Origin of the sequence: Marinobacter sp. P4B1, assembly GCF_001447135.1 — a bacterium.
In the GTDB taxonomy this organism is placed as follows: Bacteria; Pseudomonadota; Gammaproteobacteria; order Pseudomonadales; family Oleiphilaceae; genus Marinobacter; species Marinobacter vinifirmus.
In genome coordinates this window covers 57,672-115,342 of record NZ_LLXM01000011.1, presented here as the reverse complement: position 1 = coordinate 115,342, position 57,671 = coordinate 57,672, and the positions used below count along the sequence as shown (strand labels likewise).

Annotated in this window: 45 protein-coding genes (2 of these 45 cut by a window edge); 21 read left to right on the top strand and 24 right to left on the bottom strand. The window is 60.0% G+C overall.

Translation table 11 applies throughout. The features are described from left to right. Together mutS and fdxA are read left to right on the top strand one after the other, a co-directional pair. Window positions 1–2,074, top strand: partial view of a DNA mismatch repair protein MutS gene (gene mutS, locus AQ621_RS08285; protein ID WP_058341080.1) — the 3' portion only. Its footprint begins 548 nt before the window's first position; 2,074 of the gene's 2,622 nt are visible here — the last part of the coding sequence; its start codon lies beyond the left edge, outside the window; it ends in the stop codon at window positions 2,072–2,074. Window positions 2,075–2,237: 163 nt separating this feature from the next. Further along, window positions 2,238–2,561: a ferredoxin FdxA gene (fdxA, locus tag AQ621_RS08280; RefSeq protein ID WP_022989403.1), complete on the top strand. Its 324-nt coding sequence runs from the start codon at window positions 2,238–2,240 to the stop codon at window positions 2,559–2,561. An 83-nt stretch (window positions 2,562–2,644) separates the two neighbouring features. Here fdxA and AQ621_RS08275 read toward each other — a convergent pair whose 3' ends face one another. From AQ621_RS08275 to AQ621_RS08260, 4 genes are all read right to left on the bottom strand, one after another. Continuing rightward, window positions 2,645–3,676, bottom strand: coding sequence for a hypothetical protein (locus AQ621_RS08275; protein WP_058341079.1), 1,032 nt, complete (start codon window positions 3,674–3,676; stop codon window positions 2,645–2,647). 139 nt (window positions 3,677–3,815) lie between these two features. Then, a complete protein-coding gene (locus tag AQ621_RS08270; protein WP_058341078.1) occupies window positions 3,816–4,766 on the bottom strand; it encodes a DegV family protein in 951 nt (316 codons plus the stop codon). A 238-nt stretch (window positions 4,767–5,004) separates the two neighbouring features. Further along, entirely contained in the window at window positions 5,005–6,375 is a 1,371-nt protein-coding gene (locus tag AQ621_RS08265; protein ID WP_058341077.1) for a solute carrier family 23 protein, read from the bottom strand. Between the two features lie 95 nt (window positions 6,376–6,470). Then, window positions 6,471–8,099 (bottom strand): acyl-CoA synthetase, encoded by a 1,629-nt coding sequence (locus AQ621_RS08260; protein ID WP_058341076.1) that lies wholly within the window; start codon window positions 8,097–8,099, stop codon window positions 6,471–6,473. A gap of 147 nt (window positions 8,100–8,246) precedes the next feature. On the opposite strand from AQ621_RS08260, the gene AQ621_RS08255 reads away from it, so the two are divergent. From AQ621_RS08255 to AQ621_RS08245, 3 genes are read left to right on the top strand one after another with little or no spacing between them, the layout of a single operon-like run. Next, window positions 8,247–9,752 carry a sensor histidine kinase gene (locus AQ621_RS08255; protein WP_082640952.1) on the top strand — a complete coding sequence of 502 codons (1,506 nt, stop codon included), beginning with the start codon at window positions 8,247–8,249 and terminating at the stop codon, window positions 9,750–9,752. Beyond that, on the top strand, window positions 9,742–10,389 hold the full coding sequence (locus AQ621_RS08250; protein WP_058341075.1) for a response regulator transcription factor: 648 nt from the start codon (window positions 9,742–9,744) through the stop codon (window positions 10,387–10,389). Before AQ621_RS08255 ends, AQ621_RS08250 begins: the two co-directional genes overlap by 11 nt. 43 nt (window positions 10,390–10,432) lie before the next feature. Beyond that, entirely contained in the window at window positions 10,433–11,623 is a 1,191-nt protein-coding gene (locus AQ621_RS08245; protein WP_058341074.1) for a BaiN/RdsA family NAD(P)/FAD-dependent oxidoreductase, read from the top strand. 5 nt (window positions 11,624–11,628) lie between these two features. Here the strand turns inward: AQ621_RS08245 and AQ621_RS08240 are convergent, their stop codons facing one another. From AQ621_RS08240 to AQ621_RS08230, 3 genes are read right to left on the bottom strand one after another with little or no spacing between them, the layout of a single operon-like run. After that, window positions 11,629–13,179: a phospholipase D family protein gene (locus AQ621_RS08240; RefSeq protein WP_058341073.1), complete on the bottom strand. Its 1,551-nt coding sequence runs from the start codon at window positions 13,177–13,179 to the stop codon at window positions 11,629–11,631. A gap of 12 nt (window positions 13,180–13,191) precedes the next feature. Continuing rightward, window positions 13,192–14,067, bottom strand: coding sequence for a universal stress protein (locus tag AQ621_RS08235; protein WP_058341072.1), 876 nt, complete (start codon window positions 14,065–14,067; stop codon window positions 13,192–13,194). A 2-nt stretch (window positions 14,068–14,069) separates the two neighbouring features. Continuing rightward, window positions 14,070–15,560, bottom strand: coding sequence for a SulP family inorganic anion transporter (locus AQ621_RS08230; RefSeq protein ID WP_022989415.1), 1,491 nt, complete (start codon window positions 15,558–15,560; stop codon window positions 14,070–14,072). 173 nt (window positions 15,561–15,733) lie between these two features. On the opposite strand from AQ621_RS08230, the gene AQ621_RS08225 reads away from it, so the two are divergent. The 4 genes from AQ621_RS08225 (at window position 15,734) to AQ621_RS08210 (ending at window position 22,259) form a co-directional block, all read left to right on the top strand. Further along, on the top strand, window positions 15,734–17,014 hold the full coding sequence (locus AQ621_RS08225; RefSeq protein WP_058341071.1) for an MgtC/SapB family protein: 1,281 nt from the start codon (window positions 15,734–15,736) through the stop codon (window positions 17,012–17,014). Window positions 17,015–17,084: 70 nt separating this feature from the next. Continuing rightward, on the top strand, window positions 17,085–19,886 hold the full coding sequence (locus AQ621_RS08220; RefSeq protein WP_058341070.1) for an HD domain-containing phosphohydrolase: 2,802 nt from the start codon (window positions 17,085–17,087) through the stop codon (window positions 19,884–19,886). A gap of 50 nt (window positions 19,887–19,936) precedes the next feature. Continuing rightward, entirely contained in the window at window positions 19,937–20,719 is a 783-nt protein-coding gene (gene djlA / locus AQ621_RS08215; protein ID WP_022989418.1) for a co-chaperone DjlA, read from the top strand. A gap of 73 nt (window positions 20,720–20,792) precedes the next feature. Beyond that, window positions 20,793–22,259: an amidase gene (locus AQ621_RS08210; protein ID WP_058341069.1), complete on the top strand. Its 1,467-nt coding sequence runs from the start codon at window positions 20,793–20,795 to the stop codon at window positions 22,257–22,259. Here AQ621_RS08210 and AQ621_RS08205 read toward each other — a convergent pair. The 4 genes from AQ621_RS08205 to AQ621_RS08190 form a co-directional block, all read right to left on the bottom strand. Continuing rightward, window positions 22,229–24,106 carry a sensor domain-containing diguanylate cyclase gene (locus AQ621_RS08205; protein WP_058341068.1) on the bottom strand — a complete coding sequence of 626 codons (1,878 nt, stop codon included), beginning with the start codon at window positions 24,104–24,106 and terminating at the stop codon, window positions 22,229–22,231. The two genes, AQ621_RS08210 and AQ621_RS08205, sit on opposite strands and share 31 nt — an antisense overlap. 153 nt (window positions 24,107–24,259) lie before the next feature. Continuing rightward, window positions 24,260–24,997, bottom strand: a complete 738-nt coding sequence (locus AQ621_RS08200; protein ID WP_058341067.1) for a pseudouridine synthase — start codon at window positions 24,995–24,997, stop codon at window positions 24,260–24,262. Next, window positions 24,997–28,050, bottom strand: coding sequence for an efflux RND transporter permease subunit (locus AQ621_RS08195; protein WP_413772292.1), 3,054 nt, complete (start codon window positions 28,048–28,050; stop codon window positions 24,997–24,999). The genes AQ621_RS08200 and AQ621_RS08195 overlap by 1 nt, the downstream gene beginning before the upstream one ends. Window positions 28,051–28,079: 29 nt before the next feature. Beyond that, the gene (locus AQ621_RS08190) at window positions 28,080–29,162 is read right to left on the bottom strand and encodes an efflux RND transporter periplasmic adaptor subunit (protein WP_058341065.1); all 1,083 of its coding nucleotides are present in this window, start codon (window positions 29,160–29,162) and stop codon (window positions 28,080–28,082) included. Window positions 29,163–29,456: 294 nt separating this feature from the next. Here AQ621_RS08190 and ilvG point away from each other — a divergent pair, with 294 nt between their 5' ends. The 3 genes from ilvG to ilvD all read left to right on the top strand — a co-directional run bounded on the left by ilvG (window position 29,457) and on the right by ilvD (window position 33,461). After that, window positions 29,457–31,157 carry an acetolactate synthase 2 catalytic subunit gene (ilvG, locus tag AQ621_RS08185; protein WP_058341064.1) on the top strand — a complete coding sequence of 567 codons (1,701 nt, stop codon included), beginning with the start codon at window positions 29,457–29,459 and terminating at the stop codon, window positions 31,155–31,157. Beyond that, on the top strand, window positions 31,154–31,435 hold the full coding sequence (locus AQ621_RS08180; protein WP_058341063.1) for an ACT domain-containing protein: 282 nt from the start codon (window positions 31,154–31,156) through the stop codon (window positions 31,433–31,435). Before ilvG ends, AQ621_RS08180 begins: the two co-directional genes overlap by 4 nt. Window positions 31,436–31,784: 349 nt before the next feature. Continuing rightward, window positions 31,785–33,461: a dihydroxy-acid dehydratase gene (gene ilvD / locus AQ621_RS08175; protein WP_058341062.1), complete on the top strand. Its 1,677-nt coding sequence runs from the start codon at window positions 31,785–31,787 to the stop codon at window positions 33,459–33,461. 208 nt (window positions 33,462–33,669) lie between these two features. On the opposite strand, the gene AQ621_RS17905 is transcribed toward ilvD, so the two are convergent. Both AQ621_RS17905 and AQ621_RS08170 read right to left on the bottom strand, forming a co-directional pair. Continuing rightward, window positions 33,670–33,798, bottom strand: coding sequence for a hypothetical protein (locus AQ621_RS17905; RefSeq protein ID WP_264753859.1), 129 nt, complete (start codon window positions 33,796–33,798; stop codon window positions 33,670–33,672). A gap of 248 nt (window positions 33,799–34,046) precedes the next feature. Beyond that, a complete protein-coding gene (locus AQ621_RS08170; protein ID WP_058341061.1) occupies window positions 34,047–35,225 on the bottom strand; it encodes a thiolase family protein in 1,179 nt (392 codons plus the stop codon). Here AQ621_RS08170 and AQ621_RS17540 point away from each other — a divergent pair. Next, on the top strand, window positions 35,206–35,502 hold the full coding sequence (locus AQ621_RS17540) for a hypothetical protein (protein ID WP_145840265.1): 297 nt from the start codon (window positions 35,206–35,208) through the stop codon (window positions 35,500–35,502). The genes AQ621_RS08170 and AQ621_RS17540 overlap by 20 nt on opposite strands. A 235-nt stretch (window positions 35,503–35,737) precedes the next feature. On the opposite strand, the gene AQ621_RS08165 is transcribed toward AQ621_RS17540, so the two are convergent. The 4 genes from AQ621_RS08165 to AQ621_RS08150 form a co-directional block, all read right to left on the bottom strand. Next, a complete protein-coding gene (locus tag AQ621_RS08165; RefSeq protein ID WP_058341060.1) occupies window positions 35,738–36,886 on the bottom strand; it encodes an acyl-CoA dehydrogenase family protein in 1,149 nt (382 codons plus the stop codon). A gap of 32 nt (window positions 36,887–36,918) precedes the next feature. Beyond that, complete coding sequence (locus AQ621_RS08160; RefSeq protein WP_058341059.1) at window positions 36,919–37,680, bottom strand: 3-hydroxyacyl-CoA dehydrogenase; 762 nt, start codon at window positions 37,678–37,680, stop codon at window positions 36,919–36,921. Between the two features lie 104 nt (window positions 37,681–37,784). Next, entirely contained in the window at window positions 37,785–38,972 is a 1,188-nt protein-coding gene (bktB, locus tag AQ621_RS08155; protein WP_058341058.1) for a beta-ketothiolase BktB, read from the bottom strand. A 32-nt stretch (window positions 38,973–39,004) separates the two neighbouring features. Then, window positions 39,005–40,147 carry an acyl-CoA dehydrogenase family protein gene (locus tag AQ621_RS08150; RefSeq protein ID WP_058341057.1) on the bottom strand — a complete coding sequence of 381 codons (1,143 nt, stop codon included), beginning with the start codon at window positions 40,145–40,147 and terminating at the stop codon, window positions 39,005–39,007. Between the two features lie 91 nt (window positions 40,148–40,238). On the opposite strand from AQ621_RS08150, the gene AQ621_RS08145 reads away from it, so the two are divergent. Further along, the gene (locus AQ621_RS08145) at window positions 40,239–41,279 is read left to right on the top strand and encodes an AraC family transcriptional regulator (RefSeq protein ID WP_201785325.1); all 1,041 of its coding nucleotides are present in this window, start codon (window positions 40,239–40,241) and stop codon (window positions 41,277–41,279) included. A gap of 379 nt (window positions 41,280–41,658) precedes the next feature. Here AQ621_RS08145 and AQ621_RS08140 read toward each other — a convergent pair whose 3' ends face one another. Continuing rightward, a complete protein-coding gene (locus AQ621_RS08140) occupies window positions 41,659–43,239 on the bottom strand; it encodes a fatty acyl-CoA synthetase (protein ID WP_058341055.1) in 1,581 nt (526 codons plus the stop codon). 592 nt (window positions 43,240–43,831) lie between these two features. Between AQ621_RS08140 and AQ621_RS08135 the strand changes: the two genes are divergently transcribed. The 6 genes from AQ621_RS08135 to AQ621_RS08110 all read left to right on the top strand — a co-directional run bounded on the left by AQ621_RS08135 (window position 43,832) and on the right by AQ621_RS08110 (window position 50,971). Beyond that, on the top strand, window positions 43,832–44,251 hold the full coding sequence (locus AQ621_RS08135; RefSeq protein WP_058341054.1) for a MerR family transcriptional regulator: 420 nt from the start codon (window positions 43,832–43,834) through the stop codon (window positions 44,249–44,251). A 64-nt stretch (window positions 44,252–44,315) separates the two neighbouring features. After that, the gene (locus tag AQ621_RS08130; protein WP_058341053.1) at window positions 44,316–45,482 is read left to right on the top strand and encodes an isovaleryl-CoA dehydrogenase; all 1,167 of its coding nucleotides are present in this window, start codon (window positions 44,316–44,318) and stop codon (window positions 45,480–45,482) included. 170 nt (window positions 45,483–45,652) lie between these two features. Next, window positions 45,653–47,260 (top strand): carboxyl transferase domain-containing protein, encoded by a 1,608-nt coding sequence (locus AQ621_RS08125; RefSeq protein WP_058341052.1) that lies wholly within the window; start codon window positions 45,653–45,655, stop codon window positions 47,258–47,260. 14 nt (window positions 47,261–47,274) lie between these two features. Then, window positions 47,275–48,084, top strand: coding sequence for an enoyl-CoA hydratase-related protein (locus tag AQ621_RS08120; protein WP_058341051.1), 810 nt, complete (start codon window positions 47,275–47,277; stop codon window positions 48,082–48,084). Beyond that, the gene (locus tag AQ621_RS08115; RefSeq protein WP_058341050.1) at window positions 48,084–50,072 is read left to right on the top strand and encodes an acetyl/propionyl/methylcrotonyl-CoA carboxylase subunit alpha; all 1,989 of its coding nucleotides are present in this window, start codon (window positions 48,084–48,086) and stop codon (window positions 50,070–50,072) included. The genes AQ621_RS08120 and AQ621_RS08115 overlap by 1 nt, the downstream gene beginning before the upstream one ends. After that, window positions 50,072–50,971, top strand: coding sequence for a hydroxymethylglutaryl-CoA lyase (locus tag AQ621_RS08110; RefSeq protein ID WP_058341049.1), 900 nt, complete (start codon window positions 50,072–50,074; stop codon window positions 50,969–50,971). Before AQ621_RS08115 ends, AQ621_RS08110 begins: the two co-directional genes overlap by 1 nt. A gap of 36 nt (window positions 50,972–51,007) precedes the next feature. Here the strand turns inward: AQ621_RS08110 and AQ621_RS08105 are convergent, their stop codons facing one another. After that, on the bottom strand, window positions 51,008–51,871 hold the full coding sequence (locus AQ621_RS08105; RefSeq protein WP_058341048.1) for a PA4780 family RIO1-like protein kinase: 864 nt from the start codon (window positions 51,869–51,871) through the stop codon (window positions 51,008–51,010). A 116-nt stretch (window positions 51,872–51,987) separates the two neighbouring features. Between AQ621_RS08105 and AQ621_RS08100 the strand changes: the two genes are divergently transcribed. Further along, the gene (locus AQ621_RS08100) at window positions 51,988–52,728 is read left to right on the top strand and encodes an SGNH/GDSL hydrolase family protein (RefSeq protein WP_058341047.1); all 741 of its coding nucleotides are present in this window, start codon (window positions 51,988–51,990) and stop codon (window positions 52,726–52,728) included. Here the strand turns inward: AQ621_RS08100 and AQ621_RS08095 are convergent. The 5 genes from AQ621_RS08095 to AQ621_RS08075 all read right to left on the bottom strand — a co-directional run. Continuing rightward, the gene (locus AQ621_RS08095; RefSeq protein ID WP_058341046.1) at window positions 52,700–53,125 is read right to left on the bottom strand and encodes a PaaI family thioesterase; all 426 of its coding nucleotides are present in this window, start codon (window positions 53,123–53,125) and stop codon (window positions 52,700–52,702) included. The two genes, AQ621_RS08100 and AQ621_RS08095, sit on opposite strands and share 29 nt — an antisense overlap. After that, a complete protein-coding gene (locus AQ621_RS08090) occupies window positions 53,122–54,771 on the bottom strand; it encodes an AMP-binding protein (RefSeq protein ID WP_058341045.1) in 1,650 nt (549 codons plus the stop codon). The genes AQ621_RS08095 and AQ621_RS08090 overlap by 4 nt, the downstream gene beginning before the upstream one ends. Window positions 54,772–54,899: 128 nt before the next feature. After that, window positions 54,900–55,787 carry a 3-hydroxyisobutyrate dehydrogenase gene (gene mmsB, locus AQ621_RS08085; RefSeq protein ID WP_058341044.1) on the bottom strand — a complete coding sequence of 296 codons (888 nt, stop codon included), beginning with the start codon at window positions 55,785–55,787 and terminating at the stop codon, window positions 54,900–54,902. Between the two features lie 40 nt (window positions 55,788–55,827). After that, window positions 55,828–56,913: an enoyl-CoA hydratase/isomerase family protein gene (locus AQ621_RS08080; RefSeq protein ID WP_058341043.1), complete on the bottom strand. Its 1,086-nt coding sequence runs from the start codon at window positions 56,911–56,913 to the stop codon at window positions 55,828–55,830. Between the two features lie 13 nt (window positions 56,914–56,926). After that, window positions 56,927–57,671, bottom strand: partial view of an enoyl-CoA hydratase gene (locus AQ621_RS08075; protein ID WP_058341042.1) — the 3' portion only. Its footprint extends 35 nt past the window's final position; the window shows 745 of its 780 coding nt (coding positions 36–780); its start codon lies beyond the right edge, outside the window; it ends in the stop codon at window positions 56,927–56,929.

Genomic DNA, 57,671 nt, shown 5'->3' with positions numbered 1-57,671 from the left:
CTTCCCTTTCGGTGACCTGCTGGAAGGCTTCACCGGTGTGCGCCGGCAAGGCCCCTGGCTGTTCGAGCTGGATTCAGCCCGGCGTGTGATTACCCAGCAGCTGCAGGTGCGTGACCTCACCGGTTTTGGCTGCGAAGACCTGCACCTGGCCATATGTGCCGCCGGATGCCTGCTGCAGTACGCCCGGGAAACCCAGCGCACCGCCCTGCCCCACATTCGCAAGCTGACCCGGGAGCGCCGGGAAGACGCGGTGATCCTGGATGCCGCCAGCCGCCGTAACCTGGAAATCGACACCAACCTGATGGGCGGTCAGCAATACACCCTGGCCTGGGTGATGGACCGCACGGCCACCGCCATGGGTGCCCGGGAACTGCGCCGCTGGCTGAACCGCCCGCTGCGGAATGTGGACGTGGTACGCCAGCGCCAGCAGTCGGTCTCGGCCCTGCTGGACGGCTTCCACTACGAGCCGGTGCACGACCTGCTCAAGCGCGTAGGCGACATCGAACGGATCCTCGCGCGGGTAGCCCTGCGCTCGGCCCGGCCCCGGGACCTCGCCCGCCTGCGGGATGCTTTCCAGACCCTGCCAGAGCTTCAGGAAGCCCTGAAGCCGGTTAATTCCAGCCATGTAGCCCAGCTGGCCAGCACCATCGGTGAATACCCGGAACTGGCGGACTTACTGGAGCGTGCCATCATCGAAAACCCGCCGGTGGTGATCCGTGAGGGCGGAGTGATAGCCGAGGGCTTCGACGAAGAGCTGGACGAGCTGCGCAACATCAGCGAAAACGCCGGCCAGTATCTGCTGGATGTGGAAACCCGGGAGCGGGAGCGCACCGGCATTTCCACCCTCAAAGTGGGCTACAACCGGGTACACGGCTATTACATTGAAATCAGCCGGGCCCAGTCTGCCCAGGCGCCGGTGGATTACATTCGCCGCCAGACCCTGAAAAACGCCGAGCGTTTCATTACGCCCGAGCTGAAAGAGTTCGAAGACAAGGCCCTGAGCGCCAAGAGCCGCGCCCTGGCCCGGGAAAAAGGCCTGTATGACGACGTTCTGGAAACCGTCGCCGAACAACTGGCACCGCTGCAGGATGCCGCCCAGGCCCTGGCCGAGCTGGATGTACTCAGCAACTTTGCCGAGCGCGCCACCAGCCTACGCTTCACCGCACCGGAGCTTACCGACCAGCCCGGTTTTGATGTGGAGGAAGGCCGCCATCCGGTGGTGGAACAGCTACTGGACGAGCCCTTCGTACCCAACAATCTGCTGATGGATACCAAACGCCGGATGCTGGTGATCACCGGCCCGAACATGGGTGGTAAGTCCACCTACATGCGCCAGGCCGCCCTGATTGCCCTGCTGGCCTACACCGGCAGTTTCGTGCCCGCCAACCGGGCGGTACTGGGGCCGGTAGACCGGATCTTCACCCGTATGGGTTCTTCCGACGACATTGCCGGTGGCCGCTCTACGTTTATGGTGGAGATGACCGAAACCGCCAACATCCTGCACAACGCCACCGAACACAGCCTGGTGCTGATGGACGAAGTGGGCCGCGGCACCAGCACCTTCGACGGCCTGTCCCTGGCGTGGGCCACGGCAGAGCACCTGGCGAAGGACATTCGCTGCTACACCCTGTTTGCCACCCACTACTTCGAGCTGACGCAACTGGCGGATGACCTGGAACATGCGGTAAACGTGCACCTGACCGCCACCGAGCATGATGATTCCATCGTGTTCCTGCACAATGTGCATGACGGCCCCGCCAGCCAGAGCTATGGTTTGCAGGTGGCCAAGCTGGCCGGCGTGCCGCAGGATGTTATCCGTAACGCCAAGGCCCAGCTGGCACACCTGGAAGGCAGCGCCAGCCCGTCAGCGCCGGCCCCGGAGCATGTGCATGAACCGGCGCCGAAAGCCGTCAAACAACCGACCAGCGCGGAAACGGTTTATCAGGGTGATATGTTCGCCATGGCGGAGCCAAGCGCGGTGGAAGAGGCCTTACAGCAGCTGGATGTTGATGGCCTGTCGCCCCGGGACGCCCTGAACCAGCTGTACGAACTGCGGGCATTACTGAACAAATAACAGAAAACTGGGCCAAACTTGATCTGTGTAATAAGGTTATAGCAGCCCAACGCTTGCGGCTGCGGGGGCCGCTCCCTACAATATCGCGCACAAAATTATAGATGGGGCCGGATTTTCAGGGCTCCTGATGAGACTGAATGTTCTACGAACCAGGGATCTGACTATGGCGTTTATCGTTACTGATAACTGCATCAAGTGCAAATACACCGACTGCGTGGAAGTGTGTCCGGTAGACTGCTTCTATGAAGGCCCCAACTTTCTGGTGATCGACCCGGACGAGTGCATTGATTGCGCCCTGTGCGAGCCTGAATGCCCCGCCGAAGCCATCTTCTCTGAAGACGAACTGCCGGCAGGCCAGGAAGCCTTCGTTGAGATCAACGCGGACCTGGCCGGCAAGTGGCCGAACATCACCGAGAAGAAAGACCCGCTGCCAGACGCCGACGAGTGGGACGGCCAGCCCGACAAGCTCCAGTACCTGGAGCGCTGAGGCCAAACGCTGTCAGCAGCTGCGAAAAAGCCGGAAGAGCGATCCTCTTCCGGCTTTTTTATTTCAGGCCTGTGCAGCCCGGCTTAGCCCTCTGCCAGCAACTTCTTCGCGGCAGCAGACTTGTAGAAGCTTCCCAGCCTTCTGCGCACCAATGCCTCCACATAACCTTCCTTGTGCAGTACGTCGATAATCGGCAGGCCCAGTTCGGCAATTTCCGTCACAATCACTTCGCGGGTCACCCCGATGTCATTCAGCAGGTCCATCACCGGCCGGTCACCATACTTGGCAAACAGGTGCTCTACCACCGCCCGGGCACAGCCTTCAAAGTAGGCGGTTTTGCGGAAGTTCAGCCAGAAGTCATAGCCCAGCACCACAAATTCCTGCAGTTCCACCTCGCCCAGGCCGTCCTGAAGCTCGGCAATGGTCTGGTTCTCCAGTGATACCCAGGCCGCCATCACACTGTCACGAAGCTCATCATCGGTCAGTGCCCGATGCAGGAACTGCTCGCTGCGCACAATCAGCCCTGGCAGGCTGTCGGCCAGCCAGGCCTTGATACGCCGCTCAAAGGTCTCATCCAGCCCGGGCACGGCTTTGTTGGCCATTCTCTTGCCGAACTTCATCACCGACCCCACCCCAGGCACCGAGCGGGTAATCAGGTTATCTTCATACAGGTAGTTCACCAGCCCGTGGTACACCACATTCGACACCAGCTCCTGGTATACCGGGTGCGCCATGATCTCGCTGATGATCCGCTCCCGCTGCTGGCGCAGCTCCAGGGCCTCTTCGATAAAGCCGCTGGCCTGCTCCCGTGACAGGATTTCGCCCAGCGTGGTGTCTGCCTGAACCGGTGCCTTGAGCACTTCTGCCGCCATCTCCGCAGCCAGTTCCGGAATGCCGGCATCCAGCTCCATGTTCACGGCGATGCGCTTGATCACGCCCATTACCTGCTCGGGGCTGATCAGCCGGCCCAGCGGCACTTTTTCGGCATAGCCAAGCAATTCATCCACTTCCTGTTCCAGGAACTTCTTCAGCTTGGCGCCTTTGAGGGCGGCCACTTCGTGCTTTACGTGGGCTTCAAACAGGGTATCGACAAGACTGGGGGCAGTTTTGCTCATAGAGCTGGCATCCTTTGGCTGAATTCCTGAAGTATGCCGGTGAGGCTAACACGGAAGCAGGGAGCTGGGGTTTGCCGGAATTACCGGCGGACCCGTGATTATGGGCCAGTCCGGCGACCAGCCCGGCAAAAACAGACGGTTACTGGAAGTCTGAAAACTCGTGGGGTTCCGCCGCCAGCGCCAGGCACAGGCTGCCGGGGCCAACGTAGATGGAGCTGGTAATGCCCATCTGCGACAACAGCAACTCTACACCGTGCTTTTCACAGGCATCGCGCAGGCGATTCAGGCCCGGCAGCTCTTCGATCTCAGTCCAGCTCAGGCCGCAGGACAAACTTACATAGGGTGTCAGCAAACCGGCTTCCAGACGGCCGATGGCGTAATTCATCACTTTCTCGACCGCCACGTTGAAGTCGCGGGTTTTGGCCACCGGCTTGCCTTCAACGCCCTGCCCGAAGATCACCGGGTTGATGTTCAGCACCTTGCCCATAAAGGCGGCCATCGCAGACACACTTTTGTCGCCCCGGCGCCGGGCCCGTTCACGGATGTAATGCAGGTCGCGGGGGATCACACAGGTGTAGATCTTGTCAGTGAAGGTTTCCACCTCGTGGCGCAGGGCATTCTTGGAGACTTTCTGGTTGATCAGCCGCAGGGTGTGGGCCGCCAGCAATCCCTGGCCCGCAAAGATCTGCTTACTGTCGATGACCCGCATGGAGAATTTGCCTTCCCGTCCGGCGGCCTTGCGGGCGCCTTCGTAGTTAGCCATTACGGTGTTCATGGCTTCGGAGGCGTGATCGAAAATCTGGCTACGGCTTCGGGTGACGGTTTCACAGATGGCCACGTCAAACTGGGTGACAATCTTTTCCATGAACAGGTTGTGGATCTGTTCTGCGGAAAAGGCTTCGGTTTCCGCCTGGTGGCCCTTATCAAGCAGGCCGCTCTGGTAGAACTCCTGGGTACGCACAGGATCGTGGGTATCGATGTAGGTCTGGCCATCAATAATGGCCGTTACCGGCAGCACAAACAGATCGTGTTTGCGGGAAAATTCATAGGGTAGATCACAGGCGGAATCAACGATCAAACCAACTCGCATGTGCAAAGGCCTCCGGGGTTCGGGTGTTTCCTCAGGCTGGAGCACCCTTTCTTGTGATTATTCTCGAGACACAAGTCTTGCACATGCAGGCGATAATTTCAGCCGCCCCGTGAAGCAGTTAACAAAAAGGCCCACGACAACAAATCCGTTAACCGAAAACAAAAAAAGGAGGCCGAAGCCTCCCAAGGACACACAGTGGGTTGGTGCCGCTGCTAGCTCAGCGGCACCGGGTTCAGAATTACTCGCTCTTCTCGGCCCCCGGCGCTTCCGGGTCAGAGGTAAACTTCAACAAGTGAGTACGCTCGATCAGGTAGTACAGGATGGCACCGGTGGCCAGGCCCCAGCCCGCGCCGTACACCGCCAGTACCACGCCCATGGTGCCGGCAATGCCACGCTCGGTGTTGTTCTCCAGCTGCTCCAGGCCCACCATCAAACAGATGTAACCGGTCAGCAGCAGGGTCAGCGACAGGGCAATCGGCAGTACCGGCTGGAAGAAGCTCACCAGTGGCAGCACGAACAGTGCAATGAAGCCGGTAATCCAGAAGGTGCCACCACCGCTGTAGATGGAGTCCATGGCGTTACGGCCGTACTTGTAGCGCTCGGCCATGGTGGCGGTTACGGCAGTCCAGATCGGGCCGGCCAGGCCAGGATACGGCGCGAAGAACGCATGGCCACCGTTCCGGATGGCGGTTACCAGGTGGGCACGGTCGATGCTGTTGTCGATGTTTTCATCTTTGCGCAGGTGGTCGACACGGCTCATCAGGGATTGCCCCACCACGATGTCACCGAAGGCGATGACATAGGCGATAACCGCGGTCGGAATGGCATACAGGAAGATGTTCAGGTCCGGGAAACCCACGCTGAACGGCAGGTAGTTCCACAGCTGGTCAAAGGCCGGCTTGGTGATGCCCCACTGTACGTCGGGGACTTCATACTCGCCAACGGCAAAGCCCACCAGGATGGCCACCACCATGCCCGGCACCATGCCGTAGTTGGCAATCTTGCGGGCGATGTTGCTCTTGTCCACAAAGCCTTTGAAGGAAACGGAGAACATCAGGTACAGGCACACCAGGCCACCCACAATCAGGGAGATCGGCGTGTTGGCCAGGCGGCCACCGGCTTCGATCTCCCCCATCAGTGCGGCAATACCGGCACCGATGATAATACCGCCCTTCATGGACCGGGGAATCCAGTTCACCAGCTTGCTGCCCAGCCGGGTAACACCCAGGATCAGGAAGATCAGGAACACCAGGAATTGCAGGGCAAACAGCGCCTGGATGGCCTCGGGGCCGGGCTCGTAGTCTGAAAGGAACAGCAACACCACGGGTATACCCGGGGTAATCCAGCCGGGCACCAGCGGTACGCCCAGCAGGGCCGGCAGCATGAAGCCGATACCACACACCACAACGTAGGCCAGGGCCACGTCATAGGGAACACCAAGGTATTTTTCCAGCAGGGGAATCATCGCCAGGCTGACCACGAACATGATCAGGGCCTGCACCATCTCCGCAAATTCCCAGCGATAGTGGACAAACGGAAGACGGATTTTGAAGGGGCCAGCCGGCCAGAACGGCTGTTCTTCACCGTTTTTTCTGTGGAACATTTGCATAAAACTACCTCCGGGCACGCCAGTGTCGGGTGCCAGTCAATGTTGTTTTTGTGGAAAAGAGGTGTGGCTGCGCCCGGCGGCGCAGCCTTGCCGGATCAGTTCAGTTCTTTGGCCTGGTCCCGCAGCACAAACTTCTGGATCTTGCCGGTAGAGGTCTTCGGCAGCTCCGAGAACACCACGGTTTTCGGAACCTTGAAGCGGGCAAGGTGCTCGCGACAGAAACTGATGATGTCTTCCTCGGTTACGTTGCCGGCTTCCGCTTTCAGGGTAATGAAGGCGCAGGGTGTCTCGCCCCACTTCTCGTCCGGCCGGGCAACCACCGCGGCTTCCATTACCGCCGGGTGGCGATACAGGGTGTCTTCAACTTCGATGGTGGAGATGTTCTCGCCACCGGAGATGATGATGTCTTTCAGGCGGTCCTTGATTTCCATGTAACCGTCTTCGTGCCATACCGCCAGGTCGCCGGTGTGGAACCAGCCGCCCCGGAAGGCTTCTTCGGTGGCACTCGGGTTCTTCAGGTAGCCCTTCATTACCGTGTTACCACGCAGGAAGATCTCGCCGATGGTCTTGCCGTCTTTCGGCACCGGCTGCATGGTGTTGGGGTCTGCCACCATAGTGCCGCCCAAGGTGTGATAGCGAACGCCCTGGCGCGCCTTGACCTGGGCACGTTCTTGCAATGGCAGCGCATCCCACTCGGATTTCCAGGCACACACGGTAACCGGGCCGTACACTTCGGTGAGGCCGTATACGTGGGTTACCTTGATGCCCATCTCTTCGATGGCACCAATCACCTGGGCTGGGGGCGCCGCACCGGCGGTCATGGATTTCACTTCGTGATCGATGCCGGCTTTAGCTTCCGGCGAGGCATTCAGCAGCGCGTTCAGGACAATCGGCGCACCACACATGTGGGTTACCTGGTGGTCGCGGATCAGCTTGAGGATTTTCTCAGGGTCTACCCGGCGCAGGCACACGTGGGTGCCGGCCATGGCGGTGATGGTCCAGGGGAAACACCAGCCGTTGCAGTGGAACATCGGCAGCGTCCACAGGTACACCGGGTGCATGTCCATAGACCAGACCGCCTGGTTACCCAGCGAGTTAATATAGGCACCACGATGGTGGTAAACCACGCCCTTGGGGTTGCCGGTAGTACCGGAGGTGTAGTTCAGGGAAATGGCATCCCACTCGTCGGCGGGGAAGTTCCACTGGTACTCGGGATCACCCTCTTGCAGGAAGGCTTCGTAATCAAGGTCGCTTACCTGAACGCCTTCACCGTACTCGGGATCGTCAACATCGATCACCAGCGGCTTGTGTTCAAGGTGACGAACAGCATCTTTGACCACCTGGCCGAATTCACGGTCGGCAATCACCACCTTTGCTTCACCATGCTCCAGCATGAAGGCAATGGCTTCGGCATCCAGGCGCACGTTCAGGGTGTTCAGCACCGCACCAATCATCGGCACACCAAAGTGGCATTCCACCATGGCCGGAATGTTCGGCAGCATCACCGCAACGGTATCACCACGGCTGATTCCGCGCCCCTTCAGGGCAGAGGCCAGCCGGCGGCAGCGATCGTAGGTTTCGGCCCAGTTGCGACGGATGGCACCGTGGATAATCGCCGGATAATCCGGGTAAACACTGGCGGTACGTTCGATGAAATCAATGGGGGACTGGACCGCGTAGTTTGCGTTCCGGGGCTCAAGGCCCTGATCAAAGATCGAAGTCATTGGTGTGGTCCTCGTATGCTTATGTTGTTCTTATGCGTGTTCAGTAGAAACGCCAAAGCAGCTATACTTTGCATTAACAACAATGGTAGTTAACAAAACCAATACTAGAAACTCTACCATGGTATTATAGGACTCCTACTATAATCTATGAAAATCCCCGAGAAAGACCCCCAACCCACACTCGTGACCAGCGCCGATGCCCGGGTTTTAAGCTGCAATGCCGCCGCCCGCCAGCTGGTGGAAGCCGCGCGCCTGGCCGAGGCCGGGGAACTCTTGCCGGTAAACGCCCCGGCCCTTGCTGCCTCGGCCCTGAACCAGGACCGGGCCATCGAGAACGTGGAATCCCGGTTTGCCGACAAGATCTGCCTCTGGACCTTCATTCCGGACTCCGACAAGCAGCAGGTCATGATTCGCGGGCGAGACGCCACCACCGATGTACTCACCCAGGAAGAAGCCCTGCGTTCCAGCCGGCTTTACCGGCTGATTACCGAGAACACCACAGACCTGATCTCCCGCCACGCCCCGGACGGCCGGTTTATCGACGCCACACCGGCCTCCTGGCGGCTGCTGGGCTACTGGCCGGAAGAGCTCAGGGGCAAATCCCTTGAAGAGGTTTTCGGCAACGACAAGGTGGCGGAACAACTGACTCACACCCGCAATCGCCTGCAGGAAGACGGCTACGCCACCCTGACCCTGGAAATCCAGCACCGCAACGGCAGCCGCCGCTGGTTCGAGATTGCCAGCCGGGCCATCCGGGAAACCTATACAGGCGCTGTGGTGGAAGTGATCAGCGTGTCCCGCGACATCACGCCTCGTATCGAGCAGGAAGAACAGAACCGCCTGCTGGCCGAGGAGCTGGCCCACACCGCCCGGCTGGCCACCCTGGGCGAACTGGCCTCGAGCATTGCCCATGAGATGAACCAGCCGCTGGCCTCGATTGTGAATTTCGCCAGCGCCAGCCAGCGCTTTCTGAAAGAAGCCGACAAGCGCCCGGAGAAACTGGCCAAGGTAGAGGATGGCTTGCAGAAGATCGTGCACCACGCCAACCGGGCCTCGGAAGTGATCAAGCGCCTGCGGGCCTTCCTGCGCAAGGGCCAGAAGCAGATGGCCCCGGTGCAACTGAACGCCGTGGTGAGCGACGTGGTGCGCCTGTGCCAGTGGGAAGGTGAAAAGAACGGCGTGAAGCTGCAAGAGAACCTGGCGGAGAATTCTCCGGTGATCACCGCAGACCCGATTTTGCTGGAGCAGGTGTTGATTAACCTGATTCGTAACGGCATTGAAGCCAACGTGGAAGCTACCAACCAGGGCGAGAACCTGGAACCGTCCCGCATTACCGTATGCACCTGCATCAACGACCAGCAGGAAACCCTGATCCAGGTTACCGACGAAGGCCCGGGGCTGGACGACGAAGGCATTCGCCAGATGTTCCAGCCGTTCTACACCAGCAAGCCCAAGGGCCTGGGCCTGGGGCTGTCCATGAGCCGCTCCATCATCGAAGGCTTTGGCGGCTTCCTGGATGCCATTCACGCAGACACCGGCGGCCTGTCACTGATTTGCCGCTTTCCGGCTAACCTTTCCTTCAACAACAGCCGCGGGGGCTCTAGAATGACCGCCGCCAACAATAATACGGAGAGATCCCCTGATGTCCGCTAGCACTCCTGCCGAAGCCAACACCGTGTTCGTGGTAGACGACGATGCCGGTATGCTCGAGTCCACCCAATGGCTGCTGGAATCGGTTGGATTACAGGTGCGTGCCTACAGCGACGGCCGCCAGTTTCTGAACGATGTGGCCGAAAACCGCCCCGGCTGTGTGGTGCTGGACATCCGCATGCCCGGGCTCGGCGGCCTGAACGTACAGGAAGAATTGCAGAAACGCGGGCTGGAGATTCCCATCATCTTCGTATCCGGCCATGCCGATGTGCCCATTGTGGTGCGCGCATTCAAATCCGGCGCCTTCGATTTCATCGAAAAACCGTTCAACGAACAGTTGCTGCTGGACAGCGTGCAGCAGGCCCTGCAAGACACTGGTGATGTCACCGGCAAGATGGCCGCCAATGGCGATACCGAAGCCTTGATCGCCACCCTCACCCGCCGGGAAAAAGACGTTTTCCTTCCCCTGGCCCAGGGCTACACCAGCAAGGAAATTGCCGAGCAGCTGGACGTCAGCGTAAAAACCATCGACCTGTACCGGGCCCGCGTGATGAAGCGCCTGGGCGCTGAACGCCTGCCGGATGTGACCGGCATTGCCATCGCGGCAGGGTTGCTGGACCCGGTGCACCTGCGGGCGTAGCTGATATACTGCCCGCCAGTTTTCTATCAGCGGCGGGCAGGCAATGGCAGTATCCACATCCCAGTATGACGTGATCATCATCGGCGCCGGTGCCGCCGGGTTGATGTGCGCGGCCACCGCCGGCTATCGCGGGCGAAAGGTGCTGGTGATTGACCACGCTAACAAGCCCGGCAAGAAGATCCTGATGTCTGGCGGTGGCCGCTGTAACTTCACCAATCTGAACAGTACGCCGGCGAACTTCCTTTCGGACAATCCCCATTACTGCATCTCTGCCCTGAAGCGCTATACCCCGCAGGATTTCGTCGAACTGGTGGACCGCCATGGGGTGGAGTACGAAGAAAAAGCGCCAGGACAGCTGTTCTGCAAAGACAGCGCGAAAGACATTCTCAATGTGCTGTTAACCGAGTGCGAGTGGGCCGGTGCGGAAATCCGTATGAACACCTCGGTTTCCGGCGTTCAGGCATCCGGTTCCGGCTATACGGTCAAAACCGGTGCAGGCACCCTAGAGTGCGAATCACTGGTGGTTGCCACCGGCGGCCTGTCGATCCCTACCATGGGCGCGACCGGTTTCGGCTACGAACTGGCAAAGCAGTTCGGGCTGACGGTATTACCCACCCGCGCCGGGCTGGTGCCTTTCACCCTGCACCCGGAGCTGAAGCAACAACTGGCGCCCCTGGCCGGTGTCAGTTGCCCGGTGGACGCAAGCTGCCACAAACAGCACTTCCGCGAGCCCATGCTGGTCACCCACCGGGGCCTGAGCGGGCCCGCCATGCTGCAGGTATCGAGCTACTGGCAACCGGGAGACGAGCTGCACATCAATCTGCTGCCGGCACAATCCGTCCAGGACGACCTGTTTACCCTGCGCAAGCAGAAGCCCCAGTCCACCATGGCGCAGTACCTGAACCAGCACCTGCCCAAACGCTTCGCCCTGGCCTTTAATGAACTGCAGGGCTGGAGCCGGCCGCTGCAGGAGTACCGTAACCAGGATATCGAGCGGATTGCCGACACCCTGGGCAACTGGACCATCAAACCCGCCGGCACCGAAGGTTACCGGACCGCCGAGGTGACGTTAGGTGGGGTGGATACCCGACAGTTATCCTCGAAAACCATGGCCGTGCTGGAGCAGCCAAACCTGTTCTTTATCGGCGAGGTGGTGGATGTGACCGGCCATCTGGGCGGGCATAACTTTCAATGGGCGTGGGCGTCCGGCGTGGCGGCAGGCAACGAGGCCTGAGCCGGTTACAGATATTTCTCGATAGGTAACCAGGACAGGAACCGCGACGTCGCCCGGCGCCAGAAACCGACGCCCGGCTCATGGCCAACCTGCTCGCCCTTAGACTGCCAGACCAGGTCGCCCTGCTCGTCCAGCCTTACCTGCCAGCTGTTTTCCGGCGACATGGCATAGCGGATGTCTTCAGCAACGGCGGTGGCCAGTTCCGGGCTATGGATAATCAGCACAGTTTCTCCATTCAGGTAGATCGAGCGCAGGTTGACGTTGAACGAGCCGATGAACAGGGTTTCACGATCAAACACCACTGCCTTGGAATGCAGGCTGACAGCACCCTGTTCGCAGGCCGGGCGGCTGGCTACCCAGTGCTGACAGGCCGGCGCATCCGGGCGCAGTTCGTATAGTTCGATGCCCTGCTCCAGCATTTCCCGGCGCCAGCGGGCATAGCCGGAGTGGTTGGTCACCAGGTCGTTGGTTGCCAGGGAATTGGTTAACGCCGCCACCTTCAGCGGCTGGTTGTCCAGCGCTCCGAGGTTGTCGAGCTGGTTGTCTGCCAGAATCAGGTAAGCGGATTCAATCAGGATTTCGGATTGGGCTGCCTGAACCAGCCCGTACAAGGCCCTGGCGGTGTTCTGGGGGGAATCCGCCGGAACCTGGGGATTTTGCGGTGGCGGGTCAAACACCAGTTCGCCCGGGGCCTGCACCAGACCGGCAAACCAGCCCCTCAGATAGGTTTCCGCCGCGTCCTGTTCCTGGTGCGGAACTGCCCGGATACCCGGATCAGCCGCCGTTTCCCTGAGCAGTTGCGACAGCGCATCGCGGCCAGCGAGGTTGTCAGGCAGGTCATAGAGGGTAGCCAGCGGGTAGGCCCACTGATTGTTCCAATAGGCCTCGAAGTTGGCAGTCATATCTTCGGCAAGCGGCCCCAGAACCATCACATCCCGGTCCCGGAAATTCAGGCTGGGATGTTCGTCAAAATATTCGTCGCCAATGTTACGCCCGCCGGCGATGCCCACCTGGCCGTCCACCACAAAGGTTTTGTTGTGCATGCGCCGGTTGATGCGGTCGAAGTCGGTAATCAGCGACAACCAACGCCCCACCCCGCTGCGGGAACGGGCCGGGTTGAAGATACGCACCCGGATGTTGGGGTGTGTTGCCATGGCGGCAAACAGCGGCTCCTTGCCAGCCACGTTAATGTCGTCCAGCAGCAGGCGTACCTGAACGCCACGGTCTGCAGCGGCTACCAGCCGGCCGGCCAGGTAGCGCCCGGTGGCATCGTTATTCCAGATGTAATACTGGGCATCAATAAACTGGTCGGCGGTTTCGATCAGCGCAGCCCGCACCAGGAAGGCATCACGGCCACTGTTCAGCAGCTGAAAGCCGGTGTTCGGGGAGTCTGGGGTAAGGTGCATCCGGTGCTGGTCCGTTATGAAGGAATCCTTCATCGAGGATATCCGGAAATCCGGGTCATGCACGACCGGTTTCAGGGCGGTGGAACACCCGGCCAGCATCAGCAAGGCGCAGAGGCTGGCGACAAGCGAAAGTAATCGCTGACCGGGCATAGGCTGGGCTCCCTAGCGAAGGATAACAAGGGGCTTCTTCGCGGTTTTCAGCATGGTGGTTGTGGTACTGCCCACCAGGAACTGGCGAATGCGGGAATGGCCATAGGCGCCCATTACCAGCATGTCGATGTCGTGCTCATCCTGATAGGCATGGAGCGTGGGCTCCACATCGCCGGCGCGGATGGCGAGCGTGATCTCCACATCCAGGCCTGCCAGCATTTTCTCGGCCTTCCGTAGCTGTTCCCAACGGTCTGCCGTATCTGCCCCTACCATCACCAGGTGCAGGGGCATGCCTTTCAGAACCGGGCTGGCGGCCACCATTTCCACGCCTTTGAAGGCGGTTTCGCTGCCATCAAAGGCCAACATGGCGCTCTTCGGCTGGGTAAATTCGTCGGGCACCAGCAAAATCGGGCGGTGAACGCTGCGGATCACGGTTTCCAGCTGGCTGCCGATGTGAATATCCCGGTCGGAGCTGCTTTCACCGTGCAGACCCATCACGAACAGGCGGGTTTCTTTCTCCAGGGCCAGCAGGGAATCGGTCAGATTATCATGGCGCTGGCGCTTTACCACTTCGGCAATGCCGGCCTTCTGTACCCGCGCTTCGGCTTCATCCAGCATGTGGTGGCCGTGCTCCAGGGCCAGTTTGGAGCGTTTCCGGTCAAGGTCTGCCAGCTCGTCCAGCAAGTGTTCCCGGCTACCCAGCCCGATGCTGCCAGCCAGGTCCGGTTCCGCGGGGTAGCGCTCTTCATCCAGAACGTGCAGCAACATCAGCGGTGTTTCCATGTGCCGGCTGGCCCAGGCGGCGTAATCACACACCGCGGGGGCTGCCCGGGAACCGTCGATACAGGCCACTACTCGTAACATGTTCGCCTCGCCTTTCTGATTCATGGTCAGTGCCCTCCCATCAGCTGGTCAACGGCTTCGGGCTTGTCATGCACCCCGAAACGGTCAACGATGGTGGCACTGGCTTCGTTCAGGCCGATTACCTCAACGTCTGCACCCTCACGGCGGAACTTGATGACCGCCTTGTCCAGCGCACCTACGGCAGTAATATCCCAGAAGTGTGCGCGGCTCAGGTCTATCACAACATTATCCACCGCTTCCTTGAAGTCAAAGGATTCGAGGAATTTTTCCGAAGAACTGAAGAATACCTGGCCTACAACCGTGTAGCGACGGGTGTCGGTTTGCTCGTCCAGTTCGGAGGTCACCAGCATGTAATGGCCCACCTTGTTGGCGAAGAACAGGGCTGCCAGCAAAACACCGGCCAGCACGCCGAATGCCAGGTTGTGGGTGGCCACCACCACAATCACCGTCACCAGCATGACAATGTTGGTGGACAGGGGATGCTCCCGAAGATTGCGAATGGAATCCCAGCTGAAGGTACCGATGGATACCATAATCATCACCGCCACCAGGGCGGCCATGGGAATCTGTACCAGCCACTTGTCCAGAACCAGCACCAGAATCAGCAGGAACACGCCGGCTGTCAGCGTCGAGAGCCGGGTACGGCCGCCGGATTTCACGTTAATAATGGACTGGCCGATCATGGCGCAACCGGCCATGCCGCCCAGAAGGCCGGAACCAATATTGGCAATGCCCTGGCCTTTGCACTCGCGGTTGCGGTCACTGGTGGTATCGGTCAGGTCATCCACAATGGTGGCGGTCATCAGCGATTCCAGCAGGCCCACGACGGCCAGGCCGAGGGAGTACGGCAGGATGATCATCAGGGTTTCCAGGGTCAGGGGCACATCCGGCCACAGGAAAATCGGCAGGGTATCGGGCAGCTCACCCATATCTCCGACGGTGCGGATGTCCAGCCCGACAATCATGGCCACGGCCGTCAAACCCACAATACACACCAGCGGAGAAGGGATCAGCTTGCCGACCACAGGCACCAGGGGGAACAGGTAGATAATGCCCAGGCCCGCAGCCGTCATGGCATAGACGTGCCAGGTTACGTTGGTCAGTTCCGGCAGCTGGGCCATGAAAATCAGGATAGCCAGCGCGTTCACAAAGCCGGTAACCACCGAGCGCGACACAAAGCGCATCAACCCACCCAATTTAAGGTAGCCGGCTGCAATCTGGATGACACCGGTCAGCAGGGTAGCCGCCAGCAGGTACTGCAGGCCGTGCTCTTTCACCAGCGTAACCATCAACAACGCCATGGCGCCGGTAGCCGCAGAGATCATCCCCGGCCGGCCGCCAACAAAGGCAATGATTACGGCAATACAGAAAGAGGCATACAGGCCGACTTTCGGGTCTACGCCCGCAATGATGGAGAACGCGATGGCCTCCGGGATCAACGCCAGCGCCACCACAATACCGGCGAGCAGGTCGCCACGAATGTTCGAGAACCAGTTTTGCTTGAGTGCATTTATCATGGCAGGAAATATCGCTTTAACTTATTGGGAGGTCATATCGGGGCCGCGCAGGTTACCAGAAACCGCCTGAAAAGTATGGCAGCGCGATGTTGCTAACCGGCTAAAGGGTGACCTGGCCACCGGTAATTGCCTAGAATGCAAGGCAAATCTATTTTTTCAGGGACCCGCGGCCTGTGGATGACGTAGCCAGCCAGTTTATTGCCTCTAACCAGACCACCATTAACCTGGCCGTGGCCCTGTTGCTGGGCGCGATTGTTGGCCTGGAGCGGGGCTGGGATGCCCGGGAGCAGAAGTCCGGGGAGCGAATCGCCGGTATCCGCACCTTCTCGCTGGTGGGGCTGCTCGGTGGCATCTCGGCAGTGCTGGCCTCGGAGATTACAGTTTGGGCATTCCCGGTGCTGCTACTCAGCGTGGTGGCCATGGGGCTGGTGGCTTACAGCGAGCGGCTCGAACACATTCGCAATTTCAGCATCACCGGGCTGGTGGGCATGCTGCTGACCTTCTGTTTTGGTGCGGTGGCGGTCGCGGTCGACCCGGTGATTGCCACGGCAGCGGCGGTGGTCACCGCCATTATCCTGGACAACAAGCAAGAAATTCACGGCTGGGTGCAGAAGCTCCAGGCCCATGAACTGGACGCGGCCCTTAAACTGCTCTTGATCTCCGTGGTGATGCTGCCCCTGCTGCCCAACGAGCGCATGGGCCCGGGCGGTGTGCTGAACCCTCGGGAAATCTGGTGGATGGTGGTGATGATTGCATCCATCTCCTTCGTCGGCTACTTCGCCATCCGGGTCGCCGGCGCCCGCAAGGGCATTCTGTTCACCAGCCTGTTTGCCGGCCTCAGTTCGTCCACCGCCCTGACCCTGCACTTTGCCCGCCAGTCCCGAAGCAACGAAGGCTTCAGCCCCCAGTTTGCCGCCGGCATCCTGATTGCCTGCGGCACCATGTTTCCCCGCATCCTGGTGTACTGCCTGGTGATCAACACGGCCCTGCTGCCCAGCCTGGTCTGGCCGGTGCTGGTTATGACTATCCTGCTCTACGGCCCGGCGCTGTATATCTGGCAGAAAAACTCCAAACAGCTGCAGGTCAGCCAGCCCAGCTTGTCCCAGAACCCGCTGGATCTGTCTTCCGCACTGGTGTTCGGGTTGCTGCTGACCGCTATCCTGCTGCTGGGGGAATTCCTGAAAAATGCGTTTGGCGATGCCGGCATCTTCGCGCTGGCGGCCACCTCCGGCGTGGCAGACGTGGATGCGATTACCCTATCGCTCACCCGTATGTCCAACAACGGACTGGCGATGGACACCGCTGTGCTGGGCATCGTGATCGCAGCGGCGGTGAACAACCTGGTGAAGTCCGGTATTGCCTGGAGCATCGGCAACCGGCAGACCGGACTGCTGGTGGCCGGGCCCATGGTGCTGTCACTGGGCACCGGCTTGCTGGTGGCGTGGATTCAATAACTAACTGCCTGAATTTTCAGCGCAAGCGTCTAAACTGACGGTAGGCTTCCATTTCCTTCAAGGGCTCTCCATGCAGCAACACCGTCAACTCGCCCAGGTTTCACTGGCTTTTTTGATTGCCTCCGCAGTTACCCTGGGCATGTTGATTCTGACCATCGTTCTGGTGGGCCAGAGTTTCCGTGGCATGGAGCAAGCCAAGGTCACCGCAGCCACGGCCACCGCCCGGCAGCTGGCGATCAGTGTGGATGACCGGATTCAGGCCATTACCCAACCCCCGTCCACCGCCCTTGCGGTGCTCCGGCACGACCCACTCACCGAAGCCGATACCCTGGAACAACGCCTGGACCGCCTGCCGGCTGTGGCCGACATCCTGGCCAGCAGCGAGATTGTCAGTGCCGTATACGCGGGCTATGAAAACGGCGACTTTTCCCTGTTCCGGAAATTGCAGAATTCGAGCACCAGGCAGTTTCCGGATGCGCCGGCCAACAGTCATTACCTGCTGCAAAGCCTGGTTCGCACCGGCAACGATCAGCAAGGCCGCTGGCATTTCTATGACCGCAACCTGAACTTGCTCGAGCAAAGGGGCCTGACCAGCTACAACTTTGATCCGCGCGAAAGACCCTGGTACCAGGCCGCCCGGGAATCAGGCACCCTGGAGTTATCTGCGCCCTATGTGTATTTTACCACCCAGGAAACCGGCATCACCCTGTCGCAGCGTGCCAGCGAAAAGGCAGGAACCGTTCTGGGCATTGATGTCACGGTAACCGATCTTGGTGCCCAGCTGGCGGAACTGAAGCAAACCCCCGGCAGCCGCATTGCCATCCTGAACGCCTCGGGCCAGCTGCTGGCAAGCTCATCACAGGGCAGTGAGCCAAGCGAGGTAGTTCTCCAGGCCCTGCAACCGGAAAGCCATAGCGGCATCAGCCAGTTCACCCGCGACGGGCGAAGCTGGTACGGCATCAGTGAACCCCTTGAGTCCCTGCCCGGCGAGGAATTGTCCATTGTTGTCGCCATCCCTTCCAACGAGTTACTGGCCGATGTCTGGGCTGCCCTCACCCGGCAAACCCTGATCGCCGGGGCCATCGCCCTGCTGTTGCTGCTGGCAGGCTGGGTACTGGGCAGGCAGGTCGGCAAACCTATTGAACTGCTGACCGGGCAGGTCAGCCGGCTGTCCAGGTTCCGGTTTGATACGCCGATGCGGTCGACCTCCCACATTCGCGAAGCCTCCGAGCTGAGCATCGCGCTGGACGATATGGCCCACACCATTCGAAGCTTCCAGAGTATCTCGACCGTGCTGAACCGGGGCCAGGACCTCAACCAGCTGTTAAACGACATTCTCGAACAGCTTGTGAGCATCGTCGGGCAGGAACGGGGTGCGGTGTATCTGTTCAGCAGTCGCGAGCAAAAACTGGAACTGTCCGTTAACCGGGGACTGGAGCTGCCGCAGGCCGTGCACCCGGTCGCCCCGGACGCCAGCGACTACGACGTTATTCAGGAACTTCGCCGATACATCACCGGCCACCCGGTTTTTTCAGTACTCCGGAACCGGCGCAGAAAGCTGATTGGCGTGTTGGTTATCGAAATCGAACACGGCAACCAGACAGACCTGAGCGAGGATCTGATTACTTTTGTCGACGAAATTGCCGGCTCTGCCGCCGTTGCCATCGAAACCCGGGAACTGATCGAAAGCCAGCAGGCCCTGCTGGACGGCATTATCCGGCTGGTAGCAAACGCCATTGATGCCAAGTCACCCTACACCGGCGGCCATTGTGAGCGGGTTCCCAAACTGGCGCAGATGCTGGTTGAACAGGCGGAGCAGAGTTCCGAAGGCGCTTTCGCCAGCTTCGGCATGACAGAAGACGAGCGCTACGAATTCCACCTGGCCGCCTGGCTGCACGATTGCGGCAAGATCACCAGCCCGGAATACGTAGTCGACAAAGCAGTGAAACTGGAGACCATCTACAACCGCATCCATGAAATCCGCACCCGGTTTGAAGTGCTGCACCGGGATGCCGAAATCACCTGCCTGAAGGCCATCCTGGCCGGCGAGGATCCGGAACAGGCGAAGCAGGACAAAGCCGCTGCCCAGACCCGCCTGCAGGAGGACTTCCGCTTCCTGGCCGCCGTTAACCAGGGCAGCGAGAGCATGGAGGATGCTGACATCGAACGCATCCACGCCATTGCCGGGCAAACCTGGACCCGTCACTTCAGTGACCGGCTGGGGCTGTCAGAGGAAGAACAACAGGCCCTGAAAGGCCATCCTGAGCCCCCGCTGCCTGCCACCGAAACCCTGCTGGCCGACAAACCGGGCCACCTGAGAGCCTGGGGCGAGCATGTACCACCGGTACGCAAAGATGACCCGGAGAACCGCTGGGGCTTCGATATGTCGTTGCCGGAATACGCCTATAACCAGGGCGAGCTGCATAACCTGACGGTGCGTTACGGCACCCTGACCGAAGAAGAGCGATTCAAGATCAACGAGCACATTGTGCAAACCATCTGCATGCTCGATGCCCTGCCCCTGCCCGACCGCCTGGCCAGGGTACCGAGACTGGCGGGCACCCACCATGAGCGGACTGACGGCAACGGCTACCCCTGCCGCCTGACCGGCGATGACATGGGCGTTCCGGAAAAAATCATGGCCGTTGCCGATGTGTTCGAAGCCCTGACCGCCTCGGATCGTCCCTACAAGCGGGGTAAAACCCTGTCGGAATCCCTGACCATTATGGCCGGCATGGTTGAAAACGGGCACCTGGATGGCGAGGTTTTCCGGCTGTTTGTAAGCTCCGACGTCTGGCGTAACTATGCCGAACAGCACCTGCATGCCGACCAGGTCGACACCGTGGATGAAAGCCTGTTCATGAAGCCTTGACCAAAAACCCGTATATTCTACGGACTGATTTACTAGCGAAGGAACTCTGAATGCTGTTTGCAATTATCTTTGGTGGCCTGATCGGTTATGCCTTTGGCCGTTTTCCGGGATTTCTGGTGGGGGCTGCCATCGGTGCCTTCCTGTTCCAGCGCATGAAAAAGCGCCTGATCGGCAAGCTTCAGAACCTTCAGTCCGGCTTTATCGAATCCATGTTCGCGGTGATGGGCGCCCTGTGCAAGGCAGATGGCGTGGTCACCCGGGATGAAATCCGCATGGCCGAGACAATGTTCGCCCGGTTCCGTCTCAACGAAGCCCAGAGAGCCGTGGCAAAGGAAGCCTTTAACCGGGGCAAGTCGGAGGATTTCGACCTGGATGCCGAGCTGGATCGGTTCCTGCGCAGCACCGGCCGGCAGCCGGCCTTCCTGCAGATGTTTCTGCAGGTTCAGGTTTCTGCCGTGGCCGCCGATGGCGTGGTGCACCCGGCCGAACACGAAATGCTGGTACACATTGCCCGCAAACTGGGCTTGCCAGAAAGCCAGGTAGACCAGCTGGAAGCCATGTTGCGGGGCGCCCATGCCGGCCAGGCGGGCGGTGCATCCAACTATTCCACCAGCCAGCAACTGGACGATGCCTACAAGGTGCTGGGGGTGTCACCCTCGGTGTCTGACGCCGAACTGAAACGAGCCTACCGCAAGCTGATGAGCGAAAACCATCCGGACAAACTGGCCGGCCGGGGCATGCCGGAAAGCATGCGGGAAATGGCCGAAGAGCGTACCCGGGAGATCAGCCACGCCTACGATGTGGTAAAGGCGGCCCGCAGCCGGAACGGCTAATACCCGAAATGACATATCGTCACATTTGAAGGTGCGGTATGGTTCAGGGCAAACAACAAGCCCGGAGTGAACCATGCCCCACACGTCTTCTTCCCCTTTCCACTGTTTTCGCGATGATGCTATGGGCGAGTCCGATGCCACGGAGCTTGCCGCCCGCATCCGCAGCGGCGAAGTTTCAGCAGAAGACGTAGCCCGGGCAGCGGTACAAAGGGCAAGGCTGGCACAGCCCGTTCTGAACGGTGTGGTGGCAGAGAACTACGAGCAGGCCCTGAACCAGGCCGCCAGCCTGCCCGCCCCGGACTCCCCCTTCGCCGGCGTGCCCACGTTTATCAAAGACAATACCGATGTCGCCGGCCTACCCACCGGCCATGGCTCTGCAGCGGTGCCTGCCAATGTTGCCAGGACCACCGGCGCCTTCGCCCGGCAGATGCTGGCCCAGGGTTACCTGAACCTGGGCAAAAGCACCCTGCCGGAGTTCGGCTTTAACGCCACCACAGAGCCGGCCCACGCCGAGCCTACCCGCAACCCATGGAATCCGGTCTATTCCTCCGGCGCATCGTCCGGTGGCGCTGCGGCCCTGGTGGCAGCCGGGGTGGTACCGGTGGCCCACGCCAACGATGGCGGCGGCTCTATCCGCATCCCGGCGGCCTGTTGTGGACTGGTCGGTTTGAAACCCACACGGGGCCGGGTGGTGGATAACGATGCCGCCAGGGATCTTCCCGTCAACATCGTCAGTGATGGCGTGGTTACCCGCTCGGTTCGGGACACCGCAGGTTTCCTGGCCCATGCCGAAGACTACTTCCGCAATCGCAAGTTGCAGGAAATCGGCCATGTGCACGGGCCCTCTGGCCGGCAACTGCGCATTGGCCTGGTGCTGGATTCCGTGAATGGCCACCCGACGGACCCGATTACCCGAAGCACGGTGGAGAACACCGCCCGCCTGCTGGAAAAGCTTGGGCATGTGGTCGAACCCATGGCGGTGCCCATCAATAAATCTTTCCCACAGGACTTTGCCTTGTACTGGGCCATGCTGGCTTTCGGCGTAAAAGCCCGGGGCCACAAACTGATGCACCCGGATTTCGACAAGCGTAAAACCGATGGCCTCACCAATGGCCTGGATGCCATGTTCCGGAAGCATTTCTGGCGCCTGCCTGCGGTTATCTGGCGCCTTAAGCGTTCATGGAACGACTACGCCCGACACATGACCAACTACGATGCGGTACTGACGCCGGTGCTGGGCCAGACCACCCCACCGCTGGGCCATCTGAGCCCCACGGTGCCGTTCGACCTGCTGTTCGAGCGGCTAAACAGCTATGTAAACTTCACCCCGCTGGCCAACGCCACAGGCGCTCCGGCGATCTCGGTACCCATGGCACTGACCGAACACAACCTGCCGGTTTCGGTGCAGTTCATGGCCCGCCACGGGGATGAACGCACCCTGCTTGAACTTGCCTACCTGCTGGAAGCGGAGCAGCCCTGGCCACAGATTACGCGGTTCTCGGCAACAGCCTACGACAACGCAGTTGCCGAAATGCTCTGACACTTGTGCGGGTCTGAAGCCACACGGTTCCGGCCCAGATTCTTGGCCTGGTACAGGGCATCATCCGCGCAGGTAAAGATTTCCTTGGTGGCGTCGGCCCTGGCTGGCGTGGCACTGCAGACGCCAATGCTGACCGTTACCCGCAGAACTTCGCCGGATAACCGGAACCCGGTTGATTCGATTTCATTCCGTATGCGCTCGGCCACCCGGAGGGCGCCCTCCTCCGGAGTATCCGGCAACAGCACCACAAACTCTTCGCCACCGTAGCGGGCCGCCATATCCTGGGGCCGGGTAATGTGCCGACCAATGCACTCGGCGACCATCCGCAGGCAATCGTCCCCCACCAGGTGGCCGTAGGTGTCGTTGAAAGACTTGAAGTGGTCGATATCCACCACCAGCAGAGACAACGGCTGCTGGAAACGATAGGCCCGCACCACATCCTGCTGGAAGACGTCATCAAAGTGGCCACGGTTCTTCAGGCCGGTCAGCGGATCCCTGGCATTCAGCTCCAGCAACTTCAGGTTAACGGCCTCAAGGTCACGGGTGCGCTCCTGCACCCGCTGTTCCAGCATGGTGTTGGCTTCCTGCTGGACGCGCAATGAGTCTTCCTGGGCCATGCGGGCTTTTCGCTCCTCGGCCAGCAGGCGCTGCTGAGCGGCGAAGGCCCGTTTCTTTTCCCGGTTGATGCGGTCAGCCAGCGCAACAGACAGCAGGATAACCCCCAGGGCCGAACCCACCTGGGTGGCGTTTTCAGTGATCAGGTTACGGGGCAATACGGTGAATTTACTGAGCGCCAGAACAATGCCGCCGAACAGCATGAACACCCAGGCCACGGTGTAATAGCGGGCGGCTGGATCGCGCTTTATCCAGCGCACCACACTGAGCATCAGCATGGTGGAACACCCCACAAAGGCCGCCAGGATGGTAGGCAGTATCATGTGCTCATAAGGCACAAACAGCCCGGCCAGCGCCAGCAGGCCAGCGGTCATAACCATGGCCATGGTCCAGCGGTTCAGGTAAGGATGGTTTTTCCGGGTCACGCTGATAAAGCGGATGCTGAACACCCCGCCAAACAACACCACCAGGTTGAGGAACACGATGATGGACTGGTCGTTCCACCAGGTGGCCTCCGGCCACAGGTACTGGAACGCCACCCCGTGCAGGCTGGCGAGGAACAACGGCATACTGCTGATGTAGCCCACGTAATAGAGAAAACTGCGCTCCCGGACCGCCATGTACACAAACAGGTTGTACAGGATCATCACCAGGACAATGCCGTAATAGACCCCTTCGAACATGCTGCGGGACTGCTCTGCCGCGTAGAAGGCCTCCTGGTCCCAGAGGGTCAGGGGCACCTGCATGGAGCTGGTAGTTTCAACTCTCAGGTAAAAGGTTTCCGTGGTATCCGGCGCTATGGCGATAGGCACCACAAAATTCCGATGGTGAATGGGGCGCTCGTGGAAAGGTTGTTTGTCGCCCAGAACAAGTGGCTGTGGCGGGCTGGCACCAGACGAACGATACAGCTCGATACGATCAAGCACCGGATAGCTGATTTCCAGGAAGGTCAGGGCTTCAGCCGCCCGGGCATTTCGTAAACTGAGGCGGAACCAGTAAACATCGCCGCCATAACCCAGGCTGACACTGTCACTGCCGTTCTGTTGCCACTCCGCCTCCGGCAACGCCTGCACCTGGGAAAACGAGCTAGGGCTGGATTCAACACGGTAATCCACGAACCGGGACAACTCCAGCCGCTCGGACTGCTCGTTCCAAACGGCGGTCTCCGCCTGGACCAACGCAGGCAGTAACAGGCCGGTGATGAACGCAAGGACAAGACAGAATCTGGGCACGGGAAGCCTCGATAACGAGCTTTATTATTCGGTTATAAGCTTATTTTCGAGTATGCACCAAAGGGTTCTGTGTTTCCGCCGATCCCAACCAATCGAAGCAAAACGATATAAAAAGATACACAAATCACATCAAAGAGTGACAGGCAGGGGCGTTTAGCCGGCACCCGGCGACGGAAAGATGGACAGAACATCCATGAAACTCTGCTCCGGCGGAGCTTTCAGAGCCAGCTCCTCGCCGGTTACCGGATGCGTTAACACCAACTCTGTCGCTGCCAGCATCAACCTCCCCTGCCCGAAGCGCTCGGCAAAATACCGGTTATGCCGGCCGCGGCCGTGGTTGGCATCGCCAATGATAGGATGGTTAATGTGCTTCATATGGCGCCGCAACTGGTGTTTGCGCCCGGTTTTCGGATACAGCTCCACCAGGCTGTAGCGGCTGGTGGGATAACCTTCAATTTCCACCGGGATTTCGGTGGTCGCCAGCCGGCGATAATGCGTAAGCGCTTCCCTTACCGGCTGCTCGGTTCCGCGCAAACGCCGGTCTTCCGGCTCGTCCTTCAGCGGGTGATCAATGGTGCCGGATTCCGGCGTCCAGCCCCGAACTACCGCCAGGTAGGTTTTGCTCACCTCACCCGCCATCATGGCCTGGCCGACTGTCCTGGCGGTGTCCGGGTTCCTGGCAAACAGCAACACGCCGGAGGTGGGCCGGTCCAGCCGGTGCACCGGGTACACGTGCTCGCCGCCGTTCAGGGCCCGGGCGTACTGCAGGGCAAACTCGGTTTCATGCTTGTCGATCGGGCTGCGGTGTACCAGCAGGCCGGCGGGTTTGTGCACCGCCAGCAGCCACGGGTCCCGGTAGATTTCCGTCAGCGGATTGTTCTGGCAATCCATCACTGCCTCCGGCCAGTCAGCGCCCGGAACCGTTCACCGGCCTTGTCACCCAGTACCAGCAAGGCCGGTGTCAGCAGCAGGGTCAGGAAGGTGGCAAAGGCCAGGCCACCGGCGATGGCGCTGGACAGCTGGGTCCACCATTGGGTAGAGGGTGCGCCCAACCCCAGTGACGGAGACAAAAGATCTACGTTAATGCCCAGCACCATGGGCATCAGCCCCAGTATGGTGGTAATCGCGGTGAGTAACACCGGCCGGAAACGCAGACAACCGGTTTCCAGCGCCGCGTCATAGGCGGCCTTGCCTTCCTGTTTCATCTGGTTGTAGGTATCGATCAGAATGATGTTGTTGTTCACCACAATGCCGGCCAGGGCAATAATGCCCATGCCCACCATCACCACGCCAAAGGGCTGGCCGTTGAACAGCAGCCCCAGCAACACGCCGGCGGTGGACAACACAATGGCCGACAGAATCAGGAAAGTCTGGTACAGGGAGTTGAACTGGGTTACCAGAATCAGCAACATCAGCCCCACCGCCACCAGGAAGGCTGCCACCAGGAAGTTTGCGGCCTGTTGCTGGTCTTCGTTTTCACCGGCAAAGCGCATGGTGACGCCTTCCGGCGGCTCCGGCATCTCTGCCTGCAAAGTGCGCAGCAGTTCATCCATCCGCTGCCCGGGGGCTACATCGGATTTGATGGTAACGGTACGCTGGCCGTCTACCCGCACAATGGTTCCGGTCTTGTCGCCCGGCTCCAGGGTCACAAATTCGGACAGCGCCACCTGACCCCTCGGCGTGTTGATGGTCTGGCGTTGCAGCTGCTCCAGCTCACGCCAGTTGTTGGGCACCCGCACGGCAATGTCCACTTCGTCCCGTACGTCTTCAGGCCGGTAGGTGGCCAGTATCAGGCCGTTGGTTACCAGGCGCACGGCGCTGCCAATACTCAACACATCGGTACCAAAGCGGGCGGCGGCCTCCCGGTCTACCTTCAGGCGCCACTCAATGCCGGGCAGGCTGCGGTCATCTTCAATGTCGACAAAGCCACCCTGGGCGCGCATTTGCTGTTGTATCTGGTCCACATAGCCGTCCAGGTCGCCGCTGTTCATGCTGCTGACCAATAACTCCACCGGCTTGCCCTCAGCGGGGCCGCCTTCCTGTTTGCGGAACTCCAGCTCTACCCCGGGAATGTCTGCGGTACGTTCACGGAAATCCTCCAGGATCTCGGTGGCTGTCCGGCGGGTAAACCAGTCATTGAACTGGAACTGCAGCACACCGATAACATCCGGTGCCATCTGGGTGCTGGTCGACAGCATGGAGCGGGCGTACAGCGCTTTCACCTCCGGCATGTTCTGCAGGCGTTGTTCTACCTCACGCACAATGGCGTCCCGCTCCCGGATGGAAAGGTCGCCCCGGGCACGCACTTGAACCTGGGCAGAATCCGGTTCAACACCGGGAAAGAATTCCACACCGTGATTGAAGCGGCCGTAGGCGGCATAGATCAGGATTATCAGCACCAGGGAACCAAGCAGGGTCAGCCCCGGGCGTTTGAGCAGGGTTGCCAGCGCCTTGCGGTAGCCCTGAACAAACCGGCTTTCTTCCGGATCATGGTGCGACCGCTTGCCACCACTAACGCCCCCAAGCACCGGCAGAAACACCAGTGCCATAGCCAGGGACGCAATCAGGCAGATCAGCACTGTCATGGGCAGGAATTTCATGAACTCCCCCACCACCCCGGGCCAGAACAACAGCGGCACAAACACCGCCAGGGTGGTGGCGGTGGAAGCAATCACCGGCCAGGCCATGCGGGATGCGGCTTCTACCCAGGCTTGCTTGACCGTCTGACCATCACTCAGGTTTCGATCCGCCAGTTCCGACACCACAATGGCGCCGTCTACCAGCATGCCGGCCACCAGGATCAGGCTGAACAGCACGACAATGTTGAGGGTGAGGCCCATGCCCCAGATCACCAGGATGCCGGTCAGGAAGGCACCGGGAATGGTCAGGCCGACCAGCAGTGCCGAACGGGGGCCCATGGCGGCGATGACCACGATAATCACCAGCACAATGGCCGTCAGTACGTTGTTGAGCAGGTCCGAGAGGATGTCCCGCACTTCCTCGGACTGATCCATGATGTAGCGGATTTCCAGCGTCTCCGGCAGCCGCGGGCGGGCGTCATCAATCAGGGTGCGAATCTGCTCGATGGTTTCGATGATGTTGGCCCCGGAGCGCTTGGACACCTCCAGCACCAACGCCGGCTCGCCGTTAATCCGGGCAAAGCCGGTGGGGTCTTTGAAGGTACGCTGCAGCATGGCAATGTCGCCGAAAGTCACCACGGTATCGCCATCCACCTTCACGGGCATGGACATCACATCTTCAATGTTCTCGATGACCCCGGGTACTTTCAGGGCCATGCGGCCATTGCCGGTATCCAGCGAGCCGGCCGCCACCAGCTGATTGTTGCGGGTAACCAGTTGCGCCAGCTGGTCGAAATCAATGCCGTAGCTTTCCAGCACCTGGGCATCCACCACGATTTCCAGCAGGTCTTCCCGGTCGCCGCCTATTTCCACTTCCAGTACATCGGGAATGGCTTCAATGGCGTCCTGCAAACGGCGGGCAATGGTGATCAGCTCCCGTTCAGACAAGGGGCCGGACAAGCCGATGGACAGCACCGGAAACAGGGACACGTTGATTTCATGCACCCGGGGCTCATCTGCCTCCTGCGGCAGCTTGGAGCGGGCGGTGTCCACTTTTTCGCGCACATCCTGCAGGGCTTTATCCGGGTCGAAACCGGCGTCAAATTCCAGCATCACCGAGGCATGGCCTTCGGCGGAGGTACTGCGCATTTCCTTGATGCCTTCGAGCGCCCTCAGCTCCTGTTCCATGGGGCGCACTAACAGGCGCTCCGCATCCTCGGGGCTGATGCCATCCAGTGTCATGGACACATAGATCATGGGAATGGTGACGTCCGGATTCGATTCCTTCGGAGTCGCCTGGTAGGCTGCCATGCCGCCAAGAAGCAGGAACAGGAAGGTCAGCAGCGTGGTGCGGCTGCGGTCCATGGCCGCAGAGATCAGTGCTCTCATGCTGGTCAGCCCCGCTGGTCTGAGCGGTCGACCGGCTGCACGGCCTCACCCTCGGCCACAAACCCGCCACCCCGGGTAATCAGCCGGATCTGATCCGGCAGGCCGGACACCCAGGCGCCATCGGTGGCTACGTTGAGCAGTTTGACGGTCTGGAACATCACCCGGTCCTGCCCGTTGACGTACTTCACACCGGGCCGGCCGTCGTCGTCCAGCGTCAGGTAGGCCGGTGAAATGAACTGGGCCTTTTGCTCCGGCAAGCGGATGTTCAAGGTAGCGGTGCCGCCAGCCGCTCTCAGCAAATCCGGGTTCTCCACCAGGATTTCCACCGCAAAGCTGCGGGTTTCCGGGTCTGCCGCACTGGCGACAAAGCTGACCACACCCGCCATGGCGGTGCCATCCAGCAATTTGATCTCCACCGCCTGCCCGGGCTCGACCGCAGACACCGACTGCTGGGGAATCTGCCCGGTGGCTTTCAGGCGATCAACCTGAACCAGCTCGAACAGGGGCGTGCCCACCTGCACCAATGTACCGGGGTCTACTTCCCGACGATTCACTACCGCATCAAAGGGAGCGGCCGGTTTGAGGTGTTGCAACGCCAGTTCTGCGGCAGTCAGCTCGGCCTTGGCGGCTGCCAGTTCACTCTGCAGCCGCAACACTTCGGTTTCGGAAGCCAGGTTATTCGAACGCAACCGGCGAGCGCCGGCAAGGTCGGCTTCCAGCTTGCGGATATTGGCTCGCCAGCGCTCAACCACGGCATCCCGGCCATCGGTAGACAACGTCAGCAACGGCTCCCCGGCTTTTACCTGATCCCCCAGCTGCACGTGTAGCTGCTCTACCGTTCCGGCCACCCGGGCACCCACCATCACCGACTGCCAGGGCTGCAGCTGGCCCTGCAGTTTCAGTACCGGCTGATAGTTGGTGGCTTCCAGCGTTTCCACCTCTACCCGGGTGGGCTGGCGCTGTTCCTGCTCGGGGTCGGCCGGGGCATCATCACTGGCCACTTTGAGCTCACCGGTAGCCATCCAGATAGCCAGGAGAATAATGACCAGCAGGGATAAACCGAGGGATCCGAGTTTTGCTTTTGTCATGAAATGCTCATCACTTCCGTATTTGAGGCAATAAAGGGTTGCAACCGGTTTTAAACGTGGGTTAGATTCTACACATATTGTTTTTACGAATTCAGAGCAGATTGCCGATTTTATGAATCTCAACGCAGTGATTGTCCTTGTAAAGCTAGTCCTGGTGGTCGTGGTACCGTCCGGGGGCTTTTGCGTGGACAAGCGGGTGAGATAGCGACAACCTGACTCAAACACCAGAAACCCCCGGCACCGAAAGGTCCCGGGGGTTTCTTTTTTGCGGCAAAGAAAAAGGGAAAAACGACCATGAACGGCGCACAGCACATTCTTGAAGCGTTCCACCGCCATAACATCAACACCGTTTTCGGCTATCCGGGCGGCTGCATCATGCCGCTATACGATGCCCTGGTGGACGATGTCGGTGTGGAACACGTGCTGTGCCGCCACGAGCAGGCCTGCGCCCTGGCCGCGGACGGCTATGCCCGTGCCAGTGGCGAGATTGGCGTGTGCATCGCCACCTCCGGCCCCGGTGCTACCAACCTGATCACCGGCGTTGCCAATGCCTATATGGATTCCATCCCCATGCTGGTGATCACCGGGCAGGTAGCCACCAGCATGATCGGCACCGATGCCTTCCAGGAAACCGACATTCTGGGCATGACTCTGGGCATCGTTAAGCACAGCTACCTGGTGGACGATGCCGAAGCACTGCCGGTGATCATCGAAGAAGCCGTCCAGCTGGCCCAAAGCGGCCGCCCGGGGCCGGTGTGGATTGATATCCCCAAAGACGTCCTGCTGACGGAAGTTGCGACTGCCTCACCGGCCACTGCGCCCACACCGGACGCCCACTGCCCGGACATCACCCGCGCCCTGGCCATGCTGCGCTCGGCACGGCGCCCCCTGCTCTACAGTGGCGGCGGCGTTTCCCTGGCCCAGGCCGAAGACAGCTTCCGCGCCTTTGCCGAAACCTCCGGCCTGCCGGGCGTTGTTACCCTTAAAGGCATCGGCAACGCTGGTAAGCACAATCCCCATAACCTGGGCATGTTAGGCATGCACGGCTCCCGCGCCGCCAACAAGGCAGTCGACGAATGCGACCTGCTGTTCGTAGTCGGCGCCCGCCTGGACGACCGCGCCACAGGCAAACTGGACGGTTTCGCCCCCAACGCGAAAATGATCCACATCGACGCCGATGCCGCCGAGATCAATAAACTCCGGGAGGCCGACCTGGCGCTGCGCGGCGACCTGAACGCCATTCTGGTGGCATTCATTGCCGCTCTGGAAAGCGAGTCGCTGGCCATCGCCGACTGGCAAAAGCAATGCCAGACCTGGCACACCACCGGTGGTTTCAAGGCCGCGGATAACGAAGAGCCCATGGCCCCCATCACCGGCCCGGCCTTCATCCGCCAGCTGTCCCGCATCGCCCCGGATGACACGGTCATCGCCTGTGACGTAGGCCAGCACCAGATGTGGGTTGCCCAGCATTACGAGTTTGACCACCCCCGCCGACACCTCACCAGCGGCGGCCTGGGCACCATGGGCTTCGGCCTGCCGGCGGCCATCGGCGCGCAGTTTGCCGACCGAAACAGCACCGTCATCAACGTAACCGGCGATGGCTCGTTCATGATGAACGCCCAGGAACTGGCAACCATCCGCCGGTACAAGTTGCCCCTGAAGCTGATCATCCTCGACAACCAGTGTCTGGGCATGGTGCGCCAGCAGCAAGAGCTGTTCTACAACAACCGGGAAAGCCACATAAACCTCGACGACAACCCGGATTTCGTGGCCATGGCCCGCGCCTTCGATATCCCGGCCCTGCACATAGACCGCACCGACCAGATCCGCCGGGGCATAGAAACCATCCTGGCCTACGACGGCCCGATGCTGCTGCACGTGGCCATCAGCCGGGAAGAAAACGTATGGCCCATCGTAAAACCTGGCGCCAGCAACCGTGAAATGATCGACGAAACCAAGCGCACCAGCACTGCAAACAAGGAGAACGTAGCATGAACCCGCAATCCCAGACGGCTATGCCTAGCTACACGTTAAACTGCCGCATGAATCAGGAAGCGGCTGCACTGGAGCGCCTGTGCCAGGTAGTTCGGGTTCGGGGTTTCCGGATTTCGCGCATGTCTATGGAGGCGGCCGAAGACCACCTGGATATTGCCTTGACCCTTTCGGGTAGCCGGCCTATCGGTATGTTACGTTCGCAGCTGGAGAAGCTGCATACGGTTGTTGATGTGGCCCTTCAGGAACAGGCGGCTTCGGTTCGTTCGGTTTCTGCCTGAGGGTCTGGCTTGGGCTCCTAGCCTGTTAGTTGTGGGGGCGGGTACGTGGGGTGTGGGGTGTTTTTCTTCTGGGAAAAACAACTCGCTTCGCTCAGACATCTTTTTCCCTGCCAGAAAAACACCCCACACCCCACTACCGACGGGCAGCTCTGGAACTGCCACCCCGCGCCGACGGGCATTAGCGGGTTCACAGGAAAACTTACCGGGCCTGAGTTGTCCCCACTGCCGACGGGCAGCTCTGGTATAGGCTGCTTTTTGCCTGCGGCGCTTCTTTGACAGAGGTTGCGCTTTGGGGCTTTGTGGGTTTTGCTGGTTGGATGACTTTTTGCTTTTGATGGGAGGCACTTTTATGACCACGGATAAACGACGTCGTTATTCCGCTCCGGTGGTGGATGGTATTAACAAGTCTGCCAGTCGCGCGATGTTGCGGGCGGTGGGGTTTCAGGATGAGGACTTTCGGAAGCCGCAGGTGGGTATTGCCTCTACCTGGAGCAATCTGACGCCGTGCAATATGCACATTGACGGGCTGGCCCGGGAAGCAGCCAAGGGGGCAGATGCAGCGGGCGGCAAGAGTCTGATTTTTAACACCATCACGATTTCAGACGGCATTGCCAACGGTACCGAGGGCATGAAGTATTCGCTGGTGTCGCGGGAGGTGATTGCGGATTCGATTGAGACGGTGGCCGGCTGTGAGGGTTTTGACGGGCTGGTGGCGATCGGGGGCTGTGACAAGAACATGCCGGGCTGCATGATGGGGCTGGCGCGGCTTAACCGGCCGTCGGTGTTTGTGTATGGCGGGACCATCATGCCCGGTGAGAATCACACCGACATCATTTCGGTGTTCGAAGCGGTGGGTGCCCATGCCCGCGGCAATATGGATCTGATTGAGGTGAAGCAGATCGAGGAAACCGCCATTCCGGGGCCGGGTTCCTGTGGGGGGATGTACACCGCCAACACCATGGCCTCCGCCATCGAGGCGATGGGGATGAGCCTGCCGGGCAGCTCAGCTCAGAATGCGGTGTCTGATACCAAGCTGGCCGATTGTGAGGCTGCCGGTGCGGCCGTGCTGAAGCTATTGGAGGCAGATATCAAGCCTTCCGACATCATGACCCGCGAGGCGTTCGAGAATGCGATTACCGTGGTGATCACCCTGGGCGGTTCCACCAATGCGGTGCTGCACTTGCTGGGCATGGCCAGTACTGCCGGCGTTGAGCTGTCGCTGGAGGATTTCGTGCGCATTGGCAAAAAGGTGCCGGTACTGGCCGACCTGCGCCCGTCCGGTCACTACATGATGTCGGAGCTGGTCGCCATCGGCGGCATTCAGCCGTTGATGAAGATGCTGTTGGAGCGGGGACTGTTACACGGCGACTGCATGACGGTAACTGGCAAAACCCTGGCTGAAAACCTCGCGAGCGTAACGCCCTACCCGGAAGACCAGCAGATCATCCGGGCCTTTGAAAACCCCATCAAAGCCGACAGTCATTTGCGCATCCTGTTCGGCAACCTGGCGCCGGAAGGCTCTGTGGCGAAGATTACCGGCAAGGAAGGCACCCACTTCTCCGGCCGGGCGCGGGTGTTCCATTCCGAAGAAGAAGCCCAGGAGCGCATTCTCGACGGCACGGTGGTGGCCGGCGATGTACTGGTCATCCGCTACGAGGGCCCGAAAGGCGGCCCCGGCATGCGAGAAATGCTCAGCCCCACCTCCGCCATCATGGGCAAAGGTTTGGGCAGCGACGTTGCGCTGATCACCGACGGCCGTTTCTCCGGCGGCAGCCACGGTTTCGTCGTCGGCCACATTACCCCGGAAGCCGCCGTGGGCGGCCCGATTGCCCTGGTGGAAGACGGCGATACCATCACCATCGATGCGGTCAACAACTCGATCCTGCTGGAGATTTCTGACGAGGAGATGGCCCAGCGGCAAAAAGCCTGGACCCCGCCCGAGCCAAGATTTACCCGGGGCGTGTTGGCGAAATATGCGCGCACCGTGAGTTCGGCGTCTACCGGGGCCGTTACTGACTTGCCATAGTCTGGCTTGGGCTCCCAGCGGTCGGGCTTGGGCTCCTAGCCTGTTGGTTGTGGGGGCGGGTACGCGGGGTGCGGGGTATTTTTCTTCTGGGAAAAACAACTCGCTTCGCTCAGACATCTTTTTCCCTGCCAGAAAAATACCCCACACCCCCCTACCGACGGGCCTAAAGGGAATAGGAAAGTTTAAAGACAAAGCGAAAGATACAAACTCAGATACAGGCTAAGGCAAAGGCAAAGGCAAAGGCAAAGGCAAAGGCAAAGGCAAAGGCAAAGGCAAAGGCAAAGGCAAAGGCAAAGGCAAAGGCAAAGAGATTGTGTGGGTTAGCAGCCTGTCTCAAGATTAAGCATTGGTTCTTCACGGAAAAGTCTTTTCAACCGAAAACCCGCCAATGCCCGTCGGCGCGGGGTGGCTGTTGGATTTTTTGCCGGAAAAAGATGTCTGAGCGAAGCGAGTTGTTTTTCCAAAAAAAATCCAACAGCCACCCCGCAAGCCCGCCCGCACAGCCGGAAGGCTGGGAGCCCAAGCCCAGCCGCCCCACCAAACGGGAAGTCCGGGAGCCCAAGCCGGACTCCCAGGAAGCCAAACTTAAATCAGCTCCACAGCCACGGCAGTCGCTTCACCACCGCCAATGCAGAGGGACGCCACACCGCGTTTCAGGCCGCGCTGCTTCAGGGCATTGATCAGGGTGACGATGATACGGGAGCCGGAAGAGCCGATGGGGTGGCCCAGGGCGCAGGCGCCGCCGTGGACGTTGACCTTTTCAGCCGGCAACTTGAGTTCGTTGATGGCCGCCAGGGTGACCACCGCGAAGGCTTCGTTGATTTCGAACAGGTCGACGTCATCCAGAGTCCAGCCGGTTTTTTTCAGTACCTTTTCGATGGAACCGATCGGCGCCAGGGTGAACTCCGCTGGCAAGCGGGCGTGGGTTGAGTGGGCCACGATTCGTGCCTGTGGGGTCAGGCCACGGTTCTGAGCTTCCTCAGCAGTTGTCAGCACCAGGGCCGAAGCACCGTCGCTGATGGAGCTGGAGTTGGCAGCGGTTACGGAACCGTCTTTGGCGAACGCCGGTTTCAGCTGGGGGATTTTCTCCGGCTTGGCGTTGCCCGGTTGTTCGTCGATGTCGACTTGGGTATCTCCACCACGGCCGGAGACCGTCACCGGTACGATCTCATCCCGGAACCAGCCATTCTCGATAGCCGCCAGGGATTTTTGCAGGGAGCCAATGGCAAATTCGTCCATGGCTTCACGGGTGATGTTGAATTCATCAGCCGTACGCTGTGCGAAAACGCCCATCAGGCCGCCTTCGTAAGCGTCTTCCAGGCCATCCAGGAACATGCTGTCCATCACCTGGCCGTGGCCCATGCGCATACCGCCGCGGGCTTTCGGTAGCAGATACGGCGCCTGGCTCATGTTTTCCATGCCACCGGCAATCATGATGCTGTTGGTGCCCGCTTTGATCTGATCGTGGGCCATGATAACGGCCTGCATGCCGGAGCCGCACATTTTGTTGATGGTGGTACACCCGGAGCTATCCGGGATACCAGCAGCACGAGACGCCTGCCGAGCCGGCGCCTGTCCCAGGCCAGCAGGCAGCACACAGCCCATGATAACTTCCTGAACGTCCGCCGGCTGCAGCCCTGCACGTTCAATGGCAGCCTTAATGGAAACCGCCCCCAGTTCCGGTGAGCGCACAGAGCTCAGCGAGCCCATCATCCCACCCATCGGAGTTCGGGCGGAGCCTGCAATGACGATGTCGTTGTTCATGAGTTTTGTTCTCCTTCAACAGAATCGAGTTGGTGTTCTTATTTGGCCGTATGGTCTCGTTTGGGCACCCAGCTTTCTGGTGATGCGGGCAGGTACGCGGGGTGTGGGGTATTTTTCTGGCAGGGAAAAACAACTCGCTTCGCTCAGACATCTTTTTCCCTGCCAGAAAAATACCCCACACCCCCCTACCGACGGGCAGCACAGGAATGCTGAATACAAAAAGCAAAAAGCAAAAAGCAAAAGGCAAAAGGCAAAAGGCAAAAGGCAACGAGAGTAACCTGAAGCTCTATTGAACTTTGCATCAAACTGGTCGCTACCCGCTCTCAGCGCAAAACGTACAGCTGCTCTTATCAAGCGAAAACCCGCCAATGCCCGTCGGCGCGGGGTGGCTGTTGGATTTTTTGCCGGAAAAAGATGTCTGAGCGAAGCGAGTTATTTTTCCAAAAAAAATCCAACAGCCACCCCGCAAGCCCGCCCGCACAACCGGAAGGCTTGGAGCCGAAGCCGGACAATCAGCGCCCAAGCACCGAACGAGCAATAATCTCCTTCATAACCTCCGAAGTACCGCCATAAATCCGCTGAACCCGCGCATCGATGAAGTTGCGGGAAATCGGATACTCGGTGGTGTAACCGTAACCGCCGAACAGCTGCAAACAGCCATCAGCCACGCGGCACTGCATCTCAGTGGCGCTGTACTTAGCCATGGACGCTGTCGGCGCATCCAGCTTGCCGTCTTCGTATTCGCGGATGCACTGGTCGACGAATGCCTTGTTGATGCGGTAGTCGGTTTCCATGCGGGCGATTTCGAAGCGGGTGTTCTGCAGCTGGCTCAGTTTCTGGCCGAACAGTTCCCGTTCCTGGGTGTACTGGACGGTCATGTCCAGTGAGCCACGGGCGGCGGCAACACCCAGGGCGCCGATGACCAGTCGCTCTCGCGGTAGTTCGCGCATCAGGTAAACAAAGCCCTGCCCTTCTTCGCCCAGCAGGGCGGAGGCGGGGATGCGCATGTCGGAGAAGAAGAGTTCAGAGGTGTCGCCGGAGTGCTGGCCGATTTTGTCCAGGTTGCGGCCTTTGCTGAAGCCCGGCAGCGAGGTGTCGACCAGGAACAGGCTGATGCCCTTGGCGCCGGCGTTGGGGTCGGTCTTGGCGGCGACGATGACCATGTCGGCGTGCTGGCCGTTGGTGATGAAGGTTTTGGAACCGTTCAGGATGTAGTCGTCACCGTCTTTCACCGCGCTGGTGCGGATGGCCTGCAGGTCGCTGCCTGCCCCCGGTTCGGTCATGGCGATGGCGCCGACGGCTTCGCCGGAGACCATTTTCGGCAGCCATTGCTGTTTCTGTTCGTCGTTGCCGATGTGGCTGAGATACGGCGCTACGATGTCGGAATGCACCATCACGTTGGTGGACAGCGCACCGAAGCCCATCCGGGCCAGTTCTTCGCCCACCACAACCGAATACTGGAACGGCGCACCGCAGCCGCCGCAGTCTTCCGTTACGTCCACACACAACATGCCGGCTGCGCCCAGGGTGTTCCAGAGTTCCCGGGGCACGATGCCGCTCTTTTCCCAGGCTTCATAAGAGGGCGCCACTTCGGTTTCGAGGGCCTTGATGACGGCATCCCGGAACAGTGCCAGTTCTTCCTGATCAACGGTGTTGGTCATTTCGCTCACCTTTTATCCTTGTTATCCGTGCCTTATCGGGGCGCCATGCGCAGGGCGCTGTCGAGCCGGATGACTTCGCCGTTCAGAACGGGGTTGCGTACCACCTGGTCGACCATCATGCCGAATTCTTCCGGCTTACCGAGGCGCTTGGGGAAAGGCAAGGTGGCGGCCAGGCTGTCCTGAACTTCCTGGGGCATGCCAGCCATCATCGGGGTCATGAACAGGCCCGGAGCAATGGTGTTCACCCGGATCCCTTCGCGAGCCAGTTCCCGGGCAGATTGCAGGGTCAGTGCTACCACACCGCCTTTCGAGGCACTGTAAGCGGCCTGGCCAATCTGGCCTTCGTAGGCGGCAACCGATGCGGTGTTGATGATCACGCCTCGTTCGCCGTCGGCGTTGGGTTCGCGCTGGGCCATGTCTGCTGCCGCCAGCCGCAGGATGTTGAAGGTGCCGATCAGGTTTACCTGGATCACCTTGCTGAAGCTGTCCAGCGGCATCACGCCTTCGCGGCCCAGGATCTTTGAGGCCGGAGCAATGCCGGCACAGTTCACGGCAATACCACAGGGACCATGGGCGTCCCGAGCGGCTTTTAGTGCAGCTTCCGCGCTTTCTTCCGAGGCCACGTTGCATTCGATGAAAATGCCGCCCAGCTCGGCAGCCACCTGTTCGCCACGCTCTTTGTTCAGGTCCAGGATAGCCACTTTGCAGCCTGCGGCAGCCAGCGCCCTTGCGGCGCCTTCACCCAGGCCGGAGGCACCGCCGGTGACGATGGCGGGAGTGTTTTTGAAATCCATAACTTGCGTCCTGTTATTGGTTTTAGCGCGGCCAAAAACTGGCCGCGCATAGTTTACGTTTACGTAAACTTAACCCAGATACCCTATTTGAAACAACACCCGTTTCAGTCGAGGCGCTCAACAATTAGTGCAATACCCTGCCCGCCACCGATACACATGGTGATCAGGCCGTAACGGCCACCGGTACGCTCCAGTTCCGCCAGGGCTTTGATAATCAGGATGGAGCCGGTCGCACCCACCGGGTGGCCCAGAGCGACCGCGCCGCCGTTCGGGTTCACCTTGTCTTCCGGCAGGCCAAGCTCGCGGCTGACGGCCATGGCCTGGGCGGCGAAGGCTTCGTTGGATTCGATCACATCCAGGTCTGCCACAGACAAACCGGTGTTCTTCAGAACCTGGCGAACCGCCGGAATCGGGCCCACGCCCATCACTTCCGGATCTACGCCGGCAAAGGCATAGCCTACCAACCGGGCGCGGGCTTTCAGGCCACGTTTTTCGGCTTCCGCGGCACTGGTCAGTACCATGGCTGCGGCACCATCGTTAAGGCCGGAGGCATTGCCCGGGGTCACGATGCCGTCTTTCTGGAACGCAGGCTTGAGGCCGGCCAGGCTTTCTACCGTGGTGCCCGGGCGCACGTGTTCGTCTTTATCGAACACGACTTCCTTGCGACCCTGTTTGACGGTAACCGGCACGATCTGGCCATCGAAGTAGCCTTTCTCGATGGCATTCGCCGCCCGGCGGTGGCTTTCCGCAGAAAACGCGTCCAGTTCTTCCCGGGTCAGGCCCTGATTGGCGGCAATACGCTCGGCGGTCATACCCATGTGACCACTGCCAAACGGATCGCTCAGAATACCCAGGGTCAGGTCCACGGCGCGGCCATCGCCCATGCGCAGGCCTTTACGAACGTTCGGTAAAAGGTAAGCACCCTGGCTCATGGATTCGGCACCACCAGCCAGCGCCATTCGGCTATCGCCCATCACAATCAGCTGGGCCGCGCTGATCACCGACTGCACGGCAGAGCCACACAGGCGGTTTACGTTGAACGCCGCAGAGCTTTTCTCCATACCCACATTCAGGGCAATGTGCCGGGCCAGGTAAGCGTCCTGCGGGCCGGTGGTGATGATGTGGCCGAATACCGAATGGTCGATATCCGCAGCTTCTACGCCAGCGCGGCTGATGGCCTCACGAGCGGCGGCGGTGCCCAGTTCGGCCGGAGCCAGTGAGCTCAGGCTGCCGCCAAAGCTGCCGATAGCGGTGCGGGCACCGTCCAGAATTACTACGTCTGTCAGTTTCATGTTCTTCTCCTGAATATAAGTGTTAGAAAGGCTCACTTGCCCAGCATGGAGCGGGCAATCACCTCTTTCATGATTTCCGAGGTGCCAGCGTAAATGGTCTGCACCCTGGCATCCACAAAGAACCGCGAAATGGGATATTCCAGGGTATAACCGTAGCCGCCGAAAAGCTGCAGGCATTCATGGGCGATATCGCACTGCATCTCGGTCAGCATCAGCTTCAGGATGGCCGCGTCTGTCGCCGTCATGGCACCCTGGTGGTATTTGCTGACGCACTGGTTCAGGTAGGCACGGGCCATATCAATACGGGCCCGGGCTTCTGCCAGCTTGAACCGGGTGTTCTGGAAATCGGCAATGCGCTGGCCGAAGGCCTGGCGCTGCTGCACGTAATCCAGCGTCAGCGCCAATGCACCTTCGGAGGCACCGATCGCCTGGGCACCCACACCCAGCCGCTCCCGGGGCAGTTCCTGCATCAGGTAGGCGAAGCCCTTTCCCTCTTCCCCGAGCAAAGCCTCCTCGGGCACAGTCAGATCCGAGAAAAAAAGCTCGGCAGTATCACTGGCGTGCTGCCCGATTTTCTTGATGCCCTTGCCCCGGCTAAAGCCCGGCAGGCTGGTATCCACCAGGAACAACGACACACCCTTGGCGCCGGCTTTCGGATCAGTCTTGGCGCAGACAATCACCATATCGGCATGCAAGCCGTTGGTGATAAACACCTTGGCGCCGTTAATGCGCCAGCCGCCCTCGGTGCGCTCCGCCGTGGTGCGCATAGCAGCAAGATCACTGCCGGCACCCGGCTCGGTCATCGCGATCGCCCCCAGCACCTCGCCAGAGATCATCGCCGGCAACCAGGCCTGTTTCTGCTGTTCATTACCCAGATGCAGGATGTACGGCATCACAATGTTGGCGTGGATGTTGTAACCGGAGGCCAGGCCGCCAAAGCCCATGCGGGCGATATCTTCGATCGCCAGCTGGCTCACCTCGAAACTGGCCGCCGCACCGCCATACTCTTCGGGCATATCAATGCCGAGCATGCCGGCCTGCCCCAGGGTGTGCCACAGCGGCCTCGGAATCTCTCCGGCCTCTTCCCACTGCTCATAAAAAGGTGTGACTTCCTGCTCCAGAGCCCGGACAATCATGGCCTGGAATAATTCGGTTTCTGCCTGTTCTGCTGACATGGGCGCCCCGCGTTTAAATTCAGTGAATAAAATGGAACACTATTAGACTCCGTATGCCTCCGGGCTAGAATGACCCTTCTTGCCGAATTAATTGACCTGTTACGCGGCTGCGCTGACCACTATGGCCAAGGCTCACATTGCCAACCACTACCTTCAAGCGACCCTTCGTGGCGCGGAACGCCAGGGCCACGAAGGGCCCACACTGCTTGAGCAGGCAGGCATCCCTGCCGGCTGGCTGAACACGCCGGAACAGCTGATCACCGAACAACAACTGACCCAACTGGTGAAATCGGTCTGGCGCGCCACCCGGGACGAATTCCTCGGCTTGTCATCGGAACCCTGCAACAACGGCACCTTCGCACTGATGTGCGACTACTGCCTGGGCTCGGCCACCTTGGGCGCCGTGCTTCGAAAAAGCGCGCACTTTTACCGGGTGATCTGCCGGAATCTTGATATCGCGATGGAAGAGCAAGGCAGGCAAGTGTTCTTCCGTTTGCACCTGAAAGACGCCGGCAACGACACCGACCACCTGCTGCAGGAATTCCTGGTTCTGATGTGGGAACGCCTGTCCTGCTGGCTGGTAGACCAGCAAATCCCCTTCGCCCGCACCCAGTTCAGCTACCCTGCCCCGGCCCACGAAGCCGAGTACCGGGCCATGTACCCGGGCGAACTGAAATTCGAGCAGCCGGTGTGCGGCTTTCTGTTCCATGAAAAATACCTGCAGCTGCCCATCGTGCGCAGCGAGGAAGAACTCCGGCAATTCCTGCAGGCGGCTCCGGCCTACATCCTGCACCGCCCCAGCCAGGACGAAAGCCTGCGCGCCCGCATCCGCGCGCTGCTGGCCCGCTACAATTACCCGGACATGCCGGGGCTCGACGCCCTGGGCCGGGAGCTGCACATGACACCCCGCAACATCGGCCGAAAACTGCAGGACGAAGGCACCTCCCTGCGCAAGATCAAGGAAACCCTGCGGCGGGAACACGCCACCCGCCTGATGACCAGCGAAAGTCTGAGCATCAGCGAAATCGCCGAACTGGTGGGCTTCTCCGAAACCGCCGCCTTCTCCCGGGCCTTCAAGCGCTGGACCGGCTTGTCGCCGGCCCGATGGCGTGGCAACCAGGTTAACGGGTAGTGCGGGCTTGATTTGGCTTGGGCTCCTAGCCTGTTGGGTATGCGGGTGGGGTTTGGTTTGGGCTCCCAGACTTCCGGTTGTGCGGGCGGGCTTGCGGGGTGGCTGTTGGATTTTTTTTGGAAAAACAACTCGCTTCGCTCAGACATCTTTTTCCGGCAAAAAACCCAACAGCCACCCCGCGCCGACGGGCACTGGCGGGTTCGCGGATGAAAACCTGCCTATACCTGTGCTGCCCGTCGGTAGGGGGGTATGGGGTATTTTTCTGACAGGGAAAAAGATGTCTGAGCGAAGCGAGTTGTTTTTCCCCGAAGAAAAATACCCCACACCCCGCGTACCCGCCCGCAAACCAAAAGGCTAGGAGTCCAAGCCCAAAGGAAGACTAGGCATCGTCAGTTGTAAAAGCCTCACGCAATTTGCGTTTGAGGAGTTTTCCAGCGCTGTTTTTCGGCAACTGATCGACAAACTGGATGTGTTTCGGAATTTTGAAACGGGCCAGCTTGGCTCTGGCATGCTCAAGCAGCGACTCAGCACTTTCAGGGTAGCCGTCACGTACAACGACAATCGCGCAGATGGCTTCTATCCACTTTTCGTCCGGAACACCAATCACCGCCACCTCAGCTACCGACTCATGCTGGTAAAGGGCTTCTTCCACGTCCCGGCTTGCCACCAGAACACCACCGGTATTCACCACGTCTTTAATCCGGTCAACGATATAAATATAGCCCTGTTCATCACGGTAACCGAGATCGCCGGAGTGGAACCAGCCGCCCTCGAAGGCTTCTTCTGTGGCTTCAGGTTTTTGCCAGTAACCGACCATAAGCTGTGGAGACCGGTGCACCAACTCGCCTTGTTTTCCAGGCTTGCAGTCCTTTCCGGTAGCAGGGTCTACAATCCGGGTCATCACGGTTTGCAATGGTTTGCCGGCCGATGTCGGACGGTCGTGGTGTTCCTCGGGCCGCAATACCGTTGCCAGCGGAGCAATCTCGCTCTGGCCATAGCAGTTATACAGCCCGGCCTGTGGGAGTTGCTGGCTCAGTTGCCGTACAACTTCGCCGGGCATAATGGAGGCTCCGTAGTAAATCTTGTTCACGTGCTGCAGCTTGTTGGCATCAAAGCCTTTGAACTGCAGCAGCGAGATCCAGACCGTTGGTGGCGCAAAGGAGGCATTTAACTGCTCACTGGCCAGCAGGCCAAGGATGGCATCTGGTGTCGGGGCATTGATGAGCCGGGTATAACCGCCGGTCAACAACATGGGCATCATGAACACATGCATCTGGGCGGAGTGGTACAGCGGCAATGCCGCCAGGCAACGGTCACCCGGAACAATGTCGAGATGGTACTGGGCCGCCCCGTACTCAGTCATCAGTGAGCGGTGGGTGTGCATAGCTCCCTTGGGGTCGGACGTGGTGCCTGACGTGTAGAGAATCTGGACAACGTCGGTATCGGACTGGTCGGTATCCGGCGGCAGATCGCTGGCTCCGGAACAGGCCATTTCAAGAATATCATCAGCGGAGTGGGCGCCGTGCAGGGTGCCGAGGACTTCAATATCCACCGTTGAGGCAACACTATCCACCTGAGGCTTCAGATCATTGTCGTAAAACAGAGCCCTCGCTCCCGACTGGTTCAGTACGTAGGACAGCTCATGCTCCACCAGGGCATAGTTGACCGGGACATGAACCAGCCCCGCTTTTGTGCACGCCAGCCACAATAGCAGGTAGGCATCGGAGTTCTTACCGTAGGCAGCTACCCGCTCGCCTTTATTCAGTCCCAGGGCTATCAGCTGGTGAGCAACACGGTTACTCGCAGCCTCAATGTCCCGAAAAGTCCATTGTCGGTCAGCGAATGCCAGAGCTACCTTGTCGCCATGACAGGCGGCTGAGCGCGCAATGGCGTCACCAATTGTGTTCCTTAAGGCCCTGATAACTTGGTTATTGTGCTGAGTGAGCGTTGAGTCTGACATGCTTACCTCATTTCCTTGTTGTTGTAACCGGCTGCCGGCCATTAAGGCAAAGGTGCAGGACCTGTTGGAATGACCCTTCTGGCCCAAAAATTTGACCCGTTCGGACAAGTCCACTCTGCCTTGGGTTGGGCCCCTAGCCTTCCGGTTGTGCGGGCGGGCTTGCGGGGTGGCTGTTGGATTTTTTTTGGAAAAACAACTCGCTTCGCTCAGACATCTTTTTCCGGCAAAAAATCCAACAGCCACCCCGCGCCGACGGGCATTGGCGGGTAGTCGCGAGATAACAGCAGCAGTATTTTTTGTGCCTAATCGGGGCTAGTGCAACGTTCACACCTATTTCTGGGTGCTCTCGTTGCTTTTTTCTTGGTATTCCTGTGCTGCCCGTCGGTAGGGGGGTGTGGGGTATTTTTCTGACAGGGAAAAAGATGTCTGAGCGAAGCGAGTTGTTTTTCCCCGAAGAAAAATACCCCACACCCCGCGTACCCGCCCGCACAACCGGAAGTCTGGGAGCCCAAGCCAGCCATAAGCCATACTTTACGTTAACGTAAACTTGAATTACCCTGAGCAAAAATAACACAACCGTTCCGGACCGCACATGAGCGACAAGAAAACCTTCAATATCAGCGAGCTCTCCCAGGAGTTCGACGTAACCACACGAAGCATCCGCTTCTACGAGGACCAGGGGCTTCTGAACCCCACCCGGCGCGGGCAGACCCGCATCTTCAGCAACAAAGACCGGGTGCGCCTGAAGCTGATCCTGCGCGGCAAACGCATGGGCTTTTCCCTGGCCCAGACCAAGGAGCTGTTCGACCTTTGGGATGAAACCCTCACCGGCAATGAAAAGCAGCTGTTGAAAATGCTCGAGATCCTGGGCGACCGGCGCGCGCACCTTGAACAACAGAAAGACGACATCGCACAGGCGGAGATGGAAATAGACACCGCAGAAACCCGGTGCCGCGAAGCCCTGGAAGAACTGCAGAAAAAGAAAGAACAACAAAGCCTGGCCGCCGACTAGGGCAACAACCCGCAGCGGGCCGCTTAACGACACACACTAGCAAGAACAAAAAAGGCAGCACACCATGAAATCCCAATACAGCGAACTCAACTTCGGCCTCGGCGAAACCCTCGACAGCCTGCGTGAACAGGTCAACCGCTTCGCCGCCGATGAAATCGCCCCCCGGGCCGAGGAAATCGACCGCTCCAACGAATTCCCCATGGACCTGTGGCGCAAACTGGGCGACATGGGCTTGCTGGGCATCACTGTGAGCGAACAATACGGCGGTGCGGGCATGGGCTACCTGGCCCACGTCGTCGCCATGGAAGAAATCAGCCGCGCCTCTGCCAGCGTTGGCCTGTCTTACGGCGCCCACTCCAACCTGTGCGTCAACCAGATCAACCGCAACGGCACCGAAGAACAAAAACAGAAATACCTGCCCAAACTCATCACCGGCGAACACATCGGTGCCCTCGCCATGTCTGAACCCAACGCCGGCTCAGACGTCATCTCCATGAAACTCCACGCCCGCGACGAAGGCGACCACTACGTCCTCAACGGCAACAAAATGTGGATCACCAACGGGCCAGACGCCAACACCTACGTCATCTACGCCAAAACCGACCCGAAAGGCGGCTCCAAAGGCGTCACCGCCTTCATCGTAGAACGCGACTACCCCGGCTTCAGCCGCCACCAGAAACTCGACAAACTCGGCATGCGCGGCTCCAACACCTGCGAACTGGTGTTCGAAGACTGCAAAGTTCCCAAAGAAAACGTCCTCGGCGGCGAAGGCAACGGCGCCAAAGTCCTCATGAGCGGCCTCGACTACGAACGCATCGTCCTCTCCGGCGGCCCCCTCGGCCTCATGCAAGCCGCCATGGACGTAGTCGTGCCCTACATCCGCGAACGCAAACAATTCGGCCAGGCCATCGGTGAATTCGAACTGGTACAGGGCAAAGTCGCCGACATGTACACCTTCATGAACACCGCCAAATCCTACGTCTACATGGTCGCCCAATCCGCCGACCGCGGCGAAACCACAAGAAAAGACGCCGCCGGCGCCATCCTGTATTCAGCCGAAATGGCCACCAAACTCGCCCTCGACGCCATCCAGCTCCTCGGCGGCAACGGCTACATCAACGACTACCCCACCGGCCGCCTGCTGCGGGACGCGAAGTTGTATGAAATCGGGGCTGGAACGTCTGAAATCCGCCGCATGTTGATTGGCAGAGAACTGTTCCTGAACAAGTAAGCGTTGCGCGGAATCCAGCTCCCAATGTACGACCAGGGGCTGGAGGGGTGTCGTTCCGAAAATTTCGGAGGCCATGGATGGCCGGAGAGAAGCGCACATGGATGTGCTCGTAGCGGTTTTCGGAACGACAGCCCTCCAGTCCCGTGCCCCCAAGAGAGGGATGACAGAACATGACGATACTCCAGAGCAAAATTAACCCGAGGTCCGACGAATTCCAGGCCAACCACCACTCCATGGCCTCCGCCGTAACCGACCTAAGGGAAAAAGTCGAAACCATCCACCAGGGCGGCGGCCCCGAATACCAGAAGCGCCACACCGAACGCGGCAAACTCCTGCCCCGCGAACGCATCAACAAACTACTCGATGAAGGCTCCCCCTTCCTCGAAATCGGCCAGTTCGCCGCCTACAACGTCTACGGCGAAGACGTCCACGCCGCAGGCGTAATCGCAGGCATCGGCCGGGTCAGCGGCACCGAATGCATGATCATCGCCAACGACGCCACCGTTAAAGGCGGCAGCTACTACCCGCTGACCGTCAAAAAACACCTGCGCGCCCAGGAAATTGCCGAAACCAACCGCCTGCCCTGCATCTACCTGGTCGACTCCGGCGGCGCCAACCTGCCAAGGCAGGACGAAGTCTTCCCGGACCGCGACCACTTCGGCCGCATTTTCTACAACCAGGCCCGAATGTCTGCCGATGGTATCCCCCAGATCGCCGTTGTTATGGGTCTGTGCACCGCCGGCGGTGCCTACGTACCCGCCATGGCGGACGAATCCATCATCGTGCGCAATCAGGGCACCATCTTCCTGGCCGGCCCGCCGCTGGTCAAAGCCGCCACCGGCGAAGTGGTCAGCGCGGAAGACCTGGGCGGCGCGGACGTACACTGCAAAACCTCCGGCGTGGCCGACCACTACGCCGAGAACGACGCCCACGCCCTGGACACCGCCCGGCGCTGCATCGCCAACCTCAACCGCCGCAAACCCGTGCCGGTCGAACTGCGCGAACCCAAAGCACCGCTGTACAACCCGGAAGAAATCTACGGCATCGTCGGCACCGACTTGCGTAAACAGTTCGACGTACGCGACGTGATCGCCCGCATCGTCGACGGCTCCGAATTTGACGAATTCAAGCGCTACTACGGCGCCACCCTGGTGACCGGCTTCGCCCATATTCACGGCTACCCCGTGGGCATCATCGCCAACAACGGCATCCTGTTCAGCGAATCCGCCCAGAAAGGCGCGCACTTTATTGAACTGTGCTGCCAGCGCAACATCCCGCTGCTGTTCCTGCAAAACATCACCGGCTTTATGGTGGGCCAGAAATACGAAGCCGAAGGCATTGCCAAGCACGGCGCCAAGATGGTCATGGCCGTGGCCTGCGCCAACGTGCCCAAGATCACTGTCCTCATTGGTGGCAGTTACGGGGCCGGCAACTACGGCATGTGCGGCCGGGCCTACAGCCCTGACTTCCTGTGGATGTGGCCCAACGCCCGCATCTCGGTGATGGGCGGCGAACAGGCCGCCAACGTACTCGCCACAGTCAAACGTGAAGGCATGGAACGCAAAGGCCAGGACTGGAGTGCCGAAGAAGAAGCCGAATTCAAGCAACCCATCGCCGATAAATACGAACAGCAAGGCCACCCCTACTACGCCAGCGCCCGCCTGTGGGACGACGGCGTGATCGACCCGGCCCAGACCCGGGAAGTGGTAGCCCTCAGCCTGTCTGCCACCCTGAATCGACCCGCCAAGCCGACGCGCTTTGGCGTGTTCCGCATGTAACCGGAGAGAACGCCATGACCAAACAGACCTCTGCCGTTCTGCTCAACTACCTGGAAGGTGGTGTTTCCGAAATCGTGCTGAACCGGCCAGACAAACGCAACGCCTTCGACGATGTGATCATCCAGCAACTGATCAAGGCGCTGGAAGTCACGGAAAGAGACGACCAAACCCGCATCGTAATCCTGCGCTCCGAAGGCAAACACTTCTCCGCCGGTGCCGACCTTGGCTGGATGCGCCGCATGGCAGACAACGACCATGCCGAAAACCTGAACGACTCCCGGGAACTGGCCAGGCTAATGAGCACCCTCAACCACCTGTCCAAGCCGGTGATCGGCCTGGTTCAGGGCGCAGCCTACGGTGGTGCCGTCGGCCTGGCAGCCTGCTGCGACATCGTGCTGGCCACCGCAAACGCCAGCTTCTGCCTGAGTGAAGTGAAACTCGGCCTGGTTCCCGCCGTTATCAGCCCCTACGTGGTGCGGGCCATCGGTGAGCGACAGGCCCGGCGCTATTTCATCTCCGCCGAAGTCTTCAACGCACAACAGGCCAGCGAATACGGGCTGGTGCACATCGTCTGTGACGACGAAGCCGCCATGCACGCCCGCTGCAACGAGCTGCTGCTACAACTGGCCGGCAATGGCCCGCAAGCCATGAGTGCCGCCAAGGACCTGGTGTTTGCCGTCAGCCACAAGCCCATCAGTGCCGATGTCATCGAAGACACTGCCCAACGCATCGCCGACATCCGTGTGGGTGAGGAAGGCCAGGAAGGGCTCAGCGCTTTCCTGAACAAACGCAAGGCCAGCTGGGTTCCGGGAGATAACACATAATGTTCAATAAAATCCTGATTGCTAACCGGGGCGAAATCGCCTGCCGGATTATCCAGACCGCCCACCGCATGGGTATCCGCTGCGTGGCAGTCTACTCAGACGCTGACGCCAACGCTCGTCATGTCGCCATGGCAGACGAGGCCTTCAACATCGGCCCGGCCGCCAGCGCTGACAGCTACCTGAAAGCCGACACCATTATCGACATTGCCAGGCAGAGTGGCGCCCGGGCCATTCACCCCGGCTACGGCTTCCTGTCTGAAAACACCGGCTTTGCCGAAGCCTGCGAAGCCAACGGTATTGTGTTCATCGGCCCGCCCTCTTCGGCCATTGCGGCCATGGGCTCCAAGTCCGCCGCCAAGGCGATTATGGAAAAAGCCGGTGTACCCCTGGTGCCCGGCTACCACGGTAAAGACCAGTCGCCGGAGCTGCTGCGGGCCGAGGCCGAGAAATGCGGCTTCCCGCTGCTGCTGAAAGCCGTTGCCGGTGGTGGTGGTAAAGGTATGCGGGTGGTGGAAACAATGGCCGACTTTGATGACGCCCTGGCCGCCGCCCAGCGGGAAGCGAGGAACGCTTTCGGCAACCCGGACATGCTGATCGAACGCTACCTGACCCAGCCACGGCATGTGGAAATCCAGGTGTTCTGCGACCATCAGGGCAACGGCATCTACCTGGCCGAGCGGGATTGCTCGGTGCAGCGTCGCCACCAGAAAGTACTGGAAGAAGCCCCCGCCCCGGGGCTGAGCGAGGCCACCCGTAAAGCCATGGGCGAGGCCGCCGTGAAAGCCGCGCAAGCCATTAACTACGTGGGCGCCGGCACCGTCGAGTTCCTGTACGGCGTAGACGGCTCGTTCTTCTTCATGGAAATGAACACCCGCCTGCAGGTGGAACACCCGGTTACCGAAATGGTCACCGGGCAAGACCTGGTGGAATGGCAGCTGAAAGTGGCCTGGGGTGAGCCCCTGCCGCTGGCCCAGGAACAGGTGAAAACCCGCGGCCACGCCCTGGAAGCGCGCATCTACGCCGAAGATCCGGACCAGGACTTCCTGCCTGCCACCGGCACCCTGCGTTACCTGCGCACCCCGGAAGAATCCGCCCACGTGCGGGTGGATACCGGCGTTACCGAAGGCGACGAAATCAGCATCCACTACGACCCGATGATCGCCAAGCTCATCGTGTGGGACGAAACCCGGGAACAGGCCATCAACCGCATGGTGCAGGCCCTGGAGCAGTACCGCATTGCTGGGGTAAAAACCAACATCCGCTTCCTGCACGCCCTGGCCGATGCCGAACCCTTTCGCCAGGCCGAGCTGACCACCGGTTTCATTGATGACCACCGCGAGCTGCTGTTTCCCGCTTCCGGCCCGGATACCGACAAGGTTCTTGTGTTGGCTGCCGGCTTTCTGCTGGAACACCGCAAGTCCCGTGAAGTGGTCAGCACAGACCCCTGGTCGCCCTTCGGCCGGCAGAACAGCTGGCGCTTGAATTCCGACTACGCCGAACCCCTGGCCCTGCAGATGGGCGAGGAGGTGGTTGAACTAAGGGTTCTTGAGCAGGATCACGGCTATCAGATAACCCTCGGCGACAACCGCTATACCCTGCAGGCCAGCCTGCAGGAGGATTACCTGCAAGCGGTCATCAATGGCCACCGCCTGTGCGTGTACGGCAACCTGCACAACGACGAACTGGTGTTGTTCCACGAAGGCAACAGCATCACCTGCAAGCTCTACCGTGAACGCTGGGAAACCGAAGACCTGGCCGGCGACGGCAGCCTCTCTGCCCCCATGAACGGTGCCATTGTGGCGGTGCAGGTGCAGGCCGGCGATAAGGTCACCGCCGGCCAGACCCTGGTGATCATGGAAGCCATGAAGATGGAGCACGCCATCAAAGCCCCGGCCGATGGCACCGTCAGCGAGGTGTTCTTTGCCCAGGGTGACCAGGTATCCGAAGGGGCGGAGTTGATCGCTATCGAGATTGAGGAGACTGAGTAATGGCCTTCCCGAAACGTGTCCGACTGGTGGAAATGAGCCCCCGGGACGGCCTGCAGAACGAACCCGGCCCGGTGATTGCTACCAGCATCAAAACCGGGCTGATCGACCGGCTGGCCGACTGCGGCCTTACCCACATCGAAGCCGCCAGCTTTGTCTCCCCCAAATGGGTGCCACAAATGGGTGATGCCGCCGAGGTCATGGCCGGCATCACCCGAAAGGCCGGCGTGCGCTACTCTGCCCTCACCCCCAACCTCAAAGGCTTCGAAAATGCCCTGGCGGCCGGAGCCGACGAAGTTGCGGTGTTCGGCGCCGCCTCCGAAAGCTTTACCCAAAAGAACATCAACTGCAGTATCGCCGAAAGCCTGGACCGCTTCGCTCCCGTGGTGGAAGCAGCCCGCAAGCACGGCATTCCGGTGCGCGGCTACGTGTCGACGGTGATGGGTTGCCCCTATGAGGGTGACATTGAGCCAGGGCAGGTCGCCAGCGTCGCCAAGGCCCTATACGACATGGGCTGCCATGAGATTTCCCTGGGCGACACCATCGGCGTAGGCACACCGCTGAAAGCCAGGCGCATGCTGGAGGCCGTGGCCGCCCATATTCCCATGGATAAGCTGGCGGCCCACTTCCACGACACCTACGGCCAGGCCCTGGCTAATCTGTATGCGGTGCTGGAGGAAGGCGTCAGCGTAATCGATGCCTCGGTGGCGGGCCTGGGCGGTTGCCCCTATGCGAAAGGCGCCTCCGGCAATGTGGCCACCGAAGACGTGCTCTATCTGTTAAAGGGCTTGGGGATCGAAACCGGTGTCAACCTGGAGAAACTGGTGGCGACCGGCGGCTGGATTTGCGGCCAGCTCAACCGCCACAACGGCTCTAAAGTGGGGCAGGCCATGGGCGGTTGAACGTTAAGGGCCCCGCTCACAGGGCCTGACACCGCGTTACAGGTCTGAGCCTTCATCCGCCTCGCGCAAGCGCTCTTTGCGCTCGAGGTCTTCCTGAATCACTGCTTTGATCTCTTCCAGCACAGCATCCACATCAGAACTGCCACTGTCATCTTCAAATTCACCCGTCAGCACAGAGTCGGGGGTCAGCTCCCCCTCTTCGAACAGCGCCCACATCTCCCTGGCGAACCGGGTGTCCAGGATCTCAGGTGCATACTGGCCATAATAGCGGCGCATGTTATTCACATCGCGGTCGAACATTTCCTGCGCACTGTTGTTGGATGCAGCGTTTACCGCCTGCGGCAAATCAATGATCACCGGGCCGTAATCGTCAACCAGCACGTTAAACTCAGACAAATCACCGTGCACGATCCCTTCGCACAGCATGAGCCTTACGTAGTGCATCATCAGCGTGTGGTCTTCAATGGCCTGCTCTGCTGACATGGACACATCAGCCAGTCGTGGTGCGACATCACCGGTATCTTCTGTCACCAGCTCCATCAGCAACACACCGTCAAAGCAACCGTAGGTTTCAGGCACACGCACACCGGCTTTCGCCAGCGTGGACAGCGCGTTGATTTCGGCATTCTGCCAGACTTCTTCCTGCTGCTTGCGGCCGTAGTTAGAACGCTTTTCCATGGCGCGGGCCTGGCGCCCGCTGCGAACCTTGCGACCCTCTTGATATCGCGCCGCTTTTTTAAAGCTGCGCTTGACCGCATCTTTATAGACTTTGGCGCAGCGAATCGAATCGCCACACCGTACAATATAAATATCGGCCTCTTTACCGCTCATGAGTCGGCTGATGACTTCATCAATGATGCCATCATCGGCGAGGGGCTTCAGGCGTTCAGGGATTTTCAAAGAGTTCCTGCCAAAATTGGTCGAAGAGAAGCCGCCATTGTACCGTTGGTAGAGTCTGGCGGCTAATGTCGCCCAAACCAGGATTATTCCGCTCCACTAAACCCGGGATCTACGCAATGCATCTTCCATTCTGGCTGACCACGGCTGTGCTCTTTCCGGTGTTGCTGTATCAGGGTAAGCGCACTCGTCAAACCACGCCACGGCTGCCGGAGGCCTCCGGATCTCCGTTCGGGCAATATGGTGAGGGCGAGCCCGCCCGGCGCATCCTGGTGATTGGCGAATCCACCGCAGCCGGCGTGGGCGCCCAAACCCACGATCAGGGCCTGGCCAGCCAGCTGGCACGGGAGCTTCATAAGGGAACCGGGCAAACCATCGCCTGGCATACCTTCGGGGTTAACGGTATTCGGCTGGATGCCCTGAACCGGGCGCTGGAGCAGACAGACTTACCGGAAGCCGGTGTGGTTATCCTGAGCATGGGGGTAAACGACACCACCGGTTTTACGCCCCGGAAACGATTCCGCCGGCAACTGCTTGAACTGAGGGAGTTGCTCGAAGCACGGTATCCGGCACCCCTGATGCTTCTGAGCGTGCCTCCCATGCACCTGTTCACCGCCCTGCCGGCGCCCTTGCGCTACGTGATGGGATGGCGGGCCAGGCTTCTCGACAACATCTACCGGCAACTGGCCAGCGAAGCGCCGCAGCACTTCCGCTACGCCCGTTACCCGGTGATTGAAGATACCGGGCTGTTGGCCAGCGACGGCTACCACCCCGGCATCAAAGGCTATCGGTACATTGCCGAAGCCCTGGCGCCGGAGCTGAGCCGGGGCATCAGGGCCGATGCTTCTCCGGAGGAATAGAGTAAGTCATGGTGGCATGGGCCACCGGCTCCTCCATACCTGTGGAATAGATCGACACCTCACCCACCGCCATCGTGCGCCCTACTTTCAGCAAGGTAGCGCGGGCCCACACCGCAGCGTGGGCGGCGGGTTTGCGCATGAAGTTGATATTGAAGTTGGTGGTTACCGCCAGGGGTACCAGGCCGATTTTGCCCAGCAGGGCGGCGTACATGGCCACGTCTGCCAGCCCCATCATAACCGGGCCAGACACGGTTCCACCGGGGCGCAGGTGGTCGTCGTCCACCTCCAGCTTCATCTCGGCCCAGCCATCCCCGAGCTCCTCCAGGGTGCCGTAGGCGGTACCCTGGGGAAACTGGTCTTCAAGGAAACCCTTCAGTTCCCCGAAGTTTACTTTCATGCACTTACCTCTTCTTCCGCGCGATTACGCAACATGAAACGCTGGATTTTGCCGCTCGGCGTTTTCGGCAGCTCGTCCACAAATTCGATCTCACGCGGGTAGGCGTGGGTCGACAAGCGGCGGCGCACCAGCTCCTGCAATTCTTCGGCAAAGGCCTGTTCATCCACCGGCTCCTGCCCGGATTTCATCACCACATAGGCTTTGATGATGGAACCCCGTTTCTCGTCCGGCTTGGCGACGACCCCGGATTCTGCCACCGCGTCATGCTCCAGCAGTGTGCTTTCCACATCGGCGGGGCCCACCCGGTAACCGGCCGTGGTGATGATGTCATCATCCCGGCCACTGAATGAATAGCTGCCATCGCCATGACAGATCACCATATCACCGGTCAGGTAATAATCACCCACAAACGGATCTTTTTCATCCCAGGTGTAGCCATGGAAATGGAACAGCGGCGAGGACTTCACATCCACCGCCAGCTGGCCGATCTCGCCCTCACCCACTTCCTCGTTTTTCTCGTTCAGGGCCACCACCCGCTGGCCCGGCACCGAGAAGCCCATAGAACCCTGCCGCGCCGGATGTTCCAGGGCGTGGAAGTTGCAGCAGGTCATACCGGTTTCAGTCTGACCGTAGTGGTCTTTGACCGGGCAGTGGTGCCGGCGGGCAATCCAGTTCACCACCTCCGGGTTCAGAGCCTCACCGGCACTGCTGCACACCCGCAGGCCCAGGTTCTCGCCTTCAGGCAGTACATGGTCGTTGGCCTTCAGCAAGCGGTAGGCGGTGGGTGCCGCCGCCAGGTTGGTAATGCCGTATTTGCGGATCATGTCGTAGGTAGATTCAGGCGTGAAAGCATTGGCGTTGAAATGGGTGGCATGGCCCAACAGCAGCGGCCCGGTCACCGCATAGTAAAGGCCGTAGGCCCAACCCGGATCAGCCACGTTCCAGAATACGTCGTCTTCACGAAGGTCGACGGCGTACTTCATGTAGACGTAGAAGGCCAGCAGCGCCTTGGCCGGAACCGCTACACCCTTGGCCTTGCCGACCGTTCCGGAGGTGAACATCTGCAGGAACGGGGCGTTGCCGGTAATCATCACAGGTTCGCACTCGTCGCCTTGCTGCTGCAGGGTTTGCTCGAAGTCCACCGCATCGCTGCCTACAGCTGCGGCGTTCACACACAGCACCGGCGGGCAGTCTTTAACGTCTTTCAGCTTGGGATAGTTATCCGGGTCGGTCACTATCAGCCGGGTGCCAGCCTTGCCCACGCGGTATTCGATGGCGCCACTACCGAAGGCGGTAAACAGGGGCTGATACACTGCCCCGAGGCGCAGGGTGCCAGCGATTACAATCAACAGCTCCGGCCCACGGGGCAGCAGGCCGGCTACCCGGTCGCCCTTGCTGACACCCAGCGATTTCAGGTAATTGGCAAATCGGGCTGAGGCAGCCTTGAGCTCGGCGAAGGTCAGTGAGCCATCACCGCCACCGGCCCGCTCGTAATAGAGAGCCACTTTCTTCGGGTCTTGTGCCCACTTGTCGCAGATTTCGTGGCAAACGTTCAGGCCGCTGTCCAGGCGACCATCCAGAACTTCCGCTTCCAGAGCGGCCGCATCAAAGTTGTTGTACACATCGTTGTATTGCGGAAGGCTCATCGCACACTCCTGTTATTTTTGTCGGTTGTTCAACATTCATTCAGTGTTAGCTTTGCATTACCGACACTTTACGTAAAGGTAAACTTTAGGCTAAAAAGAAAGGGCAACCCAGGGTCGCCCTATCCGGTTTACTCCGGCTTATACAGCCGGACAATGCTTGAGAAATCCAGCTCACCGTTACCCTGCCCGGCATGCAGCTGGAACAGGTTGCGGGCCAGGGAGCCCATGGGGATGGAGGCCTGGTTGGCGACCGCGTTATCAAACGCCAGCCCCAGGTCCTTGGTCATCAGGTTCACCAGGAAACCGCCCTGGTAATCCCGGGATGCCGGCACCCCTTCCATTACCCCCGGCCACGGGTTGTACACGTTCAGGGCCCAGTTGCCGCCGGAGCTCTGCTTCATGATTTCCGACAGTACCGCAGGGTCCAGGCCGTTCTTCACACCCAGCGCCAGGGCTTCACTGGTGCCCGCCATCAGGATGGCCAGCATCATGTTGTTGCAGATTTTGGCGACCTGGCCCGCACCGTGTGGGCCAGCGTGGAAGATGTTCTTGCCCATGGCTTCCAGAACCGGCCGTGCCTTGTTGTAGGTGGCCACTTCGCCACCGCAAATGAAGGTCAACGTACCGGCCTTCGCGCCACCCACGCCGCCGGATACCGGCGCGTCGATAAAGGCCAGGTCTTTTGCCGCTGCGGCTTCTGCCACCGCCCGGGAGGTTTCCGGGGCAATGGTGGAGGAGTCAATCACCAGGGTACCTGCCGGCAGGGCTGCCAGCAGGCCGTCTTCGCCCAGGTACACCGCTTCCACATGCTTGCCCGCCGGCAGCATGGTGATCACGCATTCGGCGCCCTGGGTTGCAGCTTTCGCTGAATCCGCAGTGCTCGCCCCTTCGGCCACCAACGCTTCAACCGCCGGTTTGGACAGGTCGAAAACCGTGACCTCATGCCCCGCCTTCAGCAGGTTGGAGGCCATGGGCCCGCCCATGTTGCCCAGACCAATAAAGGTTACCTTCGCCATCTTGCTTCTCCTTGTTTTTGTAGCAGTGCGCCGGGATTTATCAGTGCCCGGGCGCCTGGCTGAAAAATTCTTCAATCCACTCATTGTCCAGTTCCGCCAGCGACGCATAACGCCAGCGGGGCTGCATGTCTTTGTCGATCAGCAATGCCCGGATGCCTTCGGCAAACTCGCCCTTCTTCAGGCAGTTCACCGACATCACCAGCTCGTTATCCAGCACCTGTTTCAGGCTGTCGCGCTGGCTGCGCTGCAGATGTTTCCAGGTCAGGGCCAGCGAGGTGGGTGAGGCACTGGCCAATCCCTTCACAGCTTTGCCCAGCCAACCCTCTCGGCCGCCCAGGTCCTTAAGCTGCGCTACCACCTGCTCAAGGGAATCGCCATCGGTGGCCTGCTGGATATCATCAAAGTGATCGCGAACCGCAGACGCCGGCAGCGCCTCCCGGCTTTGCTGTTCGTACTGGCGCAGTACCGAGCTGACAACACTATGGGCGCTGGAACCCTGCCAGTTGGCGGAGGCCAGGGCATCAATCACCTGCCCTTTGAGTTCGTGGCTGACGAACCGGTCTGCCATGCCCACAAACAGCGCATCGGCTGCGTTCATGCGGCTGCCGGTCAGCCCCAGAAACATTCCGGTACGCCCGGGCATGCGGTTCAGGAACCAGCCGGCGCCGATATCCGGGTACAGGCCGATGCTCACTTCCGGCATGGCCAGTTTCGAGTGCTCGGTAACTACCCGGTGGGAAGCGCCCGCCATCAGGCCGATGCCGCCGCCCATCACAATACCGTTGCCCCAGCACACAACCGGTTTGGGGAAAGTATGGATCAGGTAGTCCAGCTCGTATTCTTCGGTGAAGAACCGTTCACCTTCGGCCAGCTTCCCGGGCTCGGTCATGCTGCGGTACAGGGACACGATATCGCCACCGGCGCAGAAGGCCTTGTCGCCCTCGGCTTCCAGCCAGACCGCACATACGCTGTCATCGTCGGCCCAGCGTTGCAGCTGCGGCTTGAGCAGGCGGATCATGTCCATAGACAGCGAATTCAGGTTGCGCGGGCTGTTCAGCCTGGCGACCGCAATCCGGCCACCGCCGTTTGTGGTCCACTCTTCAAATACCATCGGTTGATCGCTCATAGCAGCCCCGGGCTTATCGGTTTTTCCATTCCGGCTTGCGCTTCTCGAGGAACGCATTCACCCCTTCTTTCTGGTCTTCGGTGTGGAACAGCTCCACAAACAGCTCCCGCTCCATGCGCCAGCCATCGGTGTGGCTACGGCCATCACGGGCGCTCATCACCAGCTGCTTGCACCGGGCAATGGAAGACGGGCTCTGTTTGCAGGCGCCTTCGGCCAGTTTCAGGGCGGCTTCCAGGCCTTGACCGGACGGCACCACTTCTTCCACCAGGCCAATCTGCAGCGCCTTGCTGGCATCTACCCGCTCGCCGCACAGAATCATGCGCTTGGCCCAGCCCTCGCCCACCAGCCAGGGCAGGTTTTGCGTACCGCCGGCGCAGGGCAGCAGGCCAACACCGGCTTCTGGCAGCGCCATCTGAGCGTGCTCCTCGGCAATGCGGATATCGCAGGACAACGCACATTCCAGGCCACCGCCCATGGCGTAGCCGTTAATGGCGGCAATCGACACACCCCGGAAGGCGGTCAGAGCGGCAAAGGCCTGGCCGAACTTCTGGGCCATCTCGTTGGCGCGGGCACGGTCGCCGTCGGCAAAGGTTTTCAGGTCCGCCCCGGCAGAGAAGAATTTCTCACCCTGGCCGGTGACCACCAGCGCGAAGATGTTGCGGTCGGCGTTGAGGTCTTCAATGGTGGCTTCCAGAGCCGCCAGGGAGTCTGCCGTCCAGGTGTTGGCCGGCGGGTTGGCGATGGTCAGGATCGCAATG

What these genes read in the sequence shown, in the direction of transcription:
- AQ621_RS08255 (WP_082640952.1), top strand. Translation starts at nt 8,247, where the DNA reads ATGAAAATCCCCGAGAAAGACCCCCAACCCACACTCGTGACCAGCGCC.
- ilvG (WP_058341064.1), top strand. Translation starts at nt 29,457, where the DNA reads ATGAACGGCGCACAGCACATTCTTGAAGCGTTCCACCGCCATAACATC.
- AQ621_RS08095 (WP_058341046.1), bottom strand. Translation starts at nt 53,125, where the DNA reads ATGAAAGTAAACTTCGGGGAACTGAAGGGTTTCCTTGAAGACCAGTTT.
- AQ621_RS08210 (WP_058341069.1), top strand. Translation starts at nt 20,793, where the DNA reads ATGCCCCACACGTCTTCTTCCCCTTTCCACTGTTTTCGCGATGATGCT.
- AQ621_RS08270 (WP_058341078.1), bottom strand. Translation starts at nt 4,766, where the DNA reads ATGCGAGTTGGTTTGATCGTTGATTCCGCCTGTGATCTACCCTATGAA.
- AQ621_RS08275 (WP_058341079.1), bottom strand. Translation starts at nt 3,676, where the DNA reads ATGAGCAAAACTGCCCCCAGTCTTGTCGATACCCTGTTTGAAGCCCAC.
- AQ621_RS08130 (WP_058341053.1), top strand. Translation starts at nt 44,316, where the DNA reads ATGAAATCCCAATACAGCGAACTCAACTTCGGCCTCGGCGAAACCCTC.
- AQ621_RS08230 (WP_022989415.1), bottom strand. Translation starts at nt 15,560, where the DNA reads ATGATAAATGCACTCAAGCAAAACTGGTTCTCGAACATTCGTGGCGAC.
- AQ621_RS08140 (WP_058341055.1), bottom strand. Translation starts at nt 43,239, where the DNA reads ATGTCAGACTCAACGCTCACTCAGCACAATAACCAAGTTATCAGGGCC.
- AQ621_RS08120 (WP_058341051.1), top strand. Translation starts at nt 47,275, where the DNA reads ATGACCAAACAGACCTCTGCCGTTCTGCTCAACTACCTGGAAGGTGGT.
- AQ621_RS08160 (WP_058341059.1), bottom strand. Translation starts at nt 37,680, where the DNA reads ATGGATTTCAAAAACACTCCCGCCATCGTCACCGGCGGTGCCTCCGGC.
- AQ621_RS08240 (WP_058341073.1), bottom strand. Translation starts at nt 13,179, where the DNA reads ATGCCCGGTCAGCGATTACTTTCGCTTGTCGCCAGCCTCTGCGCCTTG.
- AQ621_RS08150 (WP_058341057.1), bottom strand. Translation starts at nt 40,147, where the DNA reads ATGTCAGCAGAACAGGCAGAAACCGAATTATTCCAGGCCATGATTGTC.
- AQ621_RS08265 (WP_058341077.1), bottom strand. Translation starts at nt 6,375, where the DNA reads ATGCAAATGTTCCACAGAAAAAACGGTGAAGAACAGCCGTTCTGGCCG.
- AQ621_RS08115 (WP_058341050.1), top strand. Translation starts at nt 48,084, where the DNA reads ATGTTCAATAAAATCCTGATTGCTAACCGGGGCGAAATCGCCTGCCGG.
- AQ621_RS08125 (WP_058341052.1), top strand. Translation starts at nt 45,653, where the DNA reads ATGACGATACTCCAGAGCAAAATTAACCCGAGGTCCGACGAATTCCAG.
- AQ621_RS08250 (WP_058341075.1), top strand. Translation starts at nt 9,742, where the DNA reads ATGTCCGCTAGCACTCCTGCCGAAGCCAACACCGTGTTCGTGGTAGAC.
- AQ621_RS08165 (WP_058341060.1), bottom strand. Translation starts at nt 36,886, where the DNA reads ATGACCAACACCGTTGATCAGGAAGAACTGGCACTGTTCCGGGATGCC.
- AQ621_RS08245 (WP_058341074.1), top strand. Translation starts at nt 10,433, where the DNA reads ATGGCAGTATCCACATCCCAGTATGACGTGATCATCATCGGCGCCGGT.
- AQ621_RS08195 (WP_413772292.1), bottom strand. Translation starts at nt 28,050, where the DNA reads ATGGACCGCAGCCGCACCACGCTGCTGACCTTCCTGTTCCTGCTTCTT.
- AQ621_RS17540 (WP_145840265.1), top strand. Translation starts at nt 35,206, where the DNA reads ATGACGATGTCGTTGTTCATGAGTTTTGTTCTCCTTCAACAGAATCGA.
- mmsB (WP_058341044.1), bottom strand. Translation starts at nt 55,787, where the DNA reads ATGGCGAAGGTAACCTTTATTGGTCTGGGCAACATGGGCGGGCCCATG.
- bktB (WP_058341058.1), bottom strand. Translation starts at nt 38,972, where the DNA reads ATGAAACTGACAGACGTAGTAATTCTGGACGGTGCCCGCACCGCTATC.
- AQ621_RS08170 (WP_058341061.1), bottom strand. Translation starts at nt 35,225, where the DNA reads ATGAACAACGACATCGTCATTGCAGGCTCCGCCCGAACTCCGATGGGT.
- djlA (WP_022989418.1), top strand. Translation starts at nt 19,937, where the DNA reads ATGCTGTTTGCAATTATCTTTGGTGGCCTGATCGGTTATGCCTTTGGC.
- AQ621_RS08235 (WP_058341072.1), bottom strand. Translation starts at nt 14,067, where the DNA reads ATGAATCAGAAAGGCGAGGCGAACATGTTACGAGTAGTGGCCTGTATC.
- fdxA (WP_022989403.1), top strand. Translation starts at nt 2,238, where the DNA reads ATGGCGTTTATCGTTACTGATAACTGCATCAAGTGCAAATACACCGAC.
- AQ621_RS08190 (WP_058341065.1), bottom strand. Translation starts at nt 29,162, where the DNA reads ATGACAAAAGCAAAACTCGGATCCCTCGGTTTATCCCTGCTGGTCATT.
- AQ621_RS08080 (WP_058341043.1), bottom strand. Translation starts at nt 56,913, where the DNA reads ATGAGCGATCAACCGATGGTATTTGAAGAGTGGACCACAAACGGCGGT.
- AQ621_RS08220 (WP_058341070.1), top strand. Translation starts at nt 17,085, where the DNA reads ATGCAGCAACACCGTCAACTCGCCCAGGTTTCACTGGCTTTTTTGATT.
- AQ621_RS08260 (WP_058341076.1), bottom strand. Translation starts at nt 8,099, where the DNA reads ATGACTTCGATCTTTGATCAGGGCCTTGAGCCCCGGAACGCAAACTAC.
- AQ621_RS08180 (WP_058341063.1), top strand. Translation starts at nt 31,154, where the DNA reads ATGAACCCGCAATCCCAGACGGCTATGCCTAGCTACACGTTAAACTGC.
- AQ621_RS08110 (WP_058341049.1), top strand. Translation starts at nt 50,072, where the DNA reads ATGGCCTTCCCGAAACGTGTCCGACTGGTGGAAATGAGCCCCCGGGAC.
- AQ621_RS08090 (WP_058341045.1), bottom strand. Translation starts at nt 54,771, where the DNA reads ATGAGCCTTCCGCAATACAACGATGTGTACAACAACTTTGATGCGGCC.
- AQ621_RS08135 (WP_058341054.1), top strand. Translation starts at nt 43,832, where the DNA reads ATGAGCGACAAGAAAACCTTCAATATCAGCGAGCTCTCCCAGGAGTTC.
- AQ621_RS08100 (WP_058341047.1), top strand. Translation starts at nt 51,988, where the DNA reads ATGCATCTTCCATTCTGGCTGACCACGGCTGTGCTCTTTCCGGTGTTG.
- ilvD (WP_058341062.1), top strand. Translation starts at nt 31,785, where the DNA reads ATGACCACGGATAAACGACGTCGTTATTCCGCTCCGGTGGTGGATGGT.
- AQ621_RS08200 (WP_058341067.1), bottom strand. Translation starts at nt 24,997, where the DNA reads ATGGATTGCCAGAACAATCCGCTGACGGAAATCTACCGGGACCCGTGG.